This is a genomic window from Nitrobacter winogradskyi Nb-255 (genome assembly GCF_000012725.1).
In the GTDB taxonomy this organism is placed as follows: domain Bacteria; phylum Pseudomonadota; class Alphaproteobacteria; order Rhizobiales; family Xanthobacteraceae; genus Nitrobacter; species Nitrobacter winogradskyi.
Map to the genome: position 1 here is coordinate 2,480,197 of NC_007406.1, position 57,671 is coordinate 2,537,867.

The following is a 57,671-nucleotide window of genomic DNA, read 5'->3' on the forward strand; positions in this document are numbered from 1 at the left end:
ATGGTGGCCAGCGTCTGCGGCGAATACAGAGTTTCGCCGGCGGGGAATTCGATCAGGATGTCAATCGGATTGGCTCCGGTGAGCTTGGCGTCGAGGCGACCGCTCGCCGCCACCGCCTGCTCCTTGTCCGGAACCTGATCGGCGAGCCGGTAACGCGGCTCCAGGCTGGCGTAGACTACCGCCAGTCCACCGACCACCAGCAACGCCAGCACGCTGAAAAAGCCGGGACGCCCCACCATCCGCTCCGCGATCCAGGCGCAGAAGCGGCGCAGCGCCTGCACACCCCAGTCCGCTGTTTTGAACTTCTCCGAGAAGCGCCGTTCGTCGCGAACCAGCAGAACGCCGAAGGCGGGCACCAGCAACAGCACCGCGAGCAGCGCGATGATCGTCGCCAGCAGGCCGGCCTCGCCGAAGCTGCGAATCAGGTCCGAGTTCGAGAATTGCAGCGCGATGAAGGAAATTCCGGCGGTGGCATGGGTCAGGACGCAGGCGGGCCCGACGACGAGCACGGCATTGCGGAAGGCGGAATACTTGTCCTCACCGGCGATCAGGCGGTCGCGCGCCGCGAATGTCAGCTGCATCGAATCGGAAAAACTGATGACCATGATGAGCGGAGTCATCACATTGAGAAACATGTTGAGGCTGAAGTTCGCCCAGCCCAGCACGCCCAACGACAGCAGGATGGCAAGCAGCGGCGGAAACGCCGCGACGACCATGAAGGAAACCTTGCGGAAGAACACGATCGCGATCAGGCAGCCGGCCAGGATACCGGCGACGTTGTAGATGATCCCGTCACGCTCCACGGCGTTGCGGATTTCGAGCTGCATCACCGGCACGCCGGACAACTCTTTGGTGAGTCCGGTGTCCCCAAGATCGTCGTTCATGACCTGGCGGATCTGGCCGATGGTCGCCTTCAGCTTGCTGTCACTGACGATCGCCGGCTCCAGCGACAGCACGACCAGCGCCAGCGTGCCATCCTCCGACAGCAGCTTGCCGCGAATGATCTCGTTGGACTTCACGGTCTCTATGAAATGGTCGTATTCAGCACCTTGCGGCAGTTCGGCTGGAAACAGCGCCGCGGGCAGCTTGCCAGGCTCCGGCGCCTGACGCGCCGAGAACAACGAGATCAGGCCACGCACACCGTCCACCAGTTGCAGATCGGTGACCAGATCACGCAACTTTTCGAGGTTATCGCGTTCGAGCAGCGTCTTGCCCTCGACCACGACCAGCACGTCGAACTCAGTCGACGGAAAGCGCCTGGTGACTTCCTCGTACTGGCGATACTCCTTGGTATCGGAGCGGAACAACTGGCTGAGCGAGTCATCAATTGTGATGCGCTGGATCCCGAACACGGCGCCGACGACCATGGCCAGCAGAATGATGCAGGACAGGATGGGCGCGCGCATCGCAATCAGCCCGACCCGCTCGAACCCGAAAGCGATGCTGAGCGATCGCCTATCCGGTTTGGTCATATCGGCCGCATCGGGATTTCTCTCATGCATATGCTGTCCGTTCCGTCGAGAACCCATCGCCTGGCAAATTTCCGGAAAGCCCCTGGAGCAGACCCTGAAACCGCGGACGGTCGGTCCGCTTCCGACAGTATGCGTCGATCTCGGGCGCCACGTTTAGAGCATGATGCCGAAAAGTGGAAACCGGTTTTCGGAAAAAGAACATGCTCAAACAAAGAATAGACTCTAGCCGTTCCCCGGATAGACTACAAGCAAGGGCGGATCACGCCCTTGTCCGCGCCGCTCACGTCAAAATGATCTCGGCTCATGGGACTTTTGACGCAGGTGCTCCTGCCATCCCGGCCTTGCACCGCCGCGCCCGCGAAGCTCGCTGGTCCAGCGATTTATTGAGGTGAATTTTATCAGACGGGCGTGACCCGCTGGCCGCTCGACCTGTCAGCCCGCAGGGTCGGCACGGTCGCGACCGCTTTATGTTCCGCGGAAACGGCGGTTTCGGCGGTTTCCCGAAGTTTCAACGAATAATAGGAAGCATTGGTTTTGCCGCGCGAGGCCGAGCGCGCGAACATGATCAGGTGATGGGCAACCAGAACCGAGCTGATGAGATATTCGATCTCGCCCCGAGCCAGCCTGCGCAGCGCGAACTTCCAGAACACGCGCCTGTAATCACCGCGCACCCCCACCTTCCAGAAAATGTTGCGAAGCATGGTCAGGCCAAGCTTGATATTGCGCCATGACCTCTGCTGCGGCGTGCGCGGCTGGATCCGTTTCGGATAGGTTTCGCGGATCTGGTACTCGTAGCGCTCCATAAGCTTTTCAGGTTCGTACGCACGACCCATGCAATCGCGCCAGGTCGCCACGACGTGATCATAGGGCAAACGGAAATCGACGTTGGAGTCGCGGCCGTCGTCATCGATCAGGCGATTCTCGCGTTTCAAACGGTCCCACAGCGGCGTCTTCGGCAGCGCCTGCAGGAGGTTGATGGTCAAAAGCGGGATTCGGGAGTGATCGATGAACTCCAGCAAATGCTGGCCGGTTTCGGGCTTGTCGGTATCGAGTCCGAGAATGATACCGGAGACCACCTCCATGCCGTAATCGTTCAACGTCCTGATCGCCTCCATGATGGGAACCATCATGTTGTGATCCTTGTGCATCGCCTTCAGCGCAACCGGATCCGGCGTCTCGATACCGCAGAAGATCGTCGCGAAGAATGCTTCGCGCATCTGCGACAGTATCTCCGGACGCTTGGCGATGTTCAGTGTCGCCTCGCAGGAGAAGCGCAACACGTAACCGGTCTTCTTCTGCCATTCGATCAGATGCGGCAGAAGCTCCAGCGCAGCCTTCCGGTTGCCGATGAAATTGTCGTCGACGAAATAGACCGAGCCGCTGATGCCGCATTCCAGCAGCTTGTCGAGTTCGCGGGTGATCTGCTCGGGAGTCTTGAGGCGCGGATTGCGGCCATACAGGCCGGGAATGTCGCAGAACTCGCATTGATAAGGGCAGCCGCTGGAATACTGGATGCTGCCCAGGAAATAATGCTTGATGTCGGCCAGTTCGTAAGCGGGAATGGGAAACTTGTCCATGTCCAGCCGGCTGGCGGTTTTAAGGACCACCTGAGCGGCGGGTCGCGACGGATCGCGCGCCAGCCGTTCGATCAGTTCGTCCGTGGCATCGCCGAGTTCGCCGACATGAAGATAATCGAAGGACGGATAGTAATCCGGACAGGCGCTGACCGATGGCCCGCCGAGCGCGACGGAAAGATTGAAGGCGTGGGCGCGGCGACAGATATCGTTCATCTGCTGGCGCTGGATGTGCATGCCGCTGACGAACACGGCTTCGGCCCATTCGAAGTCCTCATCCGTCGCGAAGCGTATATTCTCGTCGATGAAACGGACCTTCCAATCGGCTGGAAGATAGGCCGCGATCAGCAGAAGTCCCTGCGGCGGCATGAAGGCCTGCACGCCACCGGTCAGCGGATAGGCGTGTTCAAACGTTCCGAACGAGGACGTGTATCGGGGGAAGACGCAAAGAATACGCCGAATTCCGTGCTGACCCACACCCCTCATCGTAGCTTCCCCATCGTGCAAAGGCATATCACGAAAACCGTTGTCAACGCTTTCACGCTGATATTGGTTCCCCGGAGCATCATCCGATCAGGTTGAATCGCACCATCCTCATGATCGTCGTATCTTCTTGCGGCGAACGGATCATCCACGTCGCCGGAAAAGCTCCGGAGCACGCTCGCTTCTGATTGGATCAGAAGCGAAGCTCCCGGATTGTTGTTTGACGGATTCTCTTCACGCGAATCCGGTGCTCGCTTCGCACGAAAACGCCATGGCCGCCGTTGAAAGCTGCGCAACAAATCCTTCAACAATGTGGCGAAGCTGAAAACGCTCCCGGCGCGGCAGCGCGCTCACGATACGCGCCGCGACAAAAGCCGGAATGGCTTCAGCCGCGAACGATCGGCTCAATCGCCGCCGCAAGCTCGAAAATCCGGCGATCCGCTCCACCCGTCCCGGCAAGCATCAGGCCAACCGGCGGCTCGCTCTCGCGATGACAGGGCAGCGAGATCGCGCATCCATCGAGGATGTTGATCAGCGAGCAGTTGCGCAGCGAAAGCATGTTGGCTTTCACGTAGGCCGCATCATCGGCGAGATCAGCTATCCGCGGCGGCGTGATGGCAACGGTCGGCGACAGCAATCCGTCGTATGGCGCAACGCGACGCCCGAAACTTCCGATGATCGCGCGTCGAACAGAGAGCAGATCAACATAATCCGCCGCGCTGAGGCCTTCGCCGTACCGAATGCGGCTGAGGACGCGGGGATCGTACAATTCCGCCTTCTCAGCGATCAGCGCGCGATGCCAGGCCCAGCTTTCGGCCGCGGCGAATCCGCCCCCGATGTTCAGTTCCGCAACCTCGCCGAACTCGGGAACGGCGATGTGATCGATCAACGCGCCGGCATCGGCCAAAAGGTCCAGCGCGCGCTCGAAGGCCGACGCAACGGCGGGATCGAGGCGGTCCAGCATCACCGTGGTCGGCGCGGCAAACCGCAGTCCTCTCACCGGGCGCGGCGCGACCGCCGTAACCGGTTCGTCCGCCAGAACCGCGTCCAGCACGGCGCAGCAGCCGACCGAACGCGCGATCGGACCGTAACTGTCCAGCGTGACGGACAGCGGGACGCCGCCATCGAGCGGAATGCGGCGCGCGGTCGGCTTGTAGCCGACGATGCCGCAATAGGCCGCCGGAATCCGGCACGATCCTCCGGTGTCGGTGCCGAGCGCGCCGTGCGCCATGCCATCCGTGATCGAGACTGCCGCGCCCGACGACGATCCGCCCGGCACATGGCCGACGTCGCGTCGCCAGCCATTTTTCGGCGTGCCGTAGTGCGGATTGATGCCCAGACCCGAATAGGCGAATTCGGTCATGTTGGTGCGCCCGATCACCACGAAGCCGGCCCGGCGCAGGCGCGCCACGACCGGGGCGTCCTTCGCGGCCGGAGGCGCATCCTTAAGCGCCAGCGACCCGGCACGCGAGACCTGTCCCCTGACGTCGAACAGATCCTTGATCGAAACCGGAATGCCTGCGTACGGCGACGGCGCGGCGTTGACCCCGCGCAGCCTGTCCATGGCCTCGGCCGCGGCGATCGCGGCGTCCGCATCGACCTGGATGAACACGCGCGCGCCCTCGCCCGCCTGGTCCGCGATTTTCGCAAGGCAGTCGCTGACCAGGGCGCGCGCCGTGGTACGGCCCGCCGCGAGATCGGCGGCGAGCGTGGCCAGGGTCGGATCATCAGGCATGGCTAACCTCGCAGGCGGACGGATGGATGACATCCTGTTATTGTCTGGTCGCATTTCCTGCGGCGAACCGGTTTCCACTTCGCCGGAAAATGCTCTAGCCGCTGTTGCGCAGGCCCGCGGAAATTCCGTTGATGGTGAGCTGGATACCCCGCAGCACCTGCTCATCCTCGCACTGCGCGCGATGGTCCTTCAGGAGTTCGACCTGCACATGATTGAGCGGATCGAGATAGGGGAAGCGGTTGCGGATCGAGCGCTCAAGCAGCGGGTTACCGGCAAGCAACCGCTCCTGCCCCATGATGGCGAGCAGCTTGTCGATGGTGAGATGCCACTCGCGCCGGATGCGTCCGAAGATCGCCTCGCGAAGTTCAACGTCGGGCACCAGATCGGCATAACGCGACGCGATCGCGATCGAACTTTTCGCGAGCACCATGTCCATGTTGGAAAGCAGCATGCGGAAGAAGGGCCACTCCCCGTAAAGCTCCTGCAGGAACGCCATGCCTTTGTCGGGATGACTTTCTATCCACGCCTCCACCGCGCTGCCGAACCCGTACCAGCCCGGCAGCATCACCCGGCATTGCGCCCAACTGAATACCCACGGAATCGCCCGGAGATCCTCGATCCGGCGTGTCTTCTTGCGCGACGCCGGCCGGCTGCCGATGTTCAATGTGGAGATTTCGTTAATCACGGTGGACGCCCAGAAGTAGTCCTCGAAACCCGGCGTCTCAAAGACGAGGTTGCGATAGGCCTTGTAGGCAAGCGACGACAGCGACTCCATCGCGTCGAGGTATTCCAGGCTCGGAGCGCTCTGCCGCGGCTGCAACAGGCTGGCCTCCAGCGTGGCGGCGGCGAGGATCTCCAGATTGGAGCGGCCCACCTCGGCGTTGGAATACTTGCTGGAGATGATTTCACCCTGTTCAGTGATTCTGATCTGGCCATTCACCGCACCACCCGGTTGCGCGAGGATGGCGTCGTAGCTCGGCCCTCCGCCGCGGCCGACTGATCCGCCGCGGCCGTGAAACAGGCGCAGCCGCACCTTGTGGCGCTCGAACACCTCGACCAGGCCGATCTCGGCTTTGTAAAGCTCCCATCCCGAGGTAACGAAACCCCCGTCCTTGTTGCTGTCGGAATAGCCGAGCATCACCTCCTGCAAGCCGCCGCGGCTGTCGACCAGCGCCCGATACTCCGGCAGCGACAGCAACCGGTCCATGATGCCGGCACAGGCCTGCAAATCCTCGATGGTCTCGAACAACGGCACGATATTGATGGCGCTGTGCCCGGTGGGATCGACCAGGTCGGCCTCCTTCAGCAGCAACGCGACTTCGAGCAGGTCGGAAATGCCTTCGGTCATCGAGACGATGCATTGAGGGATCGCATCCGGGCCAAGCGTTCCGTGCGCCTCCGCCGCGGCATGGAACACCGCAAGCTCGCCCTGCGTCTCCTCGCTGTATGTGATGAACGGCGACGTCAGCGGACGCGCGCTGCGCAGTTCCCTTAGCAACAGGACGATACGGGCCTCCTCGTCCAGCGTCAGATAGGACGTGCCCGGACTGGCGGCGGCGAGCAGTTCGGCGATCGTTCTTTCATGAACGGTGGAGTTCTGCCGCAAGTCGAGGCAGGCGAGATGGAAACCGAAACAGTCGGCGGCGCGGCGTAGTTTGCGCAGCCGCCCGCGCGCGATCACCTCCGAGTTATTCGCGGTCAACGAGTGGTGGAGAATATCGAGATCGGCACTGAACTCGGCGGCGCTGGCATAGGGCGGAGCCGCGCCGTATGGCGGACGCAGCGTGTCCGCTTTCAGCTTCACGGCGGTGGCTGAAAGCCGCGCGTAAATGCCTGACACCGCGAGGCGGTAAGGCTCGCTGCGGCGATGCGGCGAGGTGTCGGCCGATCGTTCGGCCAGCGAGCTCAACTCCGGCGAGACATCGGTGAGATCGGCGGCCAGCGACAGTTCGCGGCCGAGTTCATGCAGTTCATCGAGATAGTGACGCAGTATCCGCGAGACCTGCCAGTGGAGGGTGCCGCGCATGACGTCCGCTGTCACAAAGGGATTGCCGTCGCGATCGCCGCCGATCCAGCTTCCGATCCGCAGGAACGACGCAATCTCGTTCGCGGCGCTGCTTTCCTCGGGATCGTGCAGGCGATCTTCCAGCATGCAATGCAGCCGCGGCACCTCGCGCAGGAAGGTATAGTCGTAGAACGACAGGCCGTTAGCGACTTCGTCCAGCACCGTCAGCTTGGTCCGCCGCAGGAGATCGGTCTGCCACAGCGTCAGCACCGCGCGGCGCAACTGTTCCTCGCTGGCCTCGTACTCGTCTGGCGTGAGTTGCATCCGTTCGCGACGGTCGAGCAGCGCCGCGACCTCCATCTCGCGATCGATGGTGCTTTTACGGCGGACCTCGGTCGGATGAGCGGTCAGCACCGGACTGACCACGGCGCTGTCGAAAAAGTCTCGCAACTCGGCCGCGCTGAACCCGGCCTTACGCGCGCAGGCAAGCGTATGCGCCAGCCGACCCTGATGCCGCGCCCCACCCGCGAGGGTCTGGCTGCGCATCTGGCGGATATTGTTCTGATCCTCGGCGATGTTGGCGAGATGCGAGAAGTAGCTGAAGGCGCGGACGACAAGCACCGTCTCGTCCGTCGACATGCCGTCGAGGATGGCTTCCAGTTCGCGCCGCGCGGGCTTGTCGTCATCGCGATGAAAGCGGATCGAGGTCTGCCGGATGCGTTCGACCAGATCGAACGCCTCCGGTCCCTCGCGATCACGCACGGTATCGCCGAGAATACGGCCGAGCAGCCGGATATCGTCGCGCAGCCTTGCATCGAGGTCGGCGGCGTCAGACTCCGGCTGACCTGCACGAGGTAACGGCATCAGACTGGACATCACGCTGCTCCTGAAAAACCGGTTCTTCAGTGGCAATTTTCCTGCTGCAACGCAAGAAATGCCGGCCTGTCGATGCACAAAAGATGGACGGCTCGGAAAAGACCGGCGGTCCCCGGACATGGCTCGGGCCGGCTAAACGAGGCGCGACGCCGCCATCGAGCGGCCCCATGTTATAATGAAACCAATGCCATAGGTTCTTTGTCCCCGGATTATGCGACGGGCGGCGATGGCGCTATGCCGAAAGCGGGGTTATCCTTGGCGGAAGAGATCACCCATTATTTCAAAGGACAGCCCTGCATGTCAGTTTTCTCAGGATCCGCGCCGGTCCTGAAAAGCGCCGGAGGCTCGCGCATTTGAACTCGACGCGTCAGGCGGGACCCGCGCCATCGGCGATGGCGCCGCCCCGGCCGGGTTGCAGGACAAGGTGCGATTCGCGCAGGCCAACTCCCCACAGATCGCTCTCATTATCGAGAAGGACCGAGGTCGTATTTTGATAGTTCAAGCGCCAGCGATCCGGCGTCGGACGGTGGCGATCATTTCCCGGAGGAATCGATGTCCAGCCCTGCCCCCGTCACCGACTGGGTTCACGATTTTGACCATACCGACCCTCGCTGGACCGAAAATCCTTACCCGATCTGGGACGATCTGCGCGCCAGGTGTCCCATCGCTCACACCAACCGCTTTCTCGGGGTCTACCTGCCGACCACCTATGAGGCGGTCAAGGAAATCTCCCGCGACACCGAGCATTTTTCTTCGCGCCGCGTAGTGGTTCGCAATTTCCGCCCGGAGCCGCCGCCGCCGGCGCCGCCGATCACATCGGACCCGCCCGCGCACAAGCACGCCAAGCAGATCCTGCTCCCGCCTTTTGCGCCGGAAGCCGTGGCGAAGCTGAAGCCGAGGATACGCGCGATCTGCAATGAACTGATCGACGGCTTCATAAACGAGAAAGGCTGCGACGCGGCGGCCCGCTATACGCGATACATTCCGACCCGCGCCATCACCATCATGCTGGGCGTCCCGGAAAAGGACGGCGATCTCTTCATCAAGTGGATTCACGAGATACTTGAAGTCGGCCTGAATGATGACGCGGCGGTGATGCAGGCCGTTCGTGAAATGGTCGGCTATTTCGCCGAGCAGATCGAAGCAAGAAAGAAGCACCCGACCGACGACCTGATCGCGACATTGATGAATGCGCGGAGCGAGGACGGGCAACCGCTGACGGATATGCACGTCCAGGGCGCTCTGCGGTTGCTGCTGGTCGCCGGCATCGACACCGCGTGGAGCGCCATCGGCTCCTCGTTGTGGCATCTCGCGCAAACGCCGGCGGATCGCGAGCGTCTCATCGCAGAACCCGAACTGATACCGACCGCCATCGAGGAATTCCTGCGCGCTTTCGCGCCGGCCACATCGGGGCGCGAGGTCATGAAAGAAACCACCGTGAGCGGCTGTCCGATGAAGCCCGGCAACATGGTGCTGCTGTCCTTCCCGGCCGCCAACCGCGACCCGGCTGTCTTTCCCGATGCGGACAAGATCATCATCGACCGCAAGGAGAACCGCCACATCGCTTTCGGCGTCGGCATCCATCGCTGCGTCGGCGCTCACCTTGCCCGCATGGAGATGCTTGTTGCGATCGAGGAGTGGCTCAAACGAATTCCGGAGTTCCGGCTTGATCCGTCGGGCGGGGTGAAGTGGTCCGAGGGCAGCGTGCGCGGCCCACGCCAGCTTCCGCTGCTGCTCGGCAAGGCTTGAAGTCTGATTCGACTGCGCAAAAGAAGGAAGCCAGACGTGCCGCACGAACGTTTCCAGTTTTCGGGATCAGGCGGTCATAAACTCGCCGCCACGCTGGACCTCCCCGACAGCGAGCCTGTGGCCTATGCGCTGTTCGCGCATTGCTTTACCTGCGGCAAGGACGTGCTTGCGGCAAGACGCATCGCCACGGGGCTGACAGGACGAGGGATAGCCGTTCTGCGATTCGACTTCACCGGCCTCGGAGCGAGTGAAGGTGAATTCGCCAACAGCACGTTCTCATCCAATATCGCTGATCTCGTTCTGGCGGCCGACCATTTGCGGCAGACGCGCAAGGCGCCGGCGCTTCTGATCGGCCACAGCCTCGGCGGCGCGGCCGTGCTCGCTGCCGCGGCACGGATTCCCGAAGCAGAAGCGGTGGTGACGATCGCCGCGCCCTCCGATCCCGCACATGTCACGCGCCTGTTCGCCGATCACGTCACCGATATCCACGAGCAAGGCGCGGTCGAGGTGTCCCTCGCCGGCCGCCCGTTTCCGATCAGCCGGCAGTTTCTCGACGATATCGCCGAGCACAACCTGACGGAGCAGATCGCGAACCTGCGAAGGGCGCTGCTGGTCCTGCATTCTCCGACCGACGACATCGTCGGCATCGACAACGCCACCCGCATTTTCGTTGCCGCAAAACATCCCAAAAGCTTCATATCGCTCGCTGGGGCGGATCATCTGCTAAGCGAGAAGCGCGACACCGGCTACGTGGCGGAGGTGATCGCCTCATGGGCGCAGCGCTACCTTGAGCCGCGGCCCGCCAGCGCCGCAGAAAACCCAGAATCGCGCGACGTCGTCGTCCGGGAAACCGGCCGCGGCAAATTTCAGCAGACGGTTACTGTCGGTCCGCATCGGTTGAAGGCCGACGAGCCTATACCGGTCGGCGGCGACGATACCGGACCGGGGCCTTACGATCTCCTGCTTGCGGCGCTCGGCGCCTGCACCTCGATGACCCTGCGACTGTATGCCGAGCGGAAGGCGCTGCCGCTCGATCGCGTCACCGTCAGACTGCGGCACAGCAAGGTTCATGCAAAGGACTGCGCCGAGTGTGAGACCAAAACCGGCACGCTCGATCAGATCGAGCGTGAGATCGCGATGGAAGGAACGCTCGACCCGGATCAGCGGCAGAAACTGATCGATATCGCGGACAAGTGTCCGGTTCACAGAACGCTGACGTCGGAGGTCCGCATCACCACACGCACGGCAAGCCGCTGAACCAGCGTCCGCTCCTGAGCGTTGACCGCGAAGCCGATGCGGCAGCTTAACAGCGTCGCCGCCTCTACTTCTTGTCTTTTGTTGTTCGCCCGGTCCCTAGTCCCGACATGTTGACGAACATATCCTGGAAACGCTCCGCCATCTTGGGATCGAACCAGTCCTTCATGATCGCTTCGGGCGAGAACTTGTCGAGATTCTCCGCCATCTTCTGCTGAAGCTGGTCCATCACGGCATTCTGCATCGGCTGAACGTCCGGAAGTCCCAGAAACTGGCGGGCCTCAAGGGGCGTACACTCAATCTCGATGTTCATCTTCATGGCGCACTCCTGGATAGGCCTCGATAAGCCGATGCGAAACATATCGCCGCGAAAACAGCCGTGGCGCAAGCGCCATGCGAACCACACAGGTTTTAACGAAAGCGCTCCGCGGCAAACGGTCTCGGGTCCGCAAACGGCTCGACGCCCGTCATCATCTCCGCCAGCAGCCGGCCCGTGACCGGGCCCAGGGTCAGACCGTGATGCTGGTGCCCGAAGTTGAACCACAACCCGTCATGGCGGGCCGCCTTTCCGATCACCGGGAGCATATCCGGCATGCACGGACGCCGTCCCATCCAGGGCGTGGCCTCGATCGCCTCTCCGAGGGGAAACAATTCCCGCGCCAGAGGCAACGTTCGTTCGATCTGCACGGGAGTCGGAGGCGCATCGCGCCGCGCGAACTCCGCGCCGGTCGTGAGGCGAATGCCCTGATTCATCGGCGCCAGCAGATAGCCGCGATCCGAATCGAGAACCGGACGATTGAGAACCGCATTGCCGCGTGGGGCCAAATGCAGGTGATACCCGCGCTTGATGCCGAGCGGCATGTCGTAGCCGAGCGGACGGAAGATATCATCGGACCACGGACCCAGCGCAATCACCGCCTCGCGCCCCATCAGCGCTCCGTTCGGACCCTCGACGCGCCATGCCGCCTGACCTTGCGTCAGCGTGCGCGCGTCAGCCACGATGAAACGCCCGCCTCGACGCACGAACAACGCCGCATAGGCCTTCGTCAGCGCTCCCGGATCCGGAATAAAGCCCGGCGCTGGCCAGTGAATGGCGCCGGCGAACGTTCCGGACAGATTCGGCTCGCGCGCGGCTATCGCCCTGGCGTCGAGAATATCCCCTTCAACCCCATACGGGCGAACGCGTTCGAGGTCAGCGACGCCCTTGTCCAGCGTCGCCGTCGACCGGAACAGCTTGATCCAGCCTGTCCGGCGCAGAAGCTGCGGCACGCCCGCTTCCGCGATCAGGGCCTCATGCTCGGCCAAGCTGCGGCTGATCAGCGGCAGGGCCGCCATCGCGCTGCGAAACGCGCGTTCGGGCGCGGACGCAAAAACATAGCGAATCAACCACGGCAAAAACGCAGGCAGATCGCGGAAGCGATAATGCGCTTCGGGGAAACGGTTCAGCGCATAGCGCAGAACCTGACGCAGATCGTAAGGAAACACATACGGGAAAACCGACGCTGATTCGATCAGGCCCGCGTTTCCGTAGCTCGTCTCCTGGCCCGCCCCGTCGTGCCGGTCGACCAGGATGACATCGCGCCCCCGCTTCTGAAGATGCAGCGCCGCGGAAACGCCGACAATTCCCGCGCCGAGAACCAGAACATCGGATTTGACTAGCGCCACACGAATCTCCGAAGGCAGGACCGTACGGCCTCGCCGAACGTTACGCTTCAAACTTAAGTATTGCGGTTCGGGTGCGCAAACCGTCCCGTTGCGGGTGGCGGTTTGTCAGCCATTATCAACTTGCAAATCTTCAACTTGCCGACAGGCCGGAGCCGCGGCGGCGCGGCATTCCTCGCCTGGATACGTCTCGGTTCGCCCGCGCCGGCCGACAGGCCGACGATGGCTTATGCGAGAGTTATGTCGGTCGCAGCGCTTTCGACTCCATGTCGAATTCGGCGATCTGCCTGCGACGTTCAGACTTGGTGCCGCTAAGGTGATCGGTCGCGATCGCAACATAGACAGCCGGAAGCACGAACAGAGTGAACAGCGTTCCGATCATCATGCCGGCCACGACCACGAGGCCGATCGAGAACCGGCTCGCCGCGCCCGCTCCCGACGCCGTCAGCAGCGGCAGCAGACCTGTAACCATCGCCGCGGTCGTCATCAGGATTGGACGCAGCCTGACCCGCGCCGCTTTCTCGATCGCCGCCCGCTTGTCGAGCTTCTCGTTGATCTGAAGCTCGTTGGCGAATTCGACCATCAGGATGCCGTGCTTGCTGATAAGGCCGATCAGCGTCAGCAGGCCCACCTGGGTATAGATGTTGATCGTCGCGACGCCGAAGAACAGCGGGATCAGCGCGCCGAGAATCGCCATCGGCACGCTGATCATGATGACGAGCGGGTCACGCAGGCTTTCGAACTGCGCCGCCAGCACCAGGAAGATGATGATGAGCGCGAAGCCGAAGGCAATCGCGAGCTGATTGCCTTCCGTGACGTATTGTCGGGCGTCTGCGAGATAATCGTGACTGAAACCCTTCGGCAGATTTTTCGCCTGCTGTTCCAGGAATTCCACGGCCTTGCCCACCGTCACGCCCGGCATCGGCACGGCCTGGAAGGTCGCCGCATTGAGCTGGTTGTAGTGGGTCAGCGCATTGGGATCGGTTTCAGTCTTGATCGAGACCAGCGTGGACAGCGGAATCTGCTGGCCGCCGGCCCCCGGCACGTAATACCCGTCGAGGGATTGCGGCGACAGGCGCTCGCCGCGTGGCACCTGCGGGATCACCTGATAAGAGCGCCCCTGAAGGTTGAACCGGTTCACGTAGTTGCCGCCGAGCAGCGTCGCCAGCGTCCCGCCGAGTTGCTGCATGGTGACGCCGAGATCGTTCGCCTTGGTCCGATCGATAGCGACGCGAACCACCGGCTGGTTATAGTCGAGGTCGCTGTCGGAGACGATGAACAGACCGCTCTTCCGCGCCGCCTCCTTGAGCTTGTTCATTTCCTCATAGACCGTCTGGAAGCTGGATGTGCTGTAGAGCACCATCTGCACCGGCAGACCGCCCGGACCGCCCGGCAGCGGCGGCCGGTTGAAGGCGAAAGCGCTCACGCCCTCTACCTTGCTGATTTCAGCTTGCACCAGCGGCTTGATGGTCATCGCGGAGCGCGTGCGCTCGTCCCACGGTTTCAACAACATGCCGGCGATACCATCGTTGATGCCGTTGGTGCCGTTGATCACAAAGCGCAGGTCGGTCTCGGGGAAACTCGCATATGCCTTGTCGAGCTTGTTACCGTAAAAATCCATGTAGTCGAGGTTGGCGTATTTCGGCGCCTTGATGACCGCGAACACGATGCCCTGATCCTCTTCGGGCGCCAACTCCGTTGAGGTGTTCATGTAAAGAAAGCCGACCAGCCCGAGGAGCGTCACCGCGAACAGCGCCGTCACCGGCCGGTAGTCGAGCGAGCGATCCAGCTTCCGGCCATACCAATCGGTCACCGAACTGAAGATCCTGTCGACCTTCGTGGCGAACCAGCCCTGCCCGCCGTGCTTGAGCAGCACGGAGCACATCATCGGCGACAGTGTCAGCGCGATGACGCCGGAGACGATCACCGCCCCGGCCAGCGTGAAAGCGAATTCGCGAAACAGCGCGCCGGTGAGACCGCCCAGGAAGCCGATCGGCGCATACACCGCGGCCAGCGTGATCGTCATCGAGATGACCGGGCCGACGATTTCGCGCGCGCCCTGCAAGGACGCCTGAACCGCCGACTTACCCTCTTCGAGATGCCGGTGGATGTTCTCCACCACCACGATGGCGTCATCGACCACAAGGCCGATCGCCAGCACCATCGCCAGCAGCGTCAGCAGGTTGAAGCTGAACCCCGCGGCCAGCATCAGCGCGCAAACGCCGATCAGCGACAGCGGAATCGTGACCACCGGGATGATGACCGAACGCAGCGAGGCGAGAAACAGGAAGATCACGACGATAACGATGAGGACCGCCTCGATCAGCGTATTCTGCACCTCATGGATCGAGGAGGTAATGAACTTGGTCGAGTCGTAAGCCACCTTCATCTTCATCGAGGGAGGAAGATTCCGCTCGATGTCCGGAAACAGCGCCCGCACTCCGGCGACGATGTTCAGCGGGTTGCCCTGCGGGGTCGCCTGCACGCCGATGAAGATCGCGCGCTGCCCGCTGAAAGCGACGCTGGCGTTCGTGCTTTGCGCCGCCAGCTCCACCGTGGCGATGTCTTCCATGCGCACGAAGCCGCCGTCCTTGGCCTTCACGGTCATGCGCTTAAACTGCTCGACGCTTTGCAGGTCGGTATTGGTGGTCACGTTGGAGATCGTGTAGTAGCCCTTGGTCTGGCCCGCCGCCGCCTGGAAATTATTGGCGGCGATCGCGATGGCGATTTCGGCGGTGGTCACGTTGCGTCCGGCCATCTTCATCGGATCAAGCCACACCCGCATCGCGAAGGTCTGACCGCCGAGAATGTCGGCCGAAGCCACGCCGTCCACGGTCGAGAGGATGGGCTGCACCACGCGCGTCAGGTAATCGGAAATCGCCGAGCCCGACAGTTCATCGCTCGAGAAGCCGATATACATCACCGCCGTGGTCTCGCCGGTGGACTTCAGGATCACCGGGTCGTTGGCTTCCTTCGGGATCAGATATCTCACCGAATTGACCTTCGACAGAACCTCGGTGAGCGCCGCGTTCGGATCGAAATTCAGCTTGACGTAGACCTTGATCTGGCTCTGGCCCTGTGTCGAGGTGGAAGTGATGTAGTCAACGCCTTCGGCCGACGCGACCGCCTGCTCGATCGGCGTGGTGATAAAGCCCTGCATCAGATCCGGCGACGCGCCCGGATAGATCGTGGTGACGGTGATCACGGTGTTGGACAGCTTCGGATACTGCCGGACCGGCAAGTTGAACGCCGCCGCCAGGCCGATCAGCAGGATCAGCAGGCTGACGACGATCGACAACACCGGCCGCTTGATGAAGATGTCCGTGAATGCCATGAAGGCGCTCCATTGACGCGTGGCTGCTCCGACGAGCGGAGCATGACCGCGAGACGTTCGATCGATGCGGAGCCGCCACGGGGCGGACCCGGCTCTAAAGTCTTTCAGCGCTTCATGGAAACGGTGAAAGACTCCACCTTTATGTTTTGACGCGTTTTCTTCCGGCGAACCGGATTCCACTTCGCTCGAAAACGCTATCGTATCAGTTCAGCGGCGGCTCCGCCGGAATCTGCGGCATCTGATCTTTCGAAATCTCGACCGCGGCGCCCGACTGCAGCTTGAGCTGGCCGACCGCGGCGACCCTGTCGCCGGGCTTGACCCCTTTCTCGATGATCGCGCGGCCATTGATCCGGTCGCCGGTGCGGACAAAGGTGCGCTCGACCGTCAAGCTGGTCTTGCCGTCGTCCTCCTTCTTCTCCTTGATGAGATAGACGGAGTCGCCATACAGCGTGTAATCGACCGCGGTTTCCGGGACCGTGACAGCCGGCGGCTTGTCCGGCAGCACCACGATCACATCGGCGAACATGCCGGGCTTAAGGATGTTGTCCGGGTTGGCGATGGTGGCCTGGACTCGGATATTGCGGGTTTCAGTGGCGATCTGCGGCTCGATGGTGGTGATCTTGCCGTCAAACTCCCTGCCCGGATAGGCATCGACCGACACCCGCACCGTCTGGCCGACCGCAAGCCGTGCGCTGTCCTTTTCAGTCACCGTGAAGTTCGCGAACAGGGTCGACAGATCGGTCAGCGACACGATCGGCGTTCCGGCGTTCAGAAACTGCCCCACTTCCACCTGACGGACGCCGAGCACGCCGTCGAACGGCGCGCGCACCAGCTTCTGCGAAATGATCGCCTCGGTCTTGGCGATGCCCGCATTGGCCTGGTCGAAAGCGGCCTGCGCCTGATCCACCGTCACCTGCGGACCGACCTGACGCGCGGCGAGCTGCTTCGCCCGCTCCAGAGCAAGGCGTGAGACCGTCGCCTGAGCCTTGAAGCTGGCCAGGTCGCCTTGTTCCGGCTTGTCGAACAGTTGAACCAGCGGCGCGCCCTTAACGACACGGCTGCCGGCGGTGAATAAAATCTCGGTAATGCGGCCGTTAACATCCGATGAAACGTTGACCTGATGCACCGCGGCCAGGCTGCCGACCGCCCGCTGCAGATTGGGCAGGACTTCAGATTTGACCTCGACCGCGCTGATCGTCACCGGCGGCGGCTTATTGTTGGCAAAGAACTGCGCGATCATGTGCGCGCGGAAGGCATTGAACCCTACCAGCCCGCCGACCAGCAACGAGAGCAATATTCCCCCGATGATAAACCAGCGCGTCATGCGCACCGGGCGCGTGCGAGGCTTTTCGTTCAGTTCGCGCGGCGGCACCTCTGTCATGTCGCCGGTATCGCCTTCCCTTCTTACCGTCATGTCATGCACTTTCTGCGGCCGACGTTTGGGCGGCGTTGAATACAGGTTCCCGGTCCAGATGCAAGGCAATTGCCGCTGCGTTCAAACCGATCCCCCGAAGAATGAATTCACTAATCTGCCGTTCCAGGTCGGGCCCGCCGCCATATGACAGGGCTGGAACGGAAGGAAGCCTGCTGAGAACCAACATGAGAACCGTATGATGCGCGAACCAGAACAGATTGAGCGGGTCCCGCCCTACCGGCTCGGCATCCCCTTTTGCAATCGCCTGCTCAAGTGAAGCCGTGAAGGCCCCGCCGATCAGATTCCGGATTTTCTCGTACAGCAACCGGGCAAATTCGCCATCATCGAGCTGGCTTGAAACCATGAGGCGCAGGCGCTGCGCTTCCTGCTGATCCGGCGAAGCGGAGACATTCAGGAAATGCCTGACCATGCCGCGAACAAGGATAACGAGCGTCTCCGTTGAGGGCTCGCGATCGAGCAGGCGATGCAGCGCCGGATCCGCCTCGCAAGCTTCAGCCAGAATTTCGGCGTAGAGCGCGGCCTTGGTGGGAAAATGCTTGAACAGCAACGCCTCTGAGATCGATGCGGCAGCCGCAACGCTTCTGGTCGTCGTACCCGCGAACCCGTTGCGTGCGAAACACTGTTTCGCAGCGCTCAAAATCAACTCACGTCGCAGATCGCCGGTCATCCGCAGGCTGCTCATAGCTTTGTGAGTAAGCACTCACTTCAATTTAGTCAAGACGGATGTTGCGTTGCATCAATTGAACTTAAAACCGAAATGATCCGGGAGTCCCCTTTTGGATGCCGGGGAAGCGATGGAATACGACGGCCGGGCGGTTACGGAAAAAGCCCGCGCTTCGCCTTCGCGGACCGCACCTTCTCAACGCCGAGCGTCATCGCCGCGGTCCGATGCGAGATACCGTCCCTTTTCGCGCGCTCGACCATCTGCCCGAAAGCACGATCAAGGATCTGGTATTCGCGGCGCGTCACCTGATCTTCTTCCCAGAACAGTTGCTGCAAACCCTGAACCCATTCGAAGTAGCTGACCACCACGCCGCCGGAATTGCAAAGGATGTCCGGAATCAGGAAAATCTCGTCCTGTCGCGTCTCCAGGATCAGGTCGGCTTCAGGCGTGGTTGGCCCGTTGGCGCCCTCGGCCAGAACGCGGCATTTCAGGTTCTCGGCGACGCGCGCGTCGATCACGCGCTCCACCGCGGCGGGAACGAGCACGTCGCACGGCAGGGTCAGGATCGCCGCTGGATCGTATGAAAGCTGGTTGGAATATCCCGCGAGGCTTCCCTGCGTGCCGGTGTGGCGCAGCAGCCCGGGAATATCCAGGCCCTTGCTGTCATGAAGGGCGCCGGTGTGGTCGCTCACCGCGATGATCCTGACGCCGGAATTGTAAAGCTCGAGCGCCGCCTGGGAACCGACGTTGCCAAAGCCCTGAACGACGGCGGTCGCGCCACCGAACGCGATGTCGCGTTCCTTCATGACGCGGCGGACGAGATGGGCGACGCCGCGGCCCGTGGCCTCGCGACGACCGAGCGTGCCGCCCGTGCTGACAGGCTTGCCGGTGACGATCTCGGTGACGGTGCGCCCCTGATACATGGAATAGGTATCCATGAACCAGGCCATCACCTGCTCGTTCGTACCCATGTCGGGCGCCATCACATCGGTGTGCGGCCCGACGAACGGAATCATCTCCTGCATGTAACGGCGCGACAGTCCCTCCAGTTCACGCATCGAGAGCGACTGCGGATCGACACTGACGCCGCCTTTGGCTCCGCCATAGGGCAATCCGACAAGCGCGCATTTCCAGCTCATCCAGATGGCGAGCGCGGCCACCTCGCCGATATCCACGCACGGCGCGAAGCGCGTGCCGCCCTTGGTCGGGCCCAGCGTGAGGTGATGCTGCACGCGGTACCCCTCGAAAACCGCGATCGATCCGTCGTCGCGATGCACCGGACAGGAAATCGTGATGGCGCGCTTGGGCATCAGGATGCGCTCTCGCTCATCCATCGGGATCGACAGGTGATCAGCGATAACCCCGAACTGCCGAACCGCCATGTCGAAGACCGCGCCCGCATAAACCGTCATCGTTCTCTCCCTGCGTGATCTGGTTCGCGAACCGTGCCAGGCATTGATCTGCTGGATACGTCGCCGAAAGCAAGCCGTCACCATGCCTTCAGGATGGTGAGCCGTCGGTTATGCGCCGTCCAATGATAACATCCATCGCCCCGATAAAGGCTGTAAAAAGTATCGTGTGAAGCCTGTACGTCGACCGATCTCCGCGCGATCGAGGCCGCCATGGTTCGACGGATGCACAGGTTATCGAGCCTGACCATCCGAAGGCGATGTTTCCGCCGGCAGGACTTCAGGCAAGCGCGCGCTTGAGATCGAAAGCGGAATCGGCAGCCTGCTCCGGCGTTATCGAACCGTTCACGGCCAGAAAGCGACGGCCGAAGACGTGATCCGATGCGCGGTTGACCGACTCGATGCCGATCAGATGGCCGCCCTTGTAACAGAACGCGGAGAACGACCCCTGCCCGACGTCGCCACGCACGACGACCTGATCGTAACCGGTCGTCAAACCCGCTATTTGCAGCTTGTCCGGCCCCTGATCACTCCAGAACCACGGAAAACCGTCATAGTTCTTCGCATGACCGGTCAGCCGCGCGGCCACGCAACGCGCCTGATCGGTCGCGTTCTGCACGGATTCGAGCCGCAGCGACGCGCCGAAACGCTCGCTCGCAAACAGCGCGCAGTCACCTATCGCCGAAATGTTCGGGTCGGCGGTGAGCAGATGCTCATCGACGATAATTCCGGAGGCTACCGGCAGGCCCGCCTCCCCCGCCAGTTCGACATTCGGCAAAACGCCGATGCCGACCACCACCAGATCCGCCGCAAGCTGCCTGCCGTCGCTCAAGGCGACGCCTGACACGCGACCTCCGTCTCCGGCGATGCTCGTCGCCTGCACTCCGAAATGAAGGCGAATCCCAGCTTCACTGTGGCGCTGCTGAAAGAACTCCGAGATCTCCGGCGTGACCGCACGCGCCATCACGCGCGGCGCAAGCTCCACGACATCGACTTCGAGCCCCTTCGACCGCGCCGTGGCCGCGAATTCGAGGCCGATAAAACCCGCCCCGACAACCACCACCCGCCGCCGGGTGGTGAAAAGCTGCCGCAGTTTCTCGCTCTCGTCGAGCGATCGTAGATACAGGACATCCTCCAGATCGGCGTTGGGAACGTCGAGCAGGCGGTTGCGCGCGCCCGTCGCCAGGACGAGGTGTTTATAAGGCCGGGATGCACCGGAGGCACACACGAGTTGAAGCGCGCCACGGTCGATGGCGACGGCGCGATCGGCGATCAGTTCGATGTGCTGATCGTGGTAGAACTTCTCCGGCCTGAACATCACCGAATCCGGGCTTCCGCCGCCCTTCAGGTAGGCTTTGGAGAGCGGAGGCCGCTGGTAGGGCAGATGCGGTTCGTCATTGATCAGACCGACAGGCCCCTCGTACCCGGCCTGACGAAGCGAAACGGCAAGTTGAAAGCCGGCATGGCCGGCGCCGACGATCAGAATCGGTGCGTCTCCCATTCGTCAAGTCCACCAGTTCAGGACGGTCTGAACGTCTGTCATATATCGCCTCCAAAGCGTTATCCTTCTGTCGCGGGTGTCGGCCCGCGCGTTTTCTTGCACGAACCCGCCGCCGATTGCCACTCCCGGCGGAACCGCGGTTCACAATCGACCGGGTCATGCGGCACATCGTGTAGGCGGACCCGGCTTGATCGATCCGAAACTGGCCCTCTCACCCGGAGCGACCCCAGATGACAACCCACAATTCCGGCTCTCCCGAAGCTTCAGGGATGTCCAGCGTCGCGCTCGCGCGCATTGATGATCACCTGAAGCGACGATACATCGATGCCGGCCGGTTTCCGGGCACACAGCTGATGGTGTATCGCCGCGGCAGCCTCGTGCACCACTCCGTGCAGGGTTTCGCCGATCTGGAACGCAAGGTGCGGCTGAAGGGCGACGCCATCTTCCGCATCTATTCCATGACCAAGCCGATCACCTCGGTGGCTTTCATGATGCTGGTGGAACAGGGCCTGGTTGCGCTCGACGATCCCGTTCACAGGTATATTCCCGAATGGAAGAACCTTGGCGTGTTCCAGGCGGGCGCCGCGCCTGCTTTCATGACCAGGCCGCCGTCGCGGCCGATGCAGATCGTCGACCTGCTCCGCCACACATCCGGACTGACCTACGGTTTCCAGCAGCGGACCAACGTCGACGCGGCGTATCGCGACAAGCGGATCGGCACGCTCGACCCTGAGGGAACGCTCGCTTCGATGATCGCAGATCTTGCCGGTATTCCGCTGGAATTCTCGCCGGGCGAGGCCTGGAATTACTCGGTCTCCACGGATGTGATCGGCTATCTCATCGGCAGGATCAGCGGCATTCCCTTCGACCGGTACTTGAAAGAGCGCATTTTCGACCCGTTGGAAATGGCCGACACCGGCTTCTTCGTGCCGGCCGGCAAGGCGCACCGGCTCGCGGCCTGCTATAGCGCTGATGCAGGCGGCATGGTGCCGGCCCGTTCGCCGGGTGCGACGAGTGGACTGACGTTGCAGGACGATCCCGCCACCAGCCCGTTTCTCTCCCCGCCCGGCTTCGTCTCGGGAGGCGGCGGCCTGTGCTCGACGGCCACCGACTACCTCACCTTCTGCCGGGCGCTGCTCAACGGCGGTGAACTCGGGGGCGTCAGGCTGATCGGGCCGAAAACGCTGGCGCTGATGACGAGCAATCATCTGCCCGGCAATCGGGACTTGCCGGAGATGTCGCGATCCATGTTCGCGGAGGCGACCTACAGCGGCATCGGCTTCGGACTCGGCTTCGCCGTCACCATCAATCCCGCAAAGACGCTGATAGCCGGAAGTCCCGGCGAATATGCCTGGGGCGGCGTTGCGACGACGTCGTTCTGGATCGATCCGGCGGAAGAGTTGATCGCCATCTTCATGACGCAGGTGATCCCTTCGACCGCCTATCCTGTCCGACGCGAACTTCGCACCATGGTGTATGCGGCCATCACCGACTCCAATCCTTGAGCGACATTGCTTAAGGTACTCAAGCCTCGACGCTTATTTCGTCGTTCACTCACTCGCCGGCCGATGCGAGCGTGCGCTTCGCCGCGATCAGGTGCGGAATGTCATACATCCTGCCCTCGATACCTATCACGCCCGCATCGGGCTGACTGGCGAAGGCGGCGACGACGCGACGGGCGTGCGCCAGATCGGTTTCGGTTGGCGTGAAGCAGGCGTTGATGGTGGCGACCTGATCGGGATGGATCGCGAGCCGCCCGGCAAATCCGTCGCGGCGAGCGACACGGCAACTCTCGGCGAGACCCGCCTGATCCCTGAAATCACTGTACAGCGTATCCAGCGCAACAACGCCGGCCGCGTTGGCGGCGAAAAGACATTGAGCGCGCGCGACCTGATAAGGGAATGTCCAGTCGCCGTTCGGTTCCTTATTGGTCAGCGCGCCCACCGCGGCGCTGAGATCTTCAGCACCCCACGTCATGGCCGCAAGCCTTGAGACTTGCCCTGGACCTTGTGCCGCATACCCGGCGAAGCCAAGCATCGCAGCCGGCGTCTCGGTGACGACGGCGAGCAGCTTCACATGCCCGGTTGGAATGCCCGCGGCCATCTCCAGGACATCGACGTAATGGGATATCTGCCGGATATCCTCAACGCCGTTGACCTTCGGAATCAGGATTCCGTCCAGCCCGGGGCGGACCACCGCCGCGAGATCGGCCAGCGTCAGGCCCGTTCCGAGCGCATTGATCCGCACCAGAAACGTCCAATCCCGGTCAGTCGCGCCACCGAGAAAACTCTTCACCGCCTCGCGCGCGACCTCCTTGCAGCCGGGCGCGACAGAGTCCTCCAGATCGAGCACCAGCGCATCCGCGCCGCAGGTCCCGGCCCGCGCGAACTTGCGATCGCTGTCAGCCGGGACGAAAAGAAGCGAGCGCCATTTCATGCCGGCCTCCGCATCATCAGCGCGTTGCGCCGGCAGAACACCACCTCTTCGTCGCGCTGGTTGTATCCGCGATGCTCGAAAGTGACGATACCCTGTGCTGGACGCGACTTGCTGTCGCGAACCGAAATCACTTTCGATTCCGCGCGCAACGTGTCGCCGGCGAACACCGGATGGGGAAACCTTGTTTCCTCCATGCCGAGGTTTGCGACCGTGGTTCCGAAAGTGGTGTCCTGCACCGAAAGGCCGATGATGAGGCCCAGGGTGAAGATGGAATTGATCAGCGGCTTGCCGAATTCAGTCGATCTGGCGTATTCGTGATCGATGTGCACCGCGGCCGGATTGCAGGTCAGCGAGGAGAACAGAATGTTGTCCATGTCGGTGACGGTTCGCCGAATTTCGTGAACGAACGTCTGCCCGACGGAAAACTGCTCGAAATACAGTCCGCCCATTCGGCTTTTCCTCTCCCCACCCCCGCCATCGGATTGAACGCGCACGACCAATCCGGATCACATCGCGGCCGACAGGGAGTTTGCCATCCGCCACCACTTGCTGCAATGAGCCGGACTTATAGCTTCGGCCCGGCGCTCGGCGACGAGGAGCAGGACTCATCAGGCGTTCGGGCGTCGATCGATCGGATTGAAACGGCGAACAAAACGGCCTCGATATTTTTTCGGCGATGCTCTATAGCGTCCCTGCGACGCATATCCTCGAGCTTGACCCTAGAGCGGGATGAGGAAAAGTGTGTAGCGGCTTTCCGCCCGCATCCCGCTCTAAAATAATGGAATCGATCACGTTTATGGTTTTGGATCGATTCGATCCAAAACCATCGTGATCTAGGATGGATAACCTGCTCGCGTGCAAAAGCGCCTCAGATCAAAATCAGGGAGCCGCGATTCTGTGCGGAAGCGGAACGGCCCCGGATCGGGGCAACCGGGCCGGCTTACGCCCCCATGCGACGCCAGTTCGGCAAGGTTCTCGCAGATCGATAGTCCATCCTTCATGGAGACCAGATTGACCCGGAAATTCGTTGCCGAAGCCGCCTCGCTAGCTGTCTTTGGAGCAGGGCTCGCCGGCGTCTATATCCTCGCCAAGGTGCTTAAAGGCGACGTCGCGGATCTGACGATCGCGTTGATCGCCACGGTCATATTCGTTGTGTCTTATGTTCTTGGCCAGTGGGTGAAACGCACGATCGACCCGCCGCACGCCGTCAAATAATCATCACCGGAAGCCTTCTCTGAAAGGTTCTCGCGAGCCTGGCGATCACCTCTCACCGCCGGATGGCGGTCCACCGGCCGACACATCCGTCACTGCGCTGGTACGATCCGCCTCCTCTGTTTCCCGAAAGCCGGCCAACCGCGCTGAGCCTCACGCCGCCTCCGGCATTCGTCGACGCTTGAAACGCACCGCTTCGGCTGACGCGACCGCTTCCGCCGCCGGAGACGACGACCCGTGTTCCTGAAACCGTAAAAGAGCCGCCGCCACTTCCCTGGCAGTTGGTGCTTGTCCCCGTGAACGACCAGCCGCCATCGAACCCGCCGAAAGCAGGCAAATTGCCCTGCGCGGGCGGGTTACTCTGGCGAGCATGGGGCGGCTTCGGGCGGCTCCGCGGCGGCTGATCCTCCCGGCGGTCCTGAGAAAGGCCCGCTATTGCTACGCTGGTCGCCGTCGCCAGCGCGATGGCAGCCATGAGAGCAACCTGAAAATCCCTGAGCATTCCTGTTTCTCTACCTTGAACCGCGCGGCGCTCGATCAACGCTCGCCCCGCCCGTCCCTCTGTCCATTGACACCGTCTCTATATCGGTACACCGCCCCAGAAAACCCCGAACGGATGATTTCGGCTATCGATCCAAGGGGTGGAACCCATGATTGTGCATGGCGTTTCTCGGCGACATCGAGCAACGATCGGGTAAAAACACGCGTTAGAGCGGCCGCCAGTCAAATGGAATCAGCGCCGCCGCTCCAGTTAATTGATTGAGCATCGGATTTATCCCGAAACCGGTTCCCACTTTCGGGTCTGATGCTCTAAACAACAATCCTGAACCCTCGTCTGCTTAATCAGAAAGCGAAAATGCGCGGGGCGCGGGTGTTTTGCGATTTGAGGTTTGCGTTCGACTTCGGCGGGGCACGGTCCAAGATGCCGCGCGCGGCGGTGGCATGCTGTTTGCGATAGGCCGCATCCGATCATCAGCGGGAACAGCGTGGCGGGCTTACACGCTATAGCGTTTTCGAGCGAAGTGGAAACCGGTTCGCGTGAAGAAAACGCGTCAGAACAAGATCGTAGAGCCTCGCTTCTGATTCCATCAGAAGCGAAAAGGCTCTAGTTCGACCGGCGAACGGCGTCGACACCGGCGGGGGAGTCAGGCGGTTGGCCTTCGCACCTCGGTTACGTCCAGTCGAAGCGGAGTGTTTCACGGAACGCGAAGCGCTCGATGTGACTTGCCACCACCTCCCGGAGGGTCGCGAGGCTGGCGGCGTCCTTGGTCGACAGATCGATGACAAGACTTTCTGGTCCGGCTGCCAGCCTAGCCTCTCCCAAAGGAAGCGCGATCCGGCCATTGACGGAATCGTACTCGGTTTCGAATTTATGGGCCCAATGTTTGCAAAGCTGCTGCAAGTAGCGGCTTGCATGCAGCGTATTTACGGTTGCGCGGCTCGTTTCCATGGCGTTGCGGGACTGCGAGTTCATCGACAACCTCCAGGCTCGAATGCGATTGGACCGTGGCGTCGCGGCAGGATTCACCTGCCAACAATTTCGAGCTTCGCTTCTGATTCAATCGGAAGCGAGGTCACGCCAGAGCATGATCCGATCGGTTTGAATCGGACCATGCCCTGGAAACGATCGTCTGGTCGCATCTTCTTGCGGCGAACAGGTCACCCGCTTCGCCGGAAAAATGCCCTAGAAATTGAACGTTGCCGACAGCATGTAGGTTCGCGGCGCACCCACGGCGAGGAAGCCGCGGGCGGCGGATAGATAGTAGGCGTTGTCAGCCACGTTCTCGACGATGGCCCTCATCACAATGGGCTTGCCCAACGGACCCACGAACGTATATCGCGCCCCGAGATCCACCCGCGTCCAGCCGGAAACGGATTGCGTGTTGGCCTGATCGTAGAACACGTCCCCGGTACGGATCAACCGGCCGGTCATCGTCACGCCGGGAGCCATCCAGTGCGGCAGATCATATTCGCCGTAAAGGTTCAGCGCCGTGACCGGAACGCCCGGCACGTTGTTGCCGTCGAAGCGGCCTCCGATGGTGTTGACCTGCCTGGCATCCATCAGCGCGATGCCGCCGAGCAGACGTAGGCCCTCGATCGGCGAGCCGAACACGTTGAGTTCGAAACCACGGTTACGCTGCAGGCCGGCGACGGAGAAGAGGTTGGTGCCGGGATCCGTAAAGGCGAACGGTTGCCTGATTTCGAAGAGCGACGCCGTCACCGTGACGGTGCCGAAATCGTATTTGGCGCCGACTTCCTGTTGCCGGCTCACCACCGGCGGGAAAACCGTGCCGCTATTGCCCGCGAGCGCGGGCGCCGTCGGTCCCGCATCGAGCGATTCAATGTAGTTCGTGTACAAGGACAGACGGTCGGTCGCCCGCAAGACAGCGCCGACGGCCGGGCTGAAGCGAGCCTGCTGATTACGTGAGGTCTCCATGCCCAGATTGGGTCCGGGCGCGGTCGCATAGCCGGTGATCGCAATGTCCTGCCAGCGTCCGCCGAGCGTCAGCAGCAGCCTGTCGTCGAAGACCGAAAGCGTATCGGACACCGCGACGCTCCGAGCGACCAGCCGCGTAAACAACGGCCTGTCGTCGGATCTCGCGAAGCCTGTGGTCTGGAACGAGCCCGGCGGCAAGCGGACGGGATTGTAGATGTTCGTCACGTAGCTGAACGGCGTGAAGCCGAGAACGCCGCCGCGGTAAAGCTCGTTGGTCATGGTGACCGCCGCGACGTTGAACTGGTGACCGATGACCCCGGTCCGGAACTTCGAACGCAGGCCCATCTCACCGGCGAACCCCTGAAGCTTCTGCGGTTGAATCGCAAGCGAATTGGTCGCCGTCCCGTTCGGATTCGTGATCCGGTAGGAGGAAGTGAGGAAGTCCTCGTTGTATCGGCTGCCGCCGCCCGCGATATAGACGGTCGTATCCGGCAACAGATCGTATTCGGCGCGGCCCGCGACCATCTTGTAGCGGCTGTCGATGAATTCGTCGCGGCTCGATGTGTTGATGCGGCCGTTCTGCGCGTGGGGGATGATGATATTCGGGGCCGCCGAATTGAACAGCGATGTCGGCGCGCGGATATTCTGAACCGAACTGTTGAAATCCAGCGATGCGCGGAACCGTTCGCCGCGATAATCCAGACCGAGCGCGGCGACACCGACTTCGGCGGAGTTGAGATCGAGCGGCGTATCACCCTTGCGGTAAGAGCCGTTGAAACGAACGCCCCACTCCTTGTTTTCTCCGAAGCGGCGGCCGAGATCGGCGTGGTTCCAGATCTGCGAGTTGCTGATGTAGGTCGTCGTCAGGCGTGTCAGCGGCTCGTCGCCGGCGCGCTTCGGAATCATGTTGATCGTGCCGCCAGTGCGCGCGGTGCCGCCGCTGAGCAGCGCGCTCGGACCCTTGAGGACTTCGACGCGCTCGATCCCCTCGAGAAAGCTCCGGCGCGGGTTGGCGAGGTAGAACAGCCCATCGTAGGCGGTGTCGAGATTGGTTACCGAGAAACCACGGATGAAGAACGAGTCGCGCTCGCTGAACGGCGGCGCGTCGTTGCGAACCGAAGGATCGTTGAGCGTGACATCCGCTATGCTCCTCGCCCGCTGATCCTCCATGAGCTTGGAGGTATAGCCGGTGACATTGAACGGCGTCGTGAGAACCGACGTGTTGCCCAGCATGCCCATCCGCACGCCCGTTCCGACCTGGCCGCCTGCATATGGCGCCGGAGGCTGTCCGACGGTTCCGGTCTGCGGCAGTGCGGGCGGGGAAGGTGCGGCGGCCGGCGGGGGCGCCGCCTCGCGGGAACGTGGCCGCACCGCCGCCCGATGCGGATTCGGCGTCGCGCGAACCGTTCGGTTTCGCGTCGCCGGGCGCGTCCGCGGCGCGATCACCTCGATCGGCGTGAGCGTCGTGCCGCCATTCGAAGATGAAGACTGCGCGATGGCGCTTTCAGACAGAGGCAGGACGCCCAGGCCTGAGATAATGAGAGCTATTTGACCAACCTGTCTTCTCATGAAAAGTCTCCGATGCAATGTGCGTTCAACAATAAGTGCGGATGGATAGCGGAGCAGAAGCGTGCTCCGCGCTGGCTTGCCGAGTGACGGCGGTTTCGATCGATCTTCCGGTCATCGCAGGCGCGCCATGCAATAGGCATCAACGAACATGCCATCGCGGAACGTCGCGGCTTTGTGGGTGCCTTCGATCTCGAAACCGAATTTGTTGTAGAGCGCGAGCGCGCTGACATTGTCGGTGAACACGGTCATTTCGATGCGCTTGATGTTCAGCCAGTTGTCGGCGGCATCGATCATCGCGCCGAGCAGCCGTGAGCCGATGCCTTTTCGGGAATGGTCTTCGTGGACGCCGATCCAGAACTCGGCCGCATGGGCGCGGCGTCCGTAAAAGGGGCGCAGCGCCGAGGCGCCGACCACCCGGCCATCCAGCTCAGCCGAGAGGTGCAAGTCTCGCGGAGACTGCGGTTCGAGCCATTTCTGGACCTTGTCGAACGGTTCGTAGGGAAGAGCGAGAGTCCAGAAACGAAATGAGTGCTGATTGACGATCTCGAAAATATCAGCAGCGTCCTCACTGCGCATGGCGCGTATCGTAATCTCCATTCGTTTCTCCGGAAGTTCGGTCAGACGATCATGTGCTTGCATCTCGCGAATCCCTGGGTCATCTTCCTGGCGCTGGATGCGGCCCGCGGACCCGACATGAAGGCTGTTCTCTTGCAGCCTCGCTATCGAAGATGGACGAAGCGCAAACATCAGAAGTCGAGCCTGAGACTTGCGAGGAACGACCGGCCGGATTCGTAAAGAGGCCGCACCAGGCCGGTGCCAAATTCCAGGCCGTAGGTGCCGCGGGCGGTATAGGTGGCGTTGAACAGGTTCCTGATCTCTCCGCGCATCGTCAGCGTAGGCAGATAAAAGGAGCGGTGCTCGATAAAGGCATTGAGAACCTGATAGCCTTCGAGCCGGCCGATCCCGGTCGCAGGATTGAAGAGCGTGTTGTTGTCGAACACGATCTCGACGTCGCCGCCGACCGTCAGCTTCCACGGCGCGATGGTATGTACGGCCTGAAACGTCAGGACGTCTCCGATCGGGGCCGTCAGATACCTGCCCACATAGGAGTCGGCCGGTCTGCCGTCGATTTCCGCATCGATGCGTATGAACCGGACCCGCACAAATCCGTCGGCCCAGTTGTAAGTACCGCCAGCCTGGAAGCCCTGCGTTTGCAGGTTGAAAGCTCGCAGCGCCATGTCGGGAGCCCATAGAGGCACGCGCGCGTCGTTGATCTGGGTGCGGAAGACGCCGCCCTCGACCTGGAGGCTTCCGTAATGTGCGACGAGACCCGTCGTGTAGTTGTTCGACGTCACCGACTTAGGCCCGGCGCCGTAGTTCCAGGCCGGGTTCTGGGCGTAGTTCTCGGCCAGCGGGATGCCGGCCCAGACGTGCGAAAAGCCGGCCTTGGCGATGAGAAAGCTCGTCAGGTCGTACTCGCCGGACACGTTGCCGCTGAGGCCCTGGCCACTGGAGCGAAAACCGTTGACGCCCTCGAAATTCTGATGCTCTCCGCGCAGGCCGAAGGAGAGTCTGGTGCGTACCCAGGGCCTCAGCCGGGCCTGGGCGTAAGCACCGAAATTACTGGCCCGTTCCGCTGACCGATAGCTTTTGTCGAGGTACTCGGCGCGGTCCCGGTAAAAATCCAGTCCCGCGACGATATTGCCGATGGGCAGAGCGAACTTGTTCTCCAGCTTTCCGTTGAAACTGTCGGTGATGCCTTCACTGGTGTAGCTGTAGGTATCGATCGTAGCGCCGCTGTACTGGTCCACCGCGACTTTCGAGCGGGTGTAGGCCAGCACGAACTTTGGATCCCACCACCCCTCGGGCGAGGCGTCGGTATAGGTGAAGACGGTGTTCTGCCGATCGAGCGTGTAAGGGCGCAGCAGCGGCGTCGACCTGTTGTCCACGATTTGCGCGGCGTTCGCCCGGAACGGCCGGATCGCGTCGTCACGCATCTGTTCATGACTGATCGCGAACCGCTGACCTTCAATGCCCTGATAGGCGACCTTGCCAATTCCGCTTAGAAAGTTGGTTGCGGTGCCGAGCACCTCCTGGCCATTGCCGGCTCTGAACTCGTTTCCCCTGCCATATGTCAATGAGCCGAGCGTCTCGAAGCCGCCCTGGCGAGAGTAGCCCGTCAGATTGTTCGTCGAGACATGACCGTTGAAGTTGAATATCGACTTCAGCGAACCGCCGAATCCGTCCTCGGACAGAAAATCCCTCGCGTCCTTGGTCACGTAAGCGATCGCGCCGGCGAGCGCTCCGGCGCCGGAATCAACCGGCGCCACTCCCGCATCGATGCGCACGGCCTTGAGAAGGTTCGGATCGATCATCGTCGTCGCGTTGTGGTGGAAGACCTTGTTGTTCTGCCGCGCGCCGTCGATCGAGACCGCGAGGTTGGTCTCCTCGATGCCGTGCACGTAGACCTTCTGGGACATCGGCAGCGGAGATCCAACGGTGATGCCCGCCTCACCGCGAAACAAGCCTTTGACGTCGGTTGCGTTGCGACGCTCGATATCCGCGCGGGTAATGTTGATTTCGCTGACGCCGCCACGCCCGATGTCCTGCGCGCCGCCTGTCACGCTGATCGTATCGAGCGTGACGACGTCGGCGCCATAACCGGCGGGAGCGCCCGGCGCCTCGATCGCGACCGTGCGCGGACCCGTGAAATGATAGCCGAGATTCGAACCGGCAAGGATTTCCCGAAGCGCCGTCTCGGCTGAATACCGGCCGCTCACCGCTCGCGAGATACCGCGGATTGCGCCCGCGTCCGGGCGGACCACCTGGATGCCGGTCGCGGCCGTGAAATCGGCAAGCGCGGAAAGCCGCGGTTTCGCGGAAATGCTGAAGCTGTAAGCTATATCATCCCTCGCCCATGCTTCATGAGCGCCAGCGACGAGGAGCGTCACCGAACATATCGACACCCCGCATCTCAGCACGGCGGCACTGGTAAACTTCCGCATGGCCTGTGTAGGTCCCCCACCCCGACCGGGGGAGCGCGCGCGATCGGCAACCCTTCCCGATATTCAACGGGCAAGGGACCCAGACCCCGTAAAAAAAGATGAACCTTTTATCGATAGATCAGGGTGGCGAAACCCGGAACCGAGAGGGTCCGGACCCCGAGCGTGCTGCGGAGCGCCTCCAGAACGGCGCCTGGATCATCGGCCCGGAAGGTGCCGGAGAGCGTCATCCGTCGCAGTTCCGGATCGATAATCAGCACACGGCCGGCCGCCATGTTATCGAGTTCCTTCACCACCCGCGAAAGCGGGGCCCGATCGAGGACGATCAATCCACGCCGCCAGGCGAACACCTGTTCGGGATCGACCGCCTCCGGTGCGCCGAGAGCGCCATCCTTGAGCGAGACGCGCTGCCAGTTCGTCAGATTGACCGGTCCACGGGTTGCTTCGGCATCGGACACCGCGACCTTGCCGTGCTCAACCGTGACCGCGCCGGCTTCGCGATCGACCTCGAAGGCGGTGCCATGCACCAGAACATCGACCCGCCCGGCGTGGACGGTGAAGGGACGCTGCCGGTCCGCGACCACCTCGAACCACACACGGCCGCGCAGCATGGTGATCGCGCGGACGCCGCCAACCATATCGGTCTTCAGCGCCGTACCGCCGTCCAGCATCACCAGCGAGCCATCGGCAAGACGCACTTCCCGCCGCTCGCCGGGTTGCGTCGCAACATCCGCGAATGCGCGGTCGATCATGCCCGGATCGCGCCATATCGCCCCGCCACCGGTCAGCACCATCGCGATCACGGCCGCGGCGGCGAATCTCAATCCGAGTTTCAGCGGGCCGCGCCGCGGCGACGCAACGGCGCTGCGATGCCAGCCCGCGGCGGCAAGGCGAGCAGCAGGCCGGTCGAGCGCGCCCCACAATTCCGAGATGTCGACCATCGCATCATGATGAGCGGGATCGGCCTTCAGCCAGGCCCGGTAGGCGCGTCGCGTCTCGTCGGAGGCAAGGGGGTTATTGAGGCGGACGAACCATTCAGTCGCCTCCCGCGAAGCCCGCTCCCGATCGTCCCTGTTGTCCGATGCGAATACCATACTCTCTCTCGCGCGACGGCTCCGTAACTATATCATGCTGTATCTGATCTACCGCTGCACGGATGGAGTTCGGCGACCTTCCAGGCGGCCAATACGGCGCCCCCGGCTCCGGACCTGGGATTGCGACGACGGGCGAGACACCGTCGCGCCACGCCTCCGGAGCAGCACGGGCAAATTTGTGATCCGCCGCGACGCGGAGAGCAGTTTCGACACGATTATCCTGACCGCCTCGACAGGGACGTCATTCGGAGAACTCGTAGCATACAACGTTTCATAACCATTGATTCATCATAATATATACGTCATTCGGCCACACCGGCTTCCCGCAAATGTCTCATCGAACATCTCATAGCTGAAAATCTGCTTCAAACTGGCTGTATTTGCAATGAGCTTCGAGAGGTCGACTGCAATGACCGCGCTCTTCTCGAGTCTTTCACCGCTTCATGGAAACGGTGAAAGGCTCGATCTATGTATTTGACGCGCTTTCTTCACGCGAGCCGGATTCACTTCGCTCGAAAACGCTATAGATGTCGACGTGATCCGAATGGGTGTGATCCGACTGATGTCGGTGGAGTTCGAACCACGATCGCATGCCGTTCTCTGCCGGCGGCCCCGGCAGCGAACCCATCAACTCACGGACATAAGCCGAGGGTCAACGCCGCGAGAACGCGGGTTCGGCGATGAGCGATTGAATTGCCCGGCGAATGCAACGTGGCCGGCCTCAGATGGAGCGACCCTCGACGATCGCTTCCCGCGGCACTGCTCTCTGCATGAGAGCGCCGATGTGCGCCAATAAGGCGACCCTGTCCCGGATGAGTGTTTCAAAGCAATCTTCTCCGAACCATTCGAGCGAGGCATCGGCGTCACTCATGACCAGGGCCGCGGAAAGGAAGGCATCGAGACTCATGGCGCCCTCGAACAGCGGCACCATGCCTTCGCGGCAGCCGGCCGCGGCATAGACATTTCCGGGAGCGAACACGTTGAGCTCGCCGCGGGAGCGAACATTCTTCAGATGGTAGTGCCCGATATAAGGGGCGAGCGCGCGATGGGCGGAAACCAGATCGTCACCCCCTTCCCACACATGAAGCGCGTCGAAATTGATTCCGAGACCTGGATGATCGACCTCCGCCAGCAGGCGCTGGGTCGAAGCGAGACTGTCAGCCAGAGTGTTCGGATGAGTCTCGACCAGAAGCCGTATCCCATGATCATACGCGATCGCGGCCATGTCGCGCACGCGGCTCGTCATGACCTTCCGCTTGTCCTCGGGCACCTCCACGCTTGGCCGGTCGCCGACGAAGGTGCGGATCTTGGGCGCCGACCAGTGTTGCGCCATTCGGCAGAGCCTTTGCGTTCGTTCGCGAACGATCGCGGGATCGCCATCGGTCGGCAGATAGTCGCTCAGCATCGACACCGAGAGGCCAAGGTCACCGAGCCAGTCGGCGCCGTAGTGGGGATGGGTTCGCGCCAGACCGCGCGCATGCGCACCCCACAATTCGATTCCGTCAAAACCGCTGCGCCTTGCCCAGACGGCGATATCCCAGATCGAGATCAGGTGATGGCGAAAGGTAATGGTGCAGACCGAGAGCTTCATCATCGTGCCGCCGACAGACATTCTGGCGTCGACGCAGGCTTCCAGCCTTGATCGGCGCACCAGTTGAAAAATACCGTCTCAAGCCGCGCCTTGATGGCGGTCTCAAGCGCATCGAGTTTATCCAGCGCCGCAAAGACATCCGCGGCATGGGCGTGATCACCGGTTTGCGCCAGCCGCAGGATCACGAAATGCAGACCCTTCAGGCCGACCGCGAGTTCTTCGATCTTGTCGCACCAGTGCAGGAACTCGTCGTTCGGCAGGTTGAGCGCGCGCCAGAAATAGGCGAAGCCGTGCTCATAGGCCCATTTGCGGATCGCGATCACCGGCAACTCACGCAATGCTGTTTTTAGATCGGATACGTCGAGACCGGCGCGGCCCTCGACATGGGCCGCCACGATCTCCCGCACGTTGCGGATCAACGGATTGTCGCCAGAGATGAAGCAGGCGAGAAAGAAGTCGCGGATGTCCGCGGCCAATGGCGGCGCCACCGCCTGGCGATCGAAAATATAGCCGCCCGCGACGCTCGGCTGGGCGACGGCATTGAGCAGGCGCTCGCGCGCGATCGGACCTTCCCAGCGGAAATCAGGATCACGCACCTGCCAGACCTCGGGGTCCTCGGTCGCCTCCAGCATCAGATAGTGCGGAAACGGGTTCTGGTTGAACTTGTTCTCCCGCTCGGGCAGGTGAAACATGTCCAGCATCACCATGACGCTTTCAGTCGGCCGGCGTGCGGCTACCAGACCGATGAGCTTTTCAAGATTGGCCTGCTTCGATGCCGAATGATCATACCATTCCGTGACCTGCACGCCGTAAAGCCGGTGGAACCAGCGACGGAAGAAGTCGTGGCTGATCTCGGGCGTATGATAGAGCAGCTCGTGCCGCGTTGAGACGGCGAAGTCCGCATCCCAGACGCTGAAATAGAACAGCCGGTGATCCAGTCCAGCCGCCTTCACCGCATCGCACAGGCATGAGACGAAGCAATGGACCTTGATATCCGGATATTCCTCGGCATGGACGTCGGGCACGGCGGTCTCCGACGCATTCGCGGCGACATCGGAGGTGGTCCTCGCGCCGGCCAGAAGGCTCGCGAGATCGTCCACCGTTTCGATGTCCGGCCCGGTGACCATCTCTTCGGAAATGACAAGGCCATGCTTCAGTTCAAGATGCAGAAACAGGTCCAGCAATAGAACTGAATCGAGATACAGATCGGCATTCAGCCGCGAGTGCGGGCCAAAGCCATCGAGATGAGTGTTGTTCATCTGCTCGGCGAGCACCGCTCGGATCGAGGCGACTATATCCTCACGTGTCATATCGCGGCCTCCGCGGCGGCGTGTTCGAGCCGGCCCTCTGCATACAGCGCCGCGATCTCGCGCCGGTTGATCTTTCCGTTCGCCTGCCTCGGCACGCAAGCGAGGCGCACCGCCTCCATGGGAACCTGGTGGACAGCGAGATTCTGCATGCACCATTCGCGCAGGCTTGCGGGCGCGATGGCGTGTTCGGCGCAGAAGGCCAGAGCCACCCGTTCGCCCGCGGACGGATCGACCCGGCGGAAAGCCACGGCGTCCGTCACGCCCGGCATCGCCATCACGACATCCTCCACTTCCCGCGGATAGACGTTGATGCCGGAAACGTTGATCGTATCATCGAGCCGCGCGACGAAGACGAGCGTTCCGGTACCTGTCAGATAGCCGAGATCGCGGGTATGAATCTCACGATCGCCCGCCCGCACCACGATCTCGCGCGGTGCGCCCTCCCCGCCGGTCTCGACGCCCAGATGAGGTAACGGGATTCCCATTTCATCCGGCGTGGCAAGGTCGGGATTGATCGCCACACAGCCCGCTTCCGAGCAACCATATTGTTGAAAGAGATGCGTGGTACGGGCGCGGATCGAAGCGAACCAGGGGTCGGGCAGAAGCGTTCCCGAAGTCATGGCGGCGAAGATCGTCTCGCCCCCCGGCAGCAACCGGGAGATAGTGTGCAGCATGGCCGGCGACGAATACAGCAATGGCTGCCGGGTCTCGCGAAGGCGCGCGATCACATACCTCGGATTGGCGGTATTGAGAACGTGCGGCGACTGCCCGCGCCTGAGCGCCACGAGCACGCCGCAGATCAGCCCGTATGAATGGGTGACCGGGCAGGCGACCAGGGGCGTCATGCTCTCCGGTTCACGGAAGGCCGATACATAGCTTTCGATCTCACGGTCGATCTCGGCCCAGGTCCGGGCGACCCGCTTGGGCTCGCCCGTCGTTCCCGAGGTCGTCTGCAACAGCAGTCCGGGCCCCGCGGCGCCCCCTTCAAGCTCCTCGACGGCGAAACCATCGCAGACAAGCCGGTGACAGCCGACGCTGACCGCAAGCCGTCGCGCCGCCGCGCGCGGCGTCGAGGGACGGATGGGAAGCACGCTGGCTCCGGCCGAGCGCAACGCGAAGAACAGCGCGAGAAATTCGGCCGTATCGGAAAGACACACGGCATAGCTGAGGCCCGGCTGGTCCGCGATACCGACGGCGAGAGCCGCGCGTTCGCTCATGGCCTGCATGCGAGCCTGGTCGTAGAAGGTGTCGTCTATGCGAATCATCATGCGTTTTCTCGTGCCAATAGGGACAGGCCCGCGAGTGCATTCGGGACCTCGTGCTGAAAATCGGGACCGTTGAGGCCGAGCTTTCGGGCGAGCAGGCTTTCGGTCAGAATCTCGCGCGTGCCGAAGCCAAGCCGGGCAGCGCGCGCGCCGAGATCATGCTCCGTGATGCAAGCGGAAAGCTGCCGCGCCACGCGCTGCCAGAACTTACGCTCGTCGATGCCGTAGAAGCTCTGCACCAGATGCGAGATTTCGGAGAGGCTGAAGACGAACACGCAGTCGACGAACAGGTCGCGCAGGTCCTCGGGACGTTGCATCCAATAATATTGATTGGGCTGCGCGTTGCGGTAGTCGGGGTTCAGCGTTTCGAAATCCGGGGCCAGCGCCGGATCGGCCAGGAAGTCCGGCACGAATTCCAGGCTGTCGTGGAAATCGCGCAGGATCAACCGTTCCGGCCATCCGTCGCGGTGAACGAGCACCATGTTCTGGCCGTGCGCCTCGGTCGCGATGCCATGGGCGATGAGAAGCCGCCATACCGGCAACAGGGCGACATGGATCAGGCGGTCGAGCCATTCCATGACGCCGTAGCGGCTCACCCACGGATCAATGAATGGCCGCCCGTCCGCCTCCACCGCCATCAGCGCATTGAACGGCGCCGCGGCCTCGCCTTCGGCGAGTTTGTCCTCGACGCTCTCGCGCCAGATCGCAGCGATCTCGCCGCCGAGCGGGCCATCGCGATCCATGATCAGGCCGGCATGTTCGCGCAGAATGTCGAGACGGCAATCGCCCCTGAACAGCGGGTCGGAGTCGATCACTTCGCCGAGCCAGTGCGACAACACCGGAGCAGTCCCGACCGAATGCGGCTCGATCGTGCGGCGCGTCGACGTGTTGACGATATTCATCGCCAGTTTCACGCCGCTGCGGCGCGGGTCGCGCGCATTCGTCAACGAGCGCACCGACTGGCTGGCGCGGTAGGGATCGCCGGCGGTCCCCAGGTAATACACGCGCCCGGATTGGATCAGAGATTTCAATCGGCCTTCGGACAGGTCGCGCCATTGCCAGGGGTGGATCGGCATCAGACCGAAATCCCGTCCCTCGATGCCGAGCGCGGCGCTCCGGCGTCGTAGCTCATGCCAGCCCTGCACGCCGATCTCACGCTGCCAGAACAAATCCTCGCTGTCGGGCAGCGCGAGATGCAACAGGTCGCGCGCGACCGCGAGCCAGACCAGTTGGAAACTGTTGCCTGCCTCAGGTCCGTAAGCGCGATGGTCAGCCTCATCGAAGCCGGTGCGCGATTTGAAGCAGGGATGATAAGGATGCCCCTCGTCGATCGCCGCATCGAGCGCACAGAACGCCAGATGCCTCCGGTCGCGACGCGGCTGGTGCTGACAATTCCAGCGCATCAGCGCGGCGGTCTGCTCAAGCTCGCGGCCGAGTTGCGCCCGCGCCTGCTCCGGGCCGGGCAGCGCCGAGACAATGTCGGCGATCGAAGCCTGACGCCATTCGCCGGCCGTGCGCCATTCGACGGTTCCCGCTTCGAGTCGTGGCCGGCCGAAAGCGCCGAGACGACCGCGCGACCGCCAGGCACGACCATCGACGCTCCATTCGAAACCTTGGGCGCCGCGGACGGTCCGGTCAATGCTCCCGAACAGATTTTCGTAAAGCGCCGCCGCGGTAAGCTGGCGCACTATTCGCTCTTCCGGCCGGTCGGCGATATCAAAGGGCAGCGGCACGAGCACCTCCCTGACGCGCGGCACGGCTTGCCACGCACAATGGATTGGGGAGTTGCACATAGATCGCCCGGCCATCATCCGCTTCCAGCTCGTCGATATCGAGCATGCGGGTGAGCAGATTGGCCTTGGCGGCGATGGTCGGACGGCTGAGGAATCCCGCGGCGAATTCGCCGCCGACACCGGTAAGTTCGCTTGCGAGACGTTCCAGCCGCGCGCGCAACATGGCGAGCAGCGCATCTTCCATGATCAGGCCGTCATGCCCCATGCGCGCGATGACCGAGCATATCTGGTTGACGATCAGGTAGTAGCCGAAGCGTTCCTGAATCACGCAATCGTCGAAATACAATCCGGGGATTCCATCGGTCTCCGGCGCCAGCGCCGTCAATCGGTCGCGGTGGGTGTTGGAAAGGTAGAAGCCCTGGTTGTCGCGATAGTAGCAGGCATCCGGATAGCCGGACGAGACATCGAGCAGGCTGTTCTGCTGGTGCGCTTCCAACGCCACGCCGAGTTCATCGTAGAGCCTGACCAGCGGCTCGAGCGCGCAATCGAGATAGGCCGAGAACCAGCGCCGGCAGACTTCCCTCACCGGCTCCCCGTCGCGTGCGGCGAGATCGCGGATGATCGTCTCCAGCCAGGAGCGCGCACCCGGCGGCGGATCGGCGGTCAAGGCGGCGATGGTGACGCCGCTGTTCTCGCTCCCCTTGGTGAATGGATTCTCGCGGAAGATCACCTCGAAGCCGCTTTCCGCGCGGCCGGGCAGCGCCAGCGTCAAATAGGCCGGATCCCGGATCAGGCGGAAACGCGGATAGCGCGCCAGGAAATCCGTGCCCGCGAACAGCCGCGACATCGCAACGCCGGCTTCAAGCTCAGGCATATGGTTGACGCGCAGGGAATTGGTGATCCGCACCGGCAGCGAGAATTTCAGCATCCACGGCAGGTCCGCGTTGTAGACCGTGCGTACCGAGGAGGTCGGCGTGAACCAGGCGCCGATGGCCCCAAGCGGACGCAGCCGTCCCTGTGCGACCAGTTGCGCGATCGAGGGATCCAGCATCAACGCCTCGGCCTGGAGGGGATGCATGGGGATCAGCGCCTCGCCCTGACGCAACAGTTTGCAATCCCGCGAAGGAATCAGCGTTCGAAGAATATCGGGCAGAGACACGCCCGGCGCGGCATCGTGACGTAGCAAGGTTGCGTCGGCGGCGAAGAAAGTGAGACGAAAGCGTCCGTGATGCTCGGGGGCATAGGCTGGCCGCTGCCAGCTCGTCATGCCCTGAAGGCTCTTCGGCGTGGGATGCAGCCAGTGGCCGAACGCAAGGCTCTGCTCGCCGTCAAGGAAGCTCATTCCGCATCGGTGCGCCGCCGCGCATTCCAGCCCGTCCGCGATGCAGCGGTAGCTCGTGAGCACGCGACCCAGCAGTTCGACTTCTTCATTGCGCATGGCATCCGCCCGCTCTGCGCCCATGCTGGCGTAGCATTCCTGCACCATGAGATAGAGCGCACGCAGCGGCGCGATCTCGCGCCACGAATTTCCCGGCAGGCGGCAAACAAAGATTCGCCCGAATCTTAACGGCCCGCATAATGAGTACCGCTCGATTTCGGCACGCAACCGCGCGGCCGTCATCGCGCAGTCCCATTCGACGCAGTCAACGGCCACGCCGTCCTCAAGACAGTGCGCCGAGACCACGCCGGGATCGACCTCACGTAAATAACAGTTGGCGAAACTCTGGAATGTCGCGCGTTCGGCGATCTGGCTCTTGGATATCTGCATCAGCATGTATTCTTCTGCGAACCGCCCGGGATCGATGGGCCACATCGACTAAACGACCCGCGGCCACCAATGCCGTAATGGGAACCCGGCTCACAGTTTAGAATTCAACCAACTATCAATTGCAGAGATGTTCTTGACGTTGAGAATGCCTATAGTAACGCTAGAACGTATCTCTGTTCGAGTAAGCACCAATAAAGCTGCCAGCCCGAATGTTGTCTCCGGACGATCACTGTCCGAGATCAGGCTGATGCGCGACGAGAAAACAGCATGTCGTCCACGACAGAACTGCTCAATATCTTTAAGGCGGAGCAGGGCCAGCTTCAGCGGTTGGTTCGACGCCTTACGGGAAATCCGCACACCGCTGAGGATGTCGTCCACGATACCTTCATCAAGCTGATGCATCGCGACGTGGGGAAGTGCGATGTCGGCCTGGTCGTCACCACGGCACGCAACCTCGCGCGCGATGCGATGCGCGCTGAACGCGTGCGTACCTCCTATGCCGAAAGCGTATCACGCGAGCAGGTGCATGGGGGCGTAGTCGGCCCGGAGGATGCCGTCTCGAGCCGGATGGATCTCGACGCGCTGTTGCGCGCGCTGGAGACGTTGCCTCGTCGCACCCAGCGCATCTTTCTTCTCAGCAAGGTCGACGGCATGACCTATCCGCAGATCGCCCGCAGCCTGGGTATCTCGGTCTCGACCGTTGAGAAAGAAATGATCTCCGCCCTCGAGTTCTGTCGCAACTGGAGACGCCGGCGAGAGAACGTTTGAGCTTCCATGCGCCGTGCAGTCGTGCCGCATCCATAGCGTTTTCGAGCGAAGCATGTCCTTGGGCTCGACCCGAGGATGGATGACCGGTTCGCGTGAAGAAAACGCGTCAAAACAACAATCTAGAGCTTCGTTTCTGACTTCAATCAGAAACGATAATGCTCTAAGCATCGGGTTCGGGAAAAACAGGCCGCCCATTCCCTGGCGGGGTCGAGGCCGATCGGCACGATACATGTCCCGATTCCCATGTCCTGTTTCTATGTCCTGATTTGAGGCAATCGTCTCAGTCATCAACCATAGGCAGCAGATCGTCCTCGTGCGGTTGCTCAGGCTATTCACGTATGAGAACAATAATTTAGAGCCACTCTTTTGACGAGTTAGAGGCAAAGAAGCTCCACCCTTCCTTGACAAGCACGAGACAGATCGGCGCGGTCGCAAACAGGATGGACACGGCAACTTGCGAAGCCAGGTCGATTGCCATAGGGTCGCCGAATCCGAGTGGAGTGGAATTTGTGCTCGCGGCGTTGAGGAGAAGGTACGCAAGGTTCGCCATTGCGGCGCTTTATGCGCTGGCGATGGTGATGGTGGGCGTGGCTCATCAGCCTGCCAGCCAACACCTGACTCCGACTGAACTCGCCCAATACGCTCTCCCGGACAGCACGATCCCGATCCTGTGCTCCGAGGATCCGGACCACACGGATCCCGGCCGCACCGATCTGAAACCAGCCGGCTGCGATGCCTGCAGGCTTATTTCCGGGCCCGGTATCGTCGGCGCGCCGCCTGTTGTCAGCCCTGCTCGTCTAGCGTTACCGACGGGTTTTTCTCTGGCTGGCTATGCGTACCAACCCGTTATACGCGCCTCCGACAATTTTCTGTCGCGCGCGCCTCCGAGCGTGGCCTGACGCATCTGCACGCCGCAAAACAGCTCGGCGTGCATTCAGCTTAACGTGACTTGGCGATATGCGCCTTGGCTACACCTAGCTCAGCGATAAGCGGCTTGGCGACAGGTGGCGGGCGGGCGATCGACCCGCGTAGAGCTCGGTGTGCGGGAACGCTTGCAGACTTGAGCTTGCAGCCAGTCATTCGCCTCGTTTGAGATAAAGATGGCCGCGTTCCATGCGCCGGAACGGCCGCGTATATGCGGTGCTGACGCACCGCTCTCAGCAATCAGCGAGCCTGCTCGCAGAAGAGAGATAAAGTATCATGATGCGTCATTCAGGAATGACATTATCGAGAAAGCGCCATGCGCGGGTTGCGCGCGCTGCGATTGCCGGCGTTGCCCTGCTCATCGGCGCCTTCGGCCCGCTTCACGCACAAGGACTCCCGCAAGCCACACCGGCCATCACCGCTCCCCATTCGCCCTCCGGGCCGCCCGCATCGGAGATATCGTCCACCACCGACCACCTCAACGCGACCTCATCGTCGCCCGCACCTGCGTCCGCTCCGAGCGCCATCATCGCCAACGACTCCGCTTCGCCTCACGAGTTATCTCCGTGGTCGATGTTCATGTCGGCGGATATTGTCGTTCAGCTGGTGATGATCGGTCTTGCGTTTGCGTCGCTGGTGACGTGGACGATCTGCATCGCGAAGCTGGCGGAGCTGTCGCTGGCGCGGCGCGCGCTGCGGGCGGCGCTGAACAAGATCGGCGACGCGCGCTCGCTGGCGGAAGCGCAGATGGCGCTCGGCGCGCGGGAGGGCGTGCTGGCCTCGCTGCTGGCCTCGGCGATGCACGAGGCGCGGCTTTCGGCCGGCATTTCCAGCGACGCCGGCATCAAGGAGCGCGCGGCGTCGAGCTTCGCCGAGATCGTCCGCGCGGAATCGCGCCGCATCCGGCTCGGCATGGGGCTGCTCGCCACCATCGGCGCGACGTCGCCGTTCGTCGGCCTGTTCGGCACCGTGTGGGGCATCATGAACAGCTTCATCGGGATTTCGAAGTCGCAGACCACCAACCTCGCGGTGGTGGCGCCCGGCATCGCCGAGGCGCTGCTCGCGACCGCGCTCGGCCTTGTCGCCGCCATTCCGGCGGTCATCATCTACAACTACTTCGCGCGCGTGACGCGGGGCTACACCGAACTGGTCGGGCGCGCCTCGGGAGCGGCCGGCCGGCTGCTGTCGCGCGATCTGGACCGCACCCACGGCTCTCTTACCTCGCGCGCGGCGGAGTAGGCCGATGGGCGCATCGATCGCGGAAGGCGGCTTCGACGACGACGAGGAGTACGGCGAAGCCCACGAGATCAACGTCACGCCGTTCATCGACGTGATCCTGGTTCTTCTGATCATCTTCATGGTGGCCGCGCCGCTGTCGACCGTCGATCTTCCGGTCAACCTGCCGACATCGAGCGCGACGCCGCAGAAGAAGCCGGACAAGCCGACCTATGTCAGCATCAAGGCCGATCTCGCGGTGGCGATCGGCGAGACGCTGGTCAAGCGGGTCGACCTGGTGCGGACGCTGGAGACCACGCCGAACATGACGAAGGAGAGCTTCATCTTTCTGCGCGCCGATCGCGCGGTGCCCTATGGCGACCTGATGGACGTGCTGGAGATCCTGCGTACCGGCGGCTACGCGAAGATCAAGCTGGTGGCGCTGGAGGGCGTTCCCGACGCCCGGTCGGTTCCGGCGGCGAACACGGCGGGGCGTTGAGATGCCTGAGATTGTCGAACAGCCACCGTCCGGCCGGCTCTGGCTTTCCGCCGCCGCCGCCGCGCTTGCGATCCATCTCGGCTGCGTGGCGCTGGCGCTGGCTCACCTGGACACGGATGAGGCGGCCGAGGATCTCGGCGCGCCGGCGATCGAGATCGGGCTCGACCTGTCCTCGCCGCATCGCGAGGTGACCGACCTTCCGCCCGGACCGGACACCGACGCGTCGATGGCCTCGCCCGCGCTGGCCGAGCAGAAGGCGGTCGAGGAGGAAACCGATCTGCCGAAGGATACGCCGACGGAGAGCGCTGATCCGGACCGCATCGTCACCGAGAACGAGTCGCGGAAGCCGTTCGATGACGCCACCGAGAAGGCGGCGAAGCAGACGCAGGCCTCGCAGGAATCGGCGGCGGCCGAGGCGACCGCGATGCCGAGCGTCGAACAGGCGCAGGAGTCGGAGCGGTCGGTGGCGCCGCAGCAGGGCACCGGCGCCAGCGCGCGCCGCATCCGCGCCACCTGGCAGAAGGAGCTGGTGGCGCATCTCGACAAGCACAAGCGCTATCCGCCCGACCGGAGCCAGAAGAACGCCGAGATCCTCGTCAACTTCGAGCTCGACCGCATGGGCCATGTCGTCTCGGCCACGATCGTGAACGGATCGGGCGATCCGATCTTCGACCAGGCCGCGCTCGCCATGCTGCGCCGCTCAGACCCCGTCCCGCCACCGCCCCCCCTCATCGCCGACGAGGGCCTCAGCTTCACGCTCCCCGTCGTCTTCAGGGTCAAAGGTAAGGGGTGAGGGAAAAGGCGGCGGCCGAAAAGGTTGCAGACAGGACAACCCATGTGAGTCACCGTCTACGCTTCGGCTTCTATATGGCCGGGCGAGATCGATTTATCAAAGTCCTTCACCGTTTCATGGAAACGGTGAAGGACTTTATCTTTGTGTTTTGACGCGTTTTCTTCTCGCGAACCGGATTCCATCCTCGTGTCAAGCCCGAGGACATGCTTCGTTCGAAAACGCCATAGTCGACCCCGTACGCCAGATACCAGATTGAGCAATCAGGTAGCCTTCGTGAACATCGTCAGAACACCGTTCTGATCAATATTGATAGCCACGACCTGTGCCGAGTTGCGGCCTTTCGCCGTGAGCGCGGACACCGCCTCCGGCGTCGCGTCAATGGTCTTGCGCAGGGACTTCATGTCCTCCTGCTTCGTATTCGCCACGATGGCATCAACCTTTGAGCGCACGTCCGCTTTCAACTCGTCCATGTCGACCACCTGGATACTTCGAATTGCGACGCCTTTTTGAGTCTCTGTCTGAGACTGCGTGGGCGATGTTTGCGCCAGCGCCATCGGCGATCCAGCAACAAGCAAGGCAATGGCGGTTGATAATGTAAATGTAAACGTGCGCATGTATCAGCTCCGGTTGAGGTAGAGATGCACACGCAATGTAGCGTCGAAAGGTGTCGAACGCCGGAGGTTTATGCGTTCATTCAATGGATCTGATGTGGCCGCAATGTGCAATTACCTGGTGACGGCGTCGCGTCTTGATGGATCGGAGACTGCTTCAAACGTCGGTGACGCAATCTCCGTGCTAAGCGTATCGCCTACTGGATCATGTACCAGATGGCGATGGCGACCAGAATGACGACGCTCACGCTGACGCCGTAGCGCACCCACTTTGGTATTGTGTCCCACATTCATCACCGCCGTTCGTTTGCAGAAGCCCGCAGCCTGTTCCGCCGGCCAAAACATACACGGAAAATCTTGAGCCACTCATTCTATCTATTGATTCCGCCGACGTGCGCCAGATGCAGCGGCGCGTTCGCGAAGCGCTGCTCGGCATGAGTTATGTTCCGGTTCGAGCAGTTTCTTGACTTTTCATATGGACTTCCCGCGCAGCACCCTTGATTCCGGCAAAATTGAACGCCGTGTCGATAAGCGCGAAATGCGAGAAGGCCTGAGGAAAATTTCCCGCCTGCGCCTGCCGCTTCACATCGTACTGCTCGGCAAGCAGACCAACATCGTTCCGCAGCGACAGGAGGTGCTCAAACAGGCGGCGCGCTTCCTGCTCCCGGCCTTGCAGTATCATGTTGTCGGCAAGCCAGAAGCTACAGGCGAGAAAGGCGCCTTCACTCGCCGGCAGGCCGTCCTCGGCCTTCCCGGTATCGTAGCGCCGTAGCAAGCCGTCCTTCGACAACTCGCGTTCGATCGTACGCGTGGTCGATACAATACGCGGATCGTCCGGCGGCAGGAAACCGAGGATCGGCATGAGCAGCACCGAGGCGTCGAACGCCTTGGAACCATAGGACTGCATGAAGGCCCCCTGCTCTGCATCAAATCCCTTCTCGATGATCTCGGCATGAATTTCATCACGCAACGCTCGCCATCGGTCCACCGGTCCCGCAAGCCCGAACCTCTCGCAGGAGATCACGGCGCGGTCGAAGGCAACCCATGACATCAGTTTCGAATGCACGAAATGCTTGCGACCGCTGCGCACCTCCCAGATCCCTTCATCGGGTTCTCGCCATACGCTTTCTAGATGCTTGAGCAGTTCGCGCTGGAGTCCCGCCGACGCTTCATGAAGATCAAGGCCGAATGCCGTCGCCGCGTGGAGCGCATCCATGACGCTGCCGAAAACGTCGACCTGAAGCTGGGAATAAGCGCCGTTGCCTATCCGCACCGGGCGGGACCCGCCGAAGCCCGGCAGCCAATCGAGCTCCACCTCGTCATTACGATGCTCGCCGCCAATGCCGTAGAGCGGCTGAATCTGCGACGCCGCGCCCGCGACGGCGCGCAGCAGCCAATCGCACCAGGATTCGGCCTCGGTGCGGTAGCCCGCGTTGATGAGCGACAGCAGCGTGAAGGTCGCGTCACGCAGCCAGCAGAAACGGTAATCCCAGTTGCGCGTGCTGCCGAACTGCTCGGGCAGCGATGTCGTCGGCGCGGCGACGATGCCGCCGGTGGGACGATAGGTCAGCGCCTTGACCGTGATCAGCGAGCGCGTCACCGCCTCCTTCCACGGACCGTCATAATGACAGCGCCCGGACCACTCCGACCAATAGGCCTCCGTCTCGTCCAGCGCCTGCTCGGGATCGCAAATGCACGGAGGCGGAAGATGAGAAGCCTCATGAGCGAGGACGAAAGGAACGCGCTCGCCTTCACCAACGGAGAACTCCGCGACCGTCGTGAAGTTTTCGCCGTGGGTCGCGACAGGGGATTTTAGAATGGCCGAATGCGGTCCCGCGACCGCGCGCAACAATCCGCCCTCGATCCTGGAGACCCACGGCACGATGCGCCCGTAATCGAATCGGAAGGCGACCTCCATGCGCATGTCGACACGACCGCGCTTGCCCACCACCATCCGCACGATCTCGGAAACCTGCCGATTCTTTCGGATCGGCATGAAGTCGATGAGCGAAACCGCTCCCTCCTGCGTCTCGAATTCCGTTTCCAGGATCAGTGTATCCCCGCGATAGCGCCGCGATCTGCGGGTGAGCTCCCGCGCGGGCGAGATCCGCCAGCGCCCGTGCTTCTCCGTTCCCAGAAGCGCCGCAAAGCAGGCTCCTGAATCGAAGCGCGGCCAGCACAGCCAGTCGATCGAGCCGTCCTTCGCCACCAGCGCGGCTGTCTCGCAATCGCCGATGAGGGCGTAATCGCCGATCGCACGGGTCGTAACGCTGTTGAACATGCCGATGCTCATACGGCGGAAACTGCGGTCATGGAAAGCAGTGCGATACCGGGACGGCGTGAGTCGGTAAGTCTGGCGTACATCGTTGGCTCCGTTTGTTTGCGACCCAGATCTATCGCAGGCATTTTATCGCGGGCGGCATCGCTTTTCGGTCCGTGCCGCCGAGGCGCGCCTCGCGCCGAGCACCGCGCCGGCGAAGCCGATCAGGACACAGGCTCCCGCAATCGTCGCGAAGCGGATCGTCTGTGCGGAGAGCATTGCGGGATCCGGCCGTGCCTCCGCGCTGAAGGCGCCGTTGGTGCGATGTCGCCCGGAGACAGGCAAGAAGAGGTTGTCGGATCGGTTAGCGCCGATCTCGGTTTCCTTCTGTTGTCCATCCACCGCCTCACGCGCGAGAAAACGATCAAGCAGGCCGGGAAACAGCATATCGCCGATGATCGTGAGCGATGTCGTTCCGCCCAGCCAGTATTCCCGTTTCGGATGTGTCGCGGCATGGACGATGGCTAACGCCGCCGCCCGCGATGTATAGACCGGCGCCACCGGACGGAATGCCTTGCGCATCCTTGTGCGCGCCCATTCGAACTGCGGCGTGTTGACGGCCGGAAGATGGACCGCGGTGACGGCAACGTTGCTGCGATGATGAAGCAGTTCCGTTCTCAGCGAGTCCGTGAAACCACGCACCGCGTGCTTGGCTCCGCAGTAAGCGGCTTGCAGGGGAATGCCGCGATAAGCCAGCGACGACCCGACCTGCACGATCACGCCCCGATCGCGCGGCCGCATATGGCGAAGCGCTGCAAGCGTGCCGTGCACATAACCGAGATAGGTCACTTCCGTCACACGCCTGATCTCCTCCGGCGTCAACTGCTCGACCGGCGAAAAGACGGTCGCCATCGCATTGTTGACCCAGATGTCGATCGGCCCAAGCTCGACTTCGCATTGGGCCGCCGCTGCGAACACGGCTTCCGCATCGGCGACATCAGCCGGAAAAATCCTTGCTTCACCGCCGAAGGATTCGATCTCCGCTTTCGCATCCTCGAGTCCCGCGACGTCGCGCGCGAGCAAGGCGACATTCGCGCCCTCGCGCGCGAAAGCCCGCGCGGCTGCCCGGCCCACCCCGGCCGAACCGCCCGTGATCATCACCACCTTGCCTTGAAGGCTTTCAGGAATGGGCTTTCGGAAGACCTGCTCGATCGCGAACATCACACCGCCTTGGATTGCAGAGGTTCCAACCGTGAGGATCAACGATGGTTCCATCCCGGCATCAAGCATATGAACCGGCGAGCTGTGTTTTCCTGGCGTACGCCGCCTCGACAGATCAAAGGAACGCGCGTCAGCGCACGACAGGCAGGCTTTGCAAGAACAAAACTGTTTCTGAGAAGTTGAGCAGGTCTGTTCAACGGATGTTGGGACATCACATGCGGCAAGGCGCTGATCCCTATTGTGGTCCTGCACCGCTGCCCGAAGATTTGGCGTCGAGTTGGAACTTCGACCCGCTACTCATTGCTGTGTTTGCAGGAGTCGCTGCTGCCTGCATGATGATGTCGCGCGAGCGCCGGATCGCGGCGCTGAAATCGCCGGCCGCGTTGGCTGGCTGGGCGGTGCTCCTGGCGGCGTTCGTTTCACCACTCTGCGCGCTTGCCTCCGCGCTTTTTTCCGCGCGGGTCTTTCATCACGTGCTTCTGGTCGCCCTGGCCGCCCCGTTGTTCGCCCTGGCCTTTCCGCCACGAGCCACCTTGCGGCGGGTGCCTGTCTCCGGGCTGGTTCTCATCCACGCGATCTGCATGTGGGTGTGGCACACGCCCGGGCCTTACGCGTTCGCGCTCGATTCCACCGCGGCGTACTGGATGATGGAGGCAAGTCTCTTTCTGTCGGCCTTTCTGCTCTGGCAGGCTGTGCTTGACAGGCGAAATCATGCCGGTGCCGCGCTGGCCGCGCTTCTGGCCACCGTCATCCAGATGGGGATGCTCGGCGCGCTGCTGACCTTCGCGGCCCGGCCCCTGTTCGATCATCACATGACGACCACCCTGCCCTACGGATTGACGCCTCTCGACGACCAGCAGCTCGCCGGCCTCCTGATGTGGATTCCGGCTTCGATGTCCTATCTCGCCGCCGCGGCGCTGCTGGCTGCGCGCATGCTGGAAACGCACCCGCATCCCACTCAAAGCACGCGCCCGACATGACGATCATCTGGTTGAAGTTCATCCATGTCGGCGCGATCAGCCTCTGGTGCGCGGGCTTGATCGGCCTCCCGGCGCTTTACGGACAGCGCGTGCGCCTGAGGGATAAAGCGGCGCTGTTCACTCTGCAGGGTTCGGTGCGGTTCAGCTATCTGGCGCTCATCTCTCCTGCCGCCTTCATCGCCGTGGGAAGCGGTATCGCGCTGGTCTTCGTCGCGGAAACCTTCATGCCATGGTTCTCGCTGAAGCTCGCCGTCGTCGGCATGCTGGTCGGACTCCATCTGTTGACGGGGCTCATCATCGTCCGCCTCTTCGATGACGGTGAAGACTATCCCGTCTGGCGCTTCGTCGCGGTCGCCGGCGCATCGCTTCTCGCGACGCTGGCAATCCTCCTTCTGGTGCTGGCAAAGCCATCGTTTCCGCTGGACGCTCTGCCTGACGCCATCTCGCGGCCGGGCGCGCTGAGGGAGCTTTTCGCTCCCCTCCTCCGGTGGACTGGCCTGGAGGCGGGCCTGTGACGGTCGCCGCCCGCCTGCGTCGAAGGCCGCTTGCGGGTCTCGCCAGTTTGACGATCCTGTCCGGTTGCACGGGGCCGCTTTCAGCGCTCGACCCTGCCGGACCGGCAGCCGCTTCCACCGCAACGCTATGGTGGATCATGTTCTCGGGGGCCGCCGTCCTGTCGCTTCTGATGGCGGCCCTGATCGCGCTGGCGTTCCTCAAACCGGGCATCGCCTCGATGTGGTCGTCGAGAAGCTGGATCATCTATGGCGGCCTCGTCATGCCTGGCGCGGTGCTGTCGGCCCTGCTGATCGCGGCGCTCGTGCTGGGCGAGCGCATGATCGTGCACCCACTGGAGCAACCTCCACTGAAGGTCGCGGCGCAGGCGCGCCAATGGACCTGGAGCTTCGCCTACCCGGACAGCCGGCGAGCCACGCTATCCGTGAACGTTCTGCATATCCCCGCGGGCGAGCCGGTCGACGTGATCGTCACCACGAAGGACGTAATCCACTCGTTCTGGGTGCCCCGGCTCGGCGGCAAGATAGACGCCATCCCCGGCCACCGGAACGTTGTCCGGCTCCAGGCGGATCGCCCGGGCGTTTATGGCGGTGTCTGCGCCGAGTTCTGCGGCGCAGGCCATTCCGCCATGCGGTTCACGGTTCTGGCCCATGAGCCCGAGGAGTTCGCCACGATCATGGCGGGCGCGATTGAAGAGGCCAGGCGATGAGCGGGCGGGTGGCGACGCCGCTGCGGCTCCACAGGCAGCTCAACGAAATCTGGGCCAGCGGACGCGGTGTGAAACGGCTCGCGGCGGTCAACCACAGCGTCATCGGCACGCGCTTCATGATCACCGCCTTCATCTTCTTCGGCATCGGCGGCCTGCTGGCGATGCTGATCCGCGCCCAACTCGCCACCTCCCGCTCCGCCTTCATCGGACCCGATCTCTACAATCAGCTCTTCACGATGCACGGCACCATCATGATGTTTCTGTTCGCGATCCCGATGTTCGAGGGCATGGCGATCTACCTGCTGCCGAAGCTTCTCGGCACACGCGATCTCGCCTTTCCGCGGCTGGGGGCGTTCGGCTACTGGTGCTACCTGTTCGGCGGCGCGATCCTGATCGCGGCGATGCTCGCGGGCGCGGCGCCCGACTCCGGCTGGTTCATGTATACGCCACTTTCGTCCAGCGCCTTCACCCCCGGCATCAATGCCGACGTCTGGCTGCTCGGCATCACTTTCGTCGAAATCTCCGCCGTGACCGCCGCCGTCGAACTGGTGGTGTCCATCCTGAAGATCCGCGCGCCGGGCATGTCGCTCAGCCGCATGCCCATCTTCGGCTGGTATGTGCTGGTGACCGCCGGAATGATGGTCCTCGGATTCCCGCCGCTGATCCTCGGCTCCGTCCTGCTGGAACTGGAGCGCGCATTCGATCTTCCTTTCTTCGACACCGCGCGCGGCGGCGACGCGCTGCTGTGGCAGCATCTGTTCTGGCTGTTCGGCCACCCGGAGGTCTACATCATCTTTCTTCCGGCGGCCGGCGCGATCTCGACCATCCTGCCGGTCTTCGCGCGACGCAAGCTGATAGGATACCGGGCTGTGGTCGTCGCCCTCGTCGCGCTGGCCTTCCTGTCCTTCGGGTTGTGGGTCCATCACATGTTCGCCGTGGGCATCCCGCATATGGCGCTCGCCTTCTTTTCAGCGGCCAGCGCCGCCGTCACCGTTCCGACGGCGGTGCAGATTTTCGCATGGATCGCGACGCTCGCGCATGGACGGCCGCGTTTCGATATTCCGATGCTGTGGATCTTCGGATTCCTGTTCGTCTTCATTCTCGGCGGTCTGACCGGCGTCATGCTCGCCATGGTGCCGTTCAACTGGCAGGCCCACGACACCCAATTCGTGACCGCGCATCTGCATTACGTACTGGTCGGCGGCTTCATTTTTCCGCTGGTCGCGGCGCTCTACTACTGGCTGCCCCACATCTGCGGCCGGATTCCCGCGTTCAGGCTTTCCATGCCCGCATTCTGGCTGGTCTTCATCGGGTTCAATGTGACCTTCTTCATGATGCACCTGACGGGCCTGCGCGGCATGCCGCGGCGTGTCGACACCTATCCCGTGGAGGCAGGCTGGGACTGGCTCAACCTCACATCGTCGATCGGCGGCTTCATCCTGACGATGGGTTTCGCGCTCATCATCGTGGACGTGTTCCTGCAGATTCGCTACGGGCGGCGCTTCCGGCGAAACCCGTGGAAGGCGCGGACGCTGGAGTGGGCGCAACCTATTCCTCCGCCCGCCTACAACTTCTTGTCCCTCCCGTGGATCGAAAGACGCGCCGACACGCTCGAACCCGAGTCTATCGGTCCACAGCTTGCCGCCGGTCACGGCTATCTTGGTTTCGCGCGCAACGGATGGATGGAAACGCTGGGGGTCGACATAACGAGCGGACGGACGGATCACGTCATCGTGCTGCCGCGCCAGACCTACCTGCCGTTATGGACGGCGCTTGCCGTGGCGACCTTCGTGCTCAGCCTCCTGTTCAGCTACTACTGGTTCTCGCTGCTGCCTCTCGGCGTCGCCTTCATGCTCCTTCTTTGCTGGACGCGCGTGACCGGCCTCGACCGGGATAACGGTCCCGTGGTCATCGGCCGGGAGGAGGTTGCACCGCTCCATTATGAAACGCACAGGCCGCCCTCCTGGTGGGGCATGATCATCACGCTCATCGCCGACGCGGCCTTCTATGGCTCGCTGGTATTCAGCCCGCTCTTTCTCTGGCTGACCGCGCCCGCATGGCCGCCTCCACAGACGCTGAAGAGCGGCCTGGTTGTGCCTGCCCTGCTTGTGGCCGCCCTCGCCGCAGCGCCGCTATGCGCCCGGCGCGCGGTGGCGCGCAACGCCAGAAGCCGCTCGCCTGTTCTCTGGCTGGGGGCGACCGCCGTCCTTCAATTCGCGTCGCTCATTCTGCTCGTGATCCTGATGCGGACGAGCCTACCTGCGCCGACAGCGCACGCCTACAACGCTACGTCCTTCGCGCTGCTCGCCTACAGCGCGTTGCATACCTTTCTCGCCACCGTGTTCTGCCTGTTCGGTCTCCGGCGCGTCCTGACAGGATACGTCTCGGCCAGGCGCAGTCTCGACCTGCGGATCGCGACGCCGCTGCACGACTATACGGCTATCACGGGATTTGCCGGTATCGGGCTGGTCCTGCTGCTGCCGGCCCTCATCACCGCGGGCGAGGCGTTCAGATGACCGGTGATCATCGCGCCTCGGCGAGCATGCTTGTCTGGATATGCTCCGGCTTTCTCGCATGGGGCGCGGCGTTCGCGGCCTTGTATTCGGTGCAGGCTCTCGGCTGCGGTTTTGACTGGGACGAGATCACGATCTTCGGAAGCATCGACGCGCACAGGCTGCTGCTGATTGCGCTTTTCCTCGCGGCCCTGTTCGCATCGGCCGTTCTGGCGCGCCTGTGCGCACGTCTTCCTCATCGCGTCAGGGCGGATGATACCGCGCGCTTTCTAGGAAACGTCGCGAAGCTCAGCGCATGGGCGGCGCTGGCCGCCACGCTCGTTTCCCTCGGACCGGTCCTTTTCACCACGGCATGCTACTGAGCGGCGGTTGATCACTCCTCATTGCCGGAGATCGCGACGCCCACGCCGTGATGGAAAATCAGCTTGCCTCCGTGCCATCCGGCGAGGCCGGTGAAGATCGCGCCCAAGGCCGACAACAGCAGGCCGTGCGGCAGAACCGCATCGTCCACATGAAGCCTCAGCCCCCAGTTCGTGCCGAGGATCGCGATCAGCATCATGGCGCTGATACCGTGGCTCCAGCTCTGGACGCGGTGGCGGATCTGCGGAACCAGCAATAGCTCCACCGTTCCGACGAGCCCGGCCGCGACCCCGCTCGCGAAGGCGAAGCCCAAGACCCACAGAGCCACCCGCGCCCAGAACGGATCGGCGGTCCACAGGAAGAGAGCGTCCGAGCCGAGCGCACCGATGGCAAAGGCGATCGGGAAATGGACGCTCATGGCATGCAGCGGATGACGAGCCACCGCGACCGCGGAAGGGATTTCCTCTTCCTCGGCGGTGACGGGCTGTTCCATTGAGCTTTTGGTCATATCGCTACCCGCCACCTTACTTCTTCCGGATACGAAGGCATGAGACCGCAAAACACTTGGAGACCAGCCCACCCGACTTGGACGAACTCGACCTGGACGAACTCGATCTGGACGTCAAATGTTCCACCGCCGAAATGCACGCGCGCTCCACGCGGGTTTGGTGGAGGCTGCCCGGTGTGGGGGCTGGTGCGGCATGATACCGCATGATCCGACAAATGCGCCGCGCTATGAATGAGCGCTCGCTTCTGAATGTGTCCAACGCACAATTGATGCGGGCCGGCCGCGAATTCTGTCTCGATACCTGAATTCGTGACCTTCGTCGCGAAAGGCGGGAAAATCATGCGTCGGCGGCTGGGAAGATTTCTTCCGATCGTCATGCTTGCGATGCTGGTGCAGATATTCGCACCCGTCGCCGTATGCCTGGCGTTCAGCCCGACCACGACCGATCCGCTGGCAGGCGCGATATGCTCGCACGCGCCCGATACAACTTCTCCGCAGGAGCGTGAGACCGATCCGCAGCAGACGCACGGCGCCTGCTGCGCCCTGTGTTGCGTCGTCCACCACGCCGCCGCGCCGCCCCCCGATCCACAAGCCTTCGAAGTCAGGATCGAGCGTGACGCAACCCGCGTCGCCTGGCGCGACCTGATTTTTGACCTGCGGCCGCTCGCGGCCCGCTCCAACGCGCAAGCGCGCGCGCCTCCGTTCATTTCCTGATTCAACAAATCCGCTCGACCGCCGCGACACCTTCGCGTTCGCGGCGGTCCGATCTGTTTGAACGCTCCGGGCGATAGCCCGCATCAGGAAACAAAATACATCATGTCGAACGATACCGCCCTCGGCCGGGGTGGCGCGCTTTGCTGCGTGCTCGCAACCGTGGCCGCGATCGAATCCTGCTCGACTGCTTCGGCGCAGTCGAATTCCGATACCGTGCTGCCGGCGGTGACGATCACCGAACCGGCCCGGCAACCCCTTCGGTCCCAGCCAAACCGCGCCTTCCGCGCCTCCGCCGCACGACGCGCAACGCATCAATCGGCTTCGCGAACCCCCGCGGTCACGCCGTCAGCCGCCCTCCCCGCCACCGCGCCCGGCACGATGAATGCGGAAGGAGCGCCGGGCCCGCTGAATCTCGGTATCCCGAATGCGGCCGGCAGCCTCGTTGGGCTGACGCCGCGCGAGACGCCGGCGACCGTCAACATCATCACACAGCGGGATATGCAGGAAAAAGGCCTCCGCACGATGGTGGAAACCTTCAACTCGGTTCCGGGCGTCATGTCCGGAAACCTCCCCGGCGAACCCGGCGTCATCTCCATGCGCGGGTTCTCCCGCGCAGCGACCGGATATGCGGTCGACGGCGTTCGCGCGCCAGACCCGTTGATCGTCTCCCGCGATTTCGACACCTTCAGTTTCGAGCGTGTCGAAATCCTGAAAGGACCCGCGTCCGTCATTCAGGGTGTCGGCGCCTTGGCCGGAGCCGTGAATCTTGTAACCAAGCAGCCCAAGCTCGGCCAGGCAGGCGCCCAGGGCCTGTTGAGCTATGGCAGCTTCAACTCGCTGCGGACGGGCATCGATATCAACGCTCCGATCGGATCAAACGCGGCCGTCCGCTCGACGCTGAGCTACGGACAATCCGACGGCTTTATCAACGACACCCGATCGCGCAAGGTGGGCGCAACGACCAGCGGGACGCTCGCCCCGACCGACAGGCTCACCTTCACAAGCTCCGCCAGCTTCTTTCACGACGAGTTCCGGACACCCTATCAGGGCACCCCGCTGATCGCCCGCTCGCTCGCGCGCGATCCCACGAACCTCGTCTCGGCCCCCGGCGGGCTTGTGATCGACCGTTCCATCCGCAATCAGAACTATAATGTCGAGAATGGGCTGATGACGTCGGACACTGTCTGGCTGCGCGGCGGCGCCGAATACAAGCTGACCGACAACTGGACACTGCGGAACGATCTCAGTTTCTTCAAGTCCGACCGGTACTGGGCCAGTTCCGAAGACTTCACGTTCAATTCCGTGAGCGGCCTGCTCGACCGTTCGACAACGAAAATCACGCACGCGCACCAGATCTGGTCGGAGCGTGCGGCGGCGGCCTATGACGGCATCATCGGAGGATTCCGCAACCGCTTCGCTGCCGGGCTCGAATACACCGACACGGATTTCGACTCGAGCAGACGGTTCGGATCCGCCACGCCGGTCGATCCCTTCAATCCGGATCGCGGCTACTTCCCTGCCGATACGGCTGCGAACTTCCCGACCCGACAGGATTTCACCAGCGGACTAAAAACGTTCGCAGCCTTCGCGGAGAACGCCATCAACCTGACGCCGGACTGGCTGATGCTCGCCAGCGTCCGGCACGAGAGCATGAAGCTCGATCGACGGATCGACGATCTGAACACGGGTACGGTCACCCGCTTCGAAAAGACGTTCGACAATCTCTCGTGGCGGGTCGGAACGGTTTACAACGTAACGTCCGGAACGGCCTTATTCGGCCAGTATAATCGCGCCGCCATTCCGGTCTCGGGGCTGTTGCTCAGCAATCTCGCCAACGGACGGTTCGACCTGTCCACCGGAAGTTCGATCGAGGGCGGAATCAAATCGTCGCTCTTGGACAACCGTTTGGTGACGACCGCTTCGGTCTATCAGATCGAGCAGAACAATATCCTGACCCGCGATCCGACAACTCCGGCGCTGACGGTGCAGGGCGGCAGCCAGCGCTCCCGCGGCGTGGAACTGGATGTCGCGGTATCACTGACGCCGCAGTGGAGAGTGAACGCGAACGCGTCATTCATCAAGGCGGAGTTTACCGAGTTGCGTAGCGCCACGCTCGATCTGCGCGGGAACCGCCCGATCAACGTGCCGGCGCAGGCGTTCATGGTCTCGACCAGCTATCGCTTCGATCCGGTGCCGCTGACAATCGGCGCATCGGCGCAGCACGTAGGGTCTTTCTACACCGACACCGCCAACACCATCGAGGTAAGCGGGCGAACCCTGCTTGACGCCTGGGTGGCCTACGACATCGGCGGCGGAACGTTGCGGCTGCGCGGCCGCAATCTCACCAACGCATTCTATGCGAACTGGTCCGGATACAGTCCCACCCAGGTGTATCTCGGCGCGCCGCGCAATTTCGACCTCTCCTACAACGTCAGGTTCTGATGCGTGAAACACGGCGTCTCGCCGGTGCTCCGATGAGGCGTCCCCATTCCGATGTCTGAAAGCAAACGCCG

Annotated in this window: 43 protein-coding genes and 1 pseudogene (1 of these 44 running past the window's edge); 16 read left to right on the forward strand and 28 right to left on the reverse strand. The window is 62.5% G+C overall.

Annotation, left to right across the window (positions count from 1 at the left end; genetic code table 11):
- The 5 genes and pseudogenes from NWI_RS11860 to NWI_RS18480 form a co-directional block, all read right to left on the reverse strand.
- Window positions 1-1,502 carry the 5' portion of an efflux RND transporter permease subunit gene (locus NWI_RS11860; protein WP_041345051.1) on the reverse strand. It extends 865 nt beyond the left edge of the window, so the window shows 1,502 of its 2,367 coding nt (coding positions 1-1,502); it begins with the start codon at window positions 1,500-1,502; the stop codon falls past the left edge of the window.
- A 452-nt stretch (window positions 1,503-1,954) separates the two neighbouring features.
- Window positions 1,955-3,532, reverse strand: a pseudogene (locus tag NWI_RS11865) (B12-binding domain-containing radical SAM protein); the annotation flags it as partial.
- 382 nt (window positions 3,533-3,914) lie between these two features.
- A complete protein-coding gene (locus NWI_RS11870; RefSeq protein ID WP_011315498.1) occupies window positions 3,915-5,264 on the reverse strand; it encodes an amidase in 1,350 nt (449 codons plus the stop codon).
- 94 nt (window positions 5,265-5,358) lie between these two features.
- Window positions 5,359-8,133: a phosphoenolpyruvate carboxylase gene (ppc, locus tag NWI_RS11875; RefSeq protein ID WP_244375022.1), complete on the reverse strand. Its 2,775-nt coding sequence runs from the start codon at window positions 8,131-8,133 to the stop codon at window positions 5,359-5,361.
- Window positions 8,134-8,512: 379 nt separating this feature from the next.
- Window positions 8,513-8,647, reverse strand: coding sequence for a hypothetical protein (locus tag NWI_RS18480; RefSeq protein ID WP_283805202.1), 135 nt, complete (start codon window positions 8,645-8,647; stop codon window positions 8,513-8,515).
- A 50-nt stretch (window positions 8,648-8,697) separates the two neighbouring features.
- Here NWI_RS18480 and NWI_RS11880 point away from each other — a divergent pair, with 50 nt between their 5' ends.
- The gene (locus NWI_RS11880) at window positions 8,698-9,894 is read left to right on the forward strand and encodes a cytochrome P450 (RefSeq protein ID WP_011315500.1); all 1,197 of its coding nucleotides are present in this window, start codon (window positions 8,698-8,700) and stop codon (window positions 9,892-9,894) included.
- 36 nt (window positions 9,895-9,930) lie between these two features.
- Window positions 9,931-11,151: a bifunctional alpha/beta hydrolase/OsmC family protein gene (locus NWI_RS11885; protein ID WP_011315501.1), complete on the forward strand. Its 1,221-nt coding sequence runs from the start codon at window positions 9,931-9,933 to the stop codon at window positions 11,149-11,151.
- A 64-nt stretch (window positions 11,152-11,215) separates the two neighbouring features.
- Here the strand turns inward: NWI_RS11885 and NWI_RS11890 are convergent, their stop codons facing one another.
- The 7 genes from NWI_RS11890 to NWI_RS11920 form a co-directional block, all read right to left on the reverse strand.
- Window positions 11,216-11,467, reverse strand: a complete 252-nt coding sequence (locus NWI_RS11890) for a DUF6489 family protein (RefSeq protein ID WP_011315502.1) — start codon at window positions 11,465-11,467, stop codon at window positions 11,216-11,218.
- A 92-nt stretch (window positions 11,468-11,559) separates the two neighbouring features.
- Window positions 11,560-12,813, reverse strand: a complete 1,254-nt coding sequence (locus tag NWI_RS11895; protein WP_011315503.1) for an NAD(P)/FAD-dependent oxidoreductase — start codon at window positions 12,811-12,813, stop codon at window positions 11,560-11,562.
- A gap of 235 nt (window positions 12,814-13,048) precedes the next feature.
- Entirely contained in the window at window positions 13,049-16,144 is a 3,096-nt protein-coding gene (locus tag NWI_RS11900; protein WP_011315504.1) for a multidrug efflux RND transporter permease subunit, read from the reverse strand.
- Between the two features lie 202 nt (window positions 16,145-16,346).
- Window positions 16,347-17,558, reverse strand: coding sequence for an efflux RND transporter periplasmic adaptor subunit (locus NWI_RS11905; RefSeq protein WP_011315505.1), 1,212 nt, complete (start codon window positions 17,556-17,558; stop codon window positions 16,347-16,349).
- A 1-nt stretch (window position 17,559) separates the two neighbouring features.
- Window positions 17,560-18,261, reverse strand: a complete 702-nt coding sequence (locus NWI_RS11910; RefSeq protein ID WP_011315506.1) for a TetR/AcrR family transcriptional regulator — start codon at window positions 18,259-18,261, stop codon at window positions 17,560-17,562.
- Between the two features lie 134 nt (window positions 18,262-18,395).
- Window positions 18,396-19,655 carry a Glu/Leu/Phe/Val family dehydrogenase gene (locus NWI_RS11915; protein WP_011315507.1) on the reverse strand — a complete coding sequence of 420 codons (1,260 nt, stop codon included), beginning with the start codon at window positions 19,653-19,655 and terminating at the stop codon, window positions 18,396-18,398.
- Window positions 19,656-19,932: 277 nt separating this feature from the next.
- Window positions 19,933-21,153: an NAD(P)/FAD-dependent oxidoreductase gene (locus tag NWI_RS11920; RefSeq protein ID WP_011315508.1), complete on the reverse strand. Its 1,221-nt coding sequence runs from the start codon at window positions 21,151-21,153 to the stop codon at window positions 19,933-19,935.
- Window positions 21,154-21,383: 230 nt separating this feature from the next.
- On the opposite strand from NWI_RS11920, the gene NWI_RS11925 reads away from it, so the two are divergent.
- Window positions 21,384-22,658 (forward strand): serine hydrolase domain-containing protein, encoded by a 1,275-nt coding sequence (locus NWI_RS11925; protein WP_011315509.1) that lies wholly within the window; start codon window positions 21,384-21,386, stop codon window positions 22,656-22,658.
- 49 nt (window positions 22,659-22,707) lie between these two features.
- Here the strand turns inward: NWI_RS11925 and NWI_RS11930 are convergent, their stop codons facing one another.
- Window positions 22,708-23,589 carry an HpcH/HpaI aldolase/citrate lyase family protein gene (locus tag NWI_RS11930; protein ID WP_011315510.1) on the reverse strand — a complete coding sequence of 294 codons (882 nt, stop codon included), beginning with the start codon at window positions 23,587-23,589 and terminating at the stop codon, window positions 22,708-22,710.
- Window positions 23,586-24,038: a MaoC family dehydratase gene (locus NWI_RS11935; protein ID WP_011315511.1), complete on the reverse strand. Its 453-nt coding sequence runs from the start codon at window positions 24,036-24,038 to the stop codon at window positions 23,586-23,588. Before NWI_RS11935 ends, NWI_RS11930 begins: the two co-directional genes overlap by 4 nt.
- 562 nt (window positions 24,039-24,600) lie before the next feature.
- Between NWI_RS11935 and NWI_RS11940 the strand changes: the two genes are divergently transcribed.
- Window positions 24,601-24,804 (forward strand): hypothetical protein, encoded by a 204-nt coding sequence (locus NWI_RS11940; protein ID WP_148203848.1) that lies wholly within the window; start codon window positions 24,601-24,603, stop codon window positions 24,802-24,804.
- 1,168 nt (window positions 24,805-25,972) lie between these two features.
- Here NWI_RS11940 and NWI_RS11950 read toward each other — a convergent pair.
- From NWI_RS11950 to NWI_RS11995, 10 genes are all read right to left on the reverse strand, one after another.
- A complete protein-coding gene (locus tag NWI_RS11950) occupies window positions 25,973-26,251 on the reverse strand; it encodes a DUF2218 domain-containing protein (RefSeq protein ID WP_041345610.1) in 279 nt (92 codons plus the stop codon).
- A gap of 234 nt (window positions 26,252-26,485) precedes the next feature.
- Window positions 26,486-28,807, reverse strand: coding sequence for a TonB-dependent receptor (locus NWI_RS11955; RefSeq protein ID WP_011315515.1), 2,322 nt, complete (start codon window positions 28,805-28,807; stop codon window positions 26,486-26,488).
- 111 nt (window positions 28,808-28,918) lie between these two features.
- Complete coding sequence (locus NWI_RS11960; protein WP_041345611.1) at window positions 28,919-29,404, reverse strand: GNAT family N-acetyltransferase; 486 nt, start codon at window positions 29,402-29,404, stop codon at window positions 28,919-28,921.
- 149 nt (window positions 29,405-29,553) lie between these two features.
- Window positions 29,554-31,758: a TonB-dependent receptor gene (locus NWI_RS11965; RefSeq protein WP_244374907.1), complete on the reverse strand. Its 2,205-nt coding sequence runs from the start codon at window positions 31,756-31,758 to the stop codon at window positions 29,554-29,556.
- Between the two features lie 161 nt (window positions 31,759-31,919).
- Window positions 31,920-32,903, reverse strand: a complete 984-nt coding sequence (locus NWI_RS11970) for a FecR family protein (RefSeq protein WP_011315518.1) — start codon at window positions 32,901-32,903, stop codon at window positions 31,920-31,922.
- A 721-nt stretch (window positions 32,904-33,624) separates the two neighbouring features.
- The gene (locus tag NWI_RS11975; protein ID WP_244374908.1) at window positions 33,625-34,497 is read right to left on the reverse strand and encodes a sugar phosphate isomerase/epimerase family protein; all 873 of its coding nucleotides are present in this window, start codon (window positions 34,495-34,497) and stop codon (window positions 33,625-33,627) included.
- Window positions 34,494-35,804, reverse strand: coding sequence for a DUF6005 family protein (locus tag NWI_RS11980; protein WP_011315520.1), 1,311 nt, complete (start codon window positions 35,802-35,804; stop codon window positions 34,494-34,496). The genes NWI_RS11975 and NWI_RS11980 overlap by 4 nt, the downstream gene beginning before the upstream one ends.
- Window positions 35,801-37,069, reverse strand: a complete 1,269-nt coding sequence (locus NWI_RS11985; RefSeq protein WP_041345613.1) for an AMP-binding protein — start codon at window positions 37,067-37,069, stop codon at window positions 35,801-35,803. Before NWI_RS11985 ends, NWI_RS11980 begins: the two co-directional genes overlap by 4 nt.
- Complete coding sequence (locus tag NWI_RS11990; protein ID WP_041345614.1) at window positions 37,069-38,802, reverse strand: IucA/IucC family protein; 1,734 nt, start codon at window positions 38,800-38,802, stop codon at window positions 37,069-37,071. The genes NWI_RS11985 and NWI_RS11990 overlap by 1 nt, the downstream gene beginning before the upstream one ends.
- Window positions 38,786-40,570 (reverse strand): IucA/IucC family protein, encoded by a 1,785-nt coding sequence (locus NWI_RS11995; RefSeq protein WP_041345615.1) that lies wholly within the window; start codon window positions 40,568-40,570, stop codon window positions 38,786-38,788. Before NWI_RS11995 ends, NWI_RS11990 begins: the two co-directional genes overlap by 17 nt.
- 267 nt (window positions 40,571-40,837) lie before the next feature.
- Between NWI_RS11995 and NWI_RS12000 the strand changes: the two genes are divergently transcribed.
- The 5 genes from NWI_RS12000 to NWI_RS12020 all read left to right on the forward strand — a co-directional run bounded on the left by NWI_RS12000 (window position 40,838) and on the right by NWI_RS12020 (window position 44,769).
- Entirely contained in the window at window positions 40,838-41,338 is a 501-nt protein-coding gene (locus tag NWI_RS12000; RefSeq protein WP_011315524.1) for an RNA polymerase sigma factor, read from the forward strand.
- Between the two features lie 500 nt (window positions 41,339-41,838).
- Entirely contained in the window at window positions 41,839-42,237 is a 399-nt protein-coding gene (locus tag NWI_RS12005) for a hypothetical protein (protein ID WP_041345055.1), read from the forward strand.
- A 319-nt stretch (window positions 42,238-42,556) separates the two neighbouring features.
- Complete coding sequence (gene exbB, locus NWI_RS12010; RefSeq protein WP_148203850.1) at window positions 42,557-43,501, forward strand: tonB-system energizer ExbB; 945 nt, start codon at window positions 42,557-42,559, stop codon at window positions 43,499-43,501.
- Window positions 43,502-43,505: 4 nt separating this feature from the next.
- On the forward strand, window positions 43,506-43,976 hold the full coding sequence (exbD, locus tag NWI_RS12015) for a TonB system transport protein ExbD (RefSeq protein ID WP_011314557.1): 471 nt from the start codon (window positions 43,506-43,508) through the stop codon (window positions 43,974-43,976).
- 1 nt (window position 43,977) lies between these two features.
- Window positions 43,978-44,769: a TonB family protein gene (locus NWI_RS12020; RefSeq protein ID WP_011314558.1), complete on the forward strand. Its 792-nt coding sequence runs from the start codon at window positions 43,978-43,980 to the stop codon at window positions 44,767-44,769.
- A gap of 260 nt (window positions 44,770-45,029) precedes the next feature.
- Here NWI_RS12020 and NWI_RS12025 read toward each other — a convergent pair whose 3' ends face one another.
- From NWI_RS12025 to NWI_RS12035, 3 genes are all read right to left on the reverse strand, one after another.
- Window positions 45,030-45,383, reverse strand: a complete 354-nt coding sequence (locus NWI_RS12025) for a hypothetical protein (RefSeq protein WP_011315527.1) — start codon at window positions 45,381-45,383, stop codon at window positions 45,030-45,032.
- A 436-nt stretch (window positions 45,384-45,819) separates the two neighbouring features.
- Window positions 45,820-47,661: a glycoside hydrolase family 15 protein gene (locus NWI_RS12030; RefSeq protein WP_148203851.1), complete on the reverse strand. Its 1,842-nt coding sequence runs from the start codon at window positions 47,659-47,661 to the stop codon at window positions 45,820-45,822.
- 126 nt (window positions 47,662-47,787) lie between these two features.
- A complete protein-coding gene (locus NWI_RS12035; protein WP_148203852.1) occupies window positions 47,788-48,861 on the reverse strand; it encodes an SDR family oxidoreductase in 1,074 nt (357 codons plus the stop codon).
- Window positions 48,862-49,193: 332 nt separating this feature from the next.
- Here NWI_RS12035 and NWI_RS12040 point away from each other — a divergent pair, with 332 nt between their 5' ends.
- Genes NWI_RS12040 through NWI_RS12060 form a run of 5 tightly spaced genes read left to right on the forward strand, consistent with a single transcriptional unit; the run spans window position 49,194 to window position 53,938 of the window.
- Window positions 49,194-49,841, forward strand: coding sequence for a cytochrome c oxidase assembly protein (locus NWI_RS12040; RefSeq protein ID WP_244374909.1), 648 nt, complete (start codon window positions 49,194-49,196; stop codon window positions 49,839-49,841).
- Window positions 49,838-50,356, forward strand: coding sequence for a CopD family protein (locus NWI_RS12045; protein WP_011315531.1), 519 nt, complete (start codon window positions 49,838-49,840; stop codon window positions 50,354-50,356). Before NWI_RS12040 ends, NWI_RS12045 begins: the two co-directional genes overlap by 4 nt.
- Window positions 50,353-51,063, forward strand: a complete 711-nt coding sequence (gene coxB / locus NWI_RS12050) for a cytochrome c oxidase subunit II (RefSeq protein ID WP_244374910.1) — start codon at window positions 50,353-50,355, stop codon at window positions 51,061-51,063. The genes NWI_RS12045 and coxB overlap by 4 nt, the downstream gene beginning before the upstream one ends.
- Window positions 51,060-53,579 (forward strand): cytochrome c oxidase subunit I, encoded by a 2,520-nt coding sequence (gene ctaD / locus NWI_RS12055; protein ID WP_011315533.1) that lies wholly within the window; start codon window positions 51,060-51,062, stop codon window positions 53,577-53,579. Before coxB ends, ctaD begins: the two co-directional genes overlap by 4 nt.
- Window positions 53,576-53,938 (forward strand): hypothetical protein, encoded by a 363-nt coding sequence (locus tag NWI_RS12060; RefSeq protein WP_011315534.1) that lies wholly within the window; start codon window positions 53,576-53,578, stop codon window positions 53,936-53,938. Before ctaD ends, NWI_RS12060 begins: the two co-directional genes overlap by 4 nt.
- An 11-nt stretch (window positions 53,939-53,949) precedes the next feature.
- On the opposite strand, the gene NWI_RS12065 is transcribed toward NWI_RS12060, so the two are convergent.
- Complete coding sequence (locus NWI_RS12065; RefSeq protein ID WP_011315535.1) at window positions 53,950-54,444, reverse strand: DUF2231 domain-containing protein; 495 nt, start codon at window positions 54,442-54,444, stop codon at window positions 53,950-53,952.
- 339 nt (window positions 54,445-54,783) lie between these two features.
- On the opposite strand from NWI_RS12065, the gene NWI_RS12070 reads away from it, so the two are divergent.
- Together NWI_RS12070 and NWI_RS12075 are read left to right on the forward strand one after the other, a co-directional pair.
- Window positions 54,784-55,158 carry a DUF2946 domain-containing protein gene (locus NWI_RS12070; protein ID WP_041345622.1) on the forward strand — a complete coding sequence of 125 codons (375 nt, stop codon included), beginning with the start codon at window positions 54,784-54,786 and terminating at the stop codon, window positions 55,156-55,158.
- 102 nt (window positions 55,159-55,260) lie between these two features.
- Window positions 55,261-57,600 carry a TonB-dependent receptor gene (locus NWI_RS12075; protein WP_011315537.1) on the forward strand — a complete coding sequence of 780 codons (2,340 nt, stop codon included), beginning with the start codon at window positions 55,261-55,263 and terminating at the stop codon, window positions 57,598-57,600.
- The last annotated feature ends 71 nt before the right edge of the window (window positions 57,601-57,671 follow it).

Excerpts from the sequence above, each read along its gene's own strand:
- NWI_RS11870 (WP_011315498.1), bottom strand. The coding sequence starts at position 5,264 with ATGCCTGATGATCCGACCCTGGCCACGCTCGCCGCCGATCTCGCGGCG.
- ppc (WP_244375022.1), bottom strand. The coding sequence starts at position 8,133 with ATGCCGTTACCTCGTGCAGGTCAGCCGGAGTCTGACGCCGCCGACCTC.
- NWI_RS11880 (WP_011315500.1), top strand. The coding sequence starts at position 8,698 with ATGTCCAGCCCTGCCCCCGTCACCGACTGGGTTCACGATTTTGACCAT.
- NWI_RS11890 (WP_011315502.1), bottom strand. The coding sequence starts at position 11,467 with ATGAAGATGAACATCGAGATTGAGTGTACGCCCCTTGAGGCCCGCCAG.
- NWI_RS11900 (WP_011315504.1), bottom strand. The coding sequence starts at position 16,144 with ATGGCATTCACGGACATCTTCATCAAGCGGCCGGTGTTGTCGATCGTC.
- NWI_RS11905 (WP_011315505.1), bottom strand. The coding sequence starts at position 17,558 with ATGACGGTAAGAAGGGAAGGCGATACCGGCGACATGACAGAGGTGCCG.
- NWI_RS11910 (WP_011315506.1), bottom strand. The coding sequence starts at position 18,261 with ATGAGCAGCCTGCGGATGACCGGCGATCTGCGACGTGAGTTGATTTTG.
- NWI_RS11915 (WP_011315507.1), bottom strand. The coding sequence starts at position 19,655 with ATGACGGTTTATGCGGGCGCGGTCTTCGACATGGCGGTTCGGCAGTTC.
- NWI_RS11920 (WP_011315508.1), bottom strand. The coding sequence starts at position 21,153 with ATGGGAGACGCACCGATTCTGATCGTCGGCGCCGGCCATGCCGGCTTT.
- NWI_RS11925 (WP_011315509.1), top strand. The coding sequence starts at position 21,384 with ATGACAACCCACAATTCCGGCTCTCCCGAAGCTTCAGGGATGTCCAGC.
- NWI_RS11930 (WP_011315510.1), bottom strand. The coding sequence starts at position 23,589 with ATGAAATGGCGCTCGCTTCTTTTCGTCCCGGCTGACAGCGATCGCAAG.
- NWI_RS11935 (WP_011315511.1), bottom strand. The coding sequence starts at position 24,038 with ATGGGCGGACTGTATTTCGAGCAGTTTTCCGTCGGGCAGACGTTCGTT.
- NWI_RS11950 (WP_041345610.1), bottom strand. The coding sequence starts at position 26,251 with ATGGAAACGAGCCGCGCAACCGTAAATACGCTGCATGCAAGCCGCTAC.
- NWI_RS11955 (WP_011315515.1), bottom strand. The coding sequence starts at position 28,807 with ATGAGAAGACAGGTTGGTCAAATAGCTCTCATTATCTCAGGCCTGGGC.
- NWI_RS11960 (WP_041345611.1), bottom strand. The coding sequence starts at position 29,404 with ATGGAGATTACGATACGCGCCATGCGCAGTGAGGACGCTGCTGATATT.
- NWI_RS11970 (WP_011315518.1), bottom strand. The coding sequence starts at position 32,903 with ATGGTATTCGCATCGGACAACAGGGACGATCGGGAGCGGGCTTCGCGG.
- NWI_RS11975 (WP_244374908.1), bottom strand. The coding sequence starts at position 34,497 with ATGATGAAGCTCTCGGTCTGCACCATTACCTTTCGCCATCACCTGATC.
- NWI_RS11980 (WP_011315520.1), bottom strand. The coding sequence starts at position 35,804 with ATGACACGTGAGGATATAGTCGCCTCGATCCGAGCGGTGCTCGCCGAG.
- NWI_RS11985 (WP_041345613.1), bottom strand. The coding sequence starts at position 37,069 with ATGATTCGCATAGACGACACCTTCTACGACCAGGCTCGCATGCAGGCC.
- NWI_RS11995 (WP_041345615.1), bottom strand. The coding sequence starts at position 40,570 with ATGCAGATATCCAAGAGCCAGATCGCCGAACGCGCGACATTCCAGAGT.
- NWI_RS12000 (WP_011315524.1), top strand. The coding sequence starts at position 40,838 with ATGTCGTCCACGACAGAACTGCTCAATATCTTTAAGGCGGAGCAGGGC.
- exbB (WP_148203850.1), top strand. The coding sequence starts at position 42,557 with ATGACATTATCGAGAAAGCGCCATGCGCGGGTTGCGCGCGCTGCGATT.
- exbD (WP_011314557.1), top strand. The coding sequence starts at position 43,506 with ATGGGCGCATCGATCGCGGAAGGCGGCTTCGACGACGACGAGGAGTAC.
- NWI_RS12020 (WP_011314558.1), top strand. The coding sequence starts at position 43,978 with ATGCCTGAGATTGTCGAACAGCCACCGTCCGGCCGGCTCTGGCTTTCC.
- NWI_RS12025 (WP_011315527.1), bottom strand. The coding sequence starts at position 45,383 with ATGCGCACGTTTACATTTACATTATCAACCGCCATTGCCTTGCTTGTT.
- NWI_RS12030 (WP_148203851.1), bottom strand. The coding sequence starts at position 47,661 with ATGTTCAACAGCGTTACGACCCGTGCGATCGGCGATTACGCCCTCATC.
- NWI_RS12035 (WP_148203852.1), bottom strand. The coding sequence starts at position 48,861 with ATGTTCGCGATCGAGCAGGTCTTCCGAAAGCCCATTCCTGAAAGCCTT.
- NWI_RS12040 (WP_244374909.1), top strand. The coding sequence starts at position 49,194 with ATGATGATGTCGCGCGAGCGCCGGATCGCGGCGCTGAAATCGCCGGCC.
- NWI_RS12045 (WP_011315531.1), top strand. The coding sequence starts at position 49,838 with ATGACGATCATCTGGTTGAAGTTCATCCATGTCGGCGCGATCAGCCTC.
- ctaD (WP_011315533.1), top strand. The coding sequence starts at position 51,060 with ATGAGCGGGCGGGTGGCGACGCCGCTGCGGCTCCACAGGCAGCTCAAC.
- NWI_RS12060 (WP_011315534.1), top strand. The coding sequence starts at position 53,576 with ATGACCGGTGATCATCGCGCCTCGGCGAGCATGCTTGTCTGGATATGC.
- NWI_RS12065 (WP_011315535.1), bottom strand. The coding sequence starts at position 54,444 with ATGACCAAAAGCTCAATGGAACAGCCCGTCACCGCCGAGGAAGAGGAA.
- NWI_RS12070 (WP_041345622.1), top strand. The coding sequence starts at position 54,784 with ATGCGTCGGCGGCTGGGAAGATTTCTTCCGATCGTCATGCTTGCGATG.
- NWI_RS12075 (WP_011315537.1), top strand. The coding sequence starts at position 55,261 with ATGTCGAACGATACCGCCCTCGGCCGGGGTGGCGCGCTTTGCTGCGTG.